We start from the raw sequence: 57,671 nt of genomic DNA, 5'->3' as shown, positions 1-57,671 counted from the left end.
AATTGTCGATCACGATCTGACCCGGGGTTTCTTCTATCAAGAAGCTCTGGCGACCGTCAGGGATGCGGTCGACCTACTGCGGGCGGCTCCGGAGACCGATGAGGACACGGTCGGCATGTGGTTCTTCTCTGGCGGCGGTCCACTGTCGTATCCGTTCCTCATCGATCCGGCACCCTGGCTACGCGCCGTCGAACTGACGTATCCCGTTCTGCCGGGCGCCGACACGCCGGCCTGGCCGCCACCGGAAGATGCCATCGCCGGGATCAGCGCCGTACCGACGCTGTTGACGCTGGTCGAGAACGAGATCCCGGACTACATCGCCGGCCAGCGATCATTCGTCGCCCAAGCGTCGAATGCCGGAGTGCCGTTGGATGTTCGGACGGTGGCCGGCGTCGGTCATGGGTTCGATGCGACGACGGACGTGCCTCACGCTCGCGCAGCAGTAACCGAGGGATTGGATTGGATGGCAGCCGCGCTGAAGAGCCCACGCTCATTCGGACGTATGTAATCCGATCAGGGGATACCCGCAGACGCGGACCGATGCAAGCATTGCATCGACCGACGACACCTCGCCTGTGTGGAGCAAAAAATGTTGAGTACTAACCTGATCCGAAACTCCCTCGCCGTCACGGCAGCGATTGCGACCATCACACTTCTCGCACCCGGTGCGGCCATGGCACAGCCGACCACGGGTAGCGCGGACGGCATCATCAGCGGTGGCAGCGGCGTCCTCGACAGTGGCAGCAGCTTGCTCGACGGCGACATCGCCGACGGCGCCGCCGGCATCGTCGACAGCGGAAGCTCGATCCTCAACAGCCTGCCCGGCACAGGGTCCTTCGCGCCTCGCCAGCTCTGCAACCAGGACACGGTCGCCGGCGGGCCAGGAGTGACGCAGACCAATCACGACCTGGGACGGCCCGGCCCGAACTCGTTCGTCCTACGCTACGAGACCTACAACATCCCGGACATCATCGACGTGTTCTACCAGGGCGGTCTGATCTACAGCACCGGTTACATCGGGGACAACATCAACGAGGGCACGGGATCCGTCGTCGTCAATGTCCCTCCCGGCACCGACACCTCCGTACTCGTCAAGGTCACCGGCCCCGGAGGGACCGATTGGGACTACACCGTGGGTTGCCCCATCGCCTGACCCTGTCGGTGCAGTGTGCCAGGATTCGCACATGGGACGGGATGAGTTTCTGGCCGCACTCGACACCAACCCGGTGGTCGGCGCCATTCTCGAGCGGGCACATCAGCTGGAGGTGCCCAATTGGTACCTCACAGCCGGCGGGTTGTTCCAGACTGTCTGGAACAACCTTGCCGGTTACGACCCACAGAACGGCATCCGCGACTACGACTACTTCTATTTCGACGATTCGGACATCTCCTACGAGGCCGAGGATCGCATCATCGGACGTGCTGCAGCACTGTTCGCCGATCTAGGTGTCGACGTAGAGGTGCGAAATCAAGCTCGGGTCCACCTCTGGTACGAGGACCATTTCGGTGCACCGCTGAACCCGTATCGCAGTACGGAGGACGCCATCGACCATTTCGTTTCCACGACCTGCTGCTTCGGCGTTCGGTCAGAGGCCGACAGCAGCCGGACCGTATATGCGCCACACGGCTACGACGACCTGTTCGCAGGTGTTATTCGACCGAATCCGTTGCTGCCCATGCGCGCTGTCTACGAATCGAAAGCGGCTCGGTGGACGTCGATATGGCCCGAGCTGACGGTCGAGCCGTGGCGCGACTACCCGTAGAAATTCGCGGGGTCGATGTGCTCGATGAGTATCCGGGTTGGGTCTCGGTCGGGTCGGCCACGCACTCCACGCAGTTCGAATGCCAACAACGGTTGCTCGTCGACGCGTCGGGCAATCTCGAAGAACACCGCCAGAATGTGGACGCAGGGTGTGGCGCGCTGGGTGCAGTCGCAGATCGAGGTCATCTCTTCGAGCATGACAAGGCCTCCTCGAACGCACTCGGCGTGAACGGAATCCGGTAGATCTCCGGCCGGTACAGCGGCCAAGACATCCTCGGCACGCTTGATGTCCGGTTCAGCCCAGGTCGCGCACGACAGCGTCACCACGTGCGTGCGCTTGCCCGACACCGCCGCAGTAATCGACCCTGCGGCGATCACGACCTCTACGACCTGATCGTTGCGCGCAAGGGTGCGAGCACGGGGAAGTGCCGGATTGGGCCGCGTGATCGAGATCGGTTGCGCGAGGCGGATCCAGTCTCTGCCCCACGCGGTCACCCCGAAACCGTCGCTCATCGATTACCTCCGATGTCGAGGAGCTCACGGAGTTGACTGTCCGACAACTTCGCCAGATCGCCGCCGATGCCGAGAGTCTTGGTACTCGTAGCAATATCGGCGAGATTGCTTTTGTGTGAGTGCATGTCGTCGATAGATTGCTCGAGCGTGTGTTCAGTGAGCAGTGTATGTACGGTGACGGTGCGAGACTGCCCGATTCGGTGGGCACGATCGCTCGCCTGATTCTCCACGGCAGGGTTCCACCATCGATCGTAGTGAACGACGTGCGAAGCCCGGGTGAGGTTGAGTCCGAATCCCGCTGCGCGAAGACTGAGAATCAGAATCGGCGGGCCGACTCCCGACTGGAATGCGTCGACCATGGAGTCTCGTGCATCGGTCGACAACCCTCCGTGCAGGAATGGCACTGTGCAGCCCGTGATCTCGTCGGCGAGATGTTCTGCCAGCATGGCGCCGGTCTGCCGATACTGCGTGAAGACCAGTGCTGCCTGCTGATCATCGGTGATCTCTGCCAGCATTTCGGTGAGACGATCGAGCTTGCCGGATCGGCCGCCGAGCGCTTCCCCGCTCTTTTCTACCAATTCGGGGTGATTGCAAATCTGTTTGAGCCGGGTGAGCAACGTCAATACGCGTCCACGGCGTCCTATTCCGGTTCCGAATCCATCCCGCAGCGAACTGTCCAGTTGCACGCGGTAGAGGCGCTCCTGCTCACGAGTGAGCGAGCAGATCACCGAGTTCTCCACCTTCGGAGGCAGTTCCGGGGCGACGTCCGCCTTTCGACGCCGAAGAATATGTGGCCCGACGAGTTCGCGCAGTCGCCCCGCCGCAGCCTCGGATCGTTTCTGCTCGATGGCCGTGACGAACCTTGCCCGGAACCGGCTGCGGGTACCGAGGACGCTCGGGACGGCAAAGGCCATCAACGACCACAACTCGTCGAGCCTGTTCTCCACCGGGGTCCCGGTCATCGCTATTCGCAACTGTGCGGTCAACCGTCTGGCGACCCGCGATTGCCCCGTCTCGGAATTCTTGATCTGCTGGGCCTCGTCGAGAACAACTGTGTCCCAGTCTGTTCGGGTGAGGATTTCAGCATCGTTTCGCAGCGTCGGGTAGCTGGTAACGACGACTGCCCCGGGAGCCGTACCCGCCAGATCCGGAGCACGTCCAGTTCCGTGATGAACGATCACCTCCAGGTCGGGTGCAAACTTTTCCATTTCTCGTATCCAGTTGCTCACCAACGACGTCGGGCACACCACCAGGTGTGGTGCACCAGCACGAAGAGTAAAGAGGGCAATCGCTTGCACCGTCTTTCCGAGCCCCATCTCGTCGGCGAGAATTCCGCCCCCGCGCACCGATGCGGCGTCCATCCATGCAACACCCGCGCGTTGGTAGGGCCGAAGTTCGGCGCGCAGTGCGGCACGGGACTCGGATCGTCGACGTAGCGCGGCGTCGACGGTCGAGGCTGCTGACCAGATGGACGTCTCGTCGAGTCCGACAGCGGCATGTCCTGCCGTCGGCAGTTCCGCGCTGAGTGTCGCCGCGTCCTCGCCACGCTCGGCCGCTGCCGAGATTCGAGACCAGACCCGAATCGACTCGCCGACACATTCGTCCGATTCCCACCGCGCAAGCGAGGACAGCGCCTCGTCGGGATCGACGAGCGCCACCGGTACCGACGTCGTATTCATCGATCTGCGGGTGTCATCGGGAAGCGCCATCAGCAGTGATGCGCTCTCACCGACAGGCAGACCGAGTGTCAGCGCGTCACGGGCGGGGCTCTCGGTACCCCACCAGGCAAACTTCCCCAATTCGATCGAGAAGCACGCGTGAAGAACTCCGGGAAGGCTTGGCGTCATTGTGCCTCAATGGATCTGAGTCTGGTCAGCTCGGCTGACGTGCTGGCAGTGGAACGGCGTAGGAATTTCCGGATCGTGTCGAGTTCGGTCGTTGTGAAGTCCGACAAGTCTCGTCGGGTGGCACTGGTGAGTTCGACGTAGTACTCGCCCACTCTCTGTAGGCCTTGCGATGTGGCGGCGATCAAGACCCGTCGACGGTCCTGTTCATCGCGAACTCTCTCCACAAGCCCGGCCTGTTCCATACGGTCGATCATGCGGGTGGACGACCCCGACGTCAGACCGACCCGCTCGCCCAGTACCTTCGCGGTTGCTGGGCCGTGTCGATCGAGCGTATGCAGTGCGTCCAGGTCTCGAACCGAGACTCCCACACGATCGGCGACGAGTGCGTTCAACTGTGCGACGAAGTGCCCCCATTCCGGTAGCAACTCGACGACGCCGTCCGCGGCTCGGACTCTGGCCATCAACGCACTCCTCTCGTCGTTCGGAGTTGCCGAGGGTAGACCATATCGTTGTGCTATGCAATTACTGCGCGACGCAGCTAAATCGAGGGTGCTTTTTCACGCATGTCACAGCGTCTTCTGCACCGATTTACTTACCTGCCGACGCGCCATATAACTCTTCCTATGGAGAACCCCTACACACCCCGACACGGGAGCGCCGCCGCGGCAGCTGGGCGGGCGCGAGGGCTTCCGAACGGCTTTCACCTCGCTTCTCGCGGGTCTCGAGCGCGGGCTCGCACAGCAATCTCACATCGTGACAGGTCTGCGCGGAACCGGGAAAACCGCGCTGCTGCGCGACCACGGGTTCAGACGCCAGCTGTCGTTCGAGTATCGAAGCGCGCTGCTCGCCGTATCCCCGCGAGGGCGGTGGAAGCCAGAGGCGACGTCGGCGTCGGGGGTGCTCGGATCGTTCGCCTCGGTCCTGGGAACCGACAATCCACTCACCGCGGAAAGGCAGGAATCTACGAAGGGGAGCGCCGATACCGGTCACCTTTCCGCAGACGTGACTGCGATACTTCTCGCAATCGGTGACGCAGCGAGGGCACACTGCACCGGAATCGTCTTCGTCGTCGACGAACTCCAACGCTTCTCGGACGGTCGATTCGGCGCTCTCGTCGACGGATTGCACCGAACCTACCTCCGCGAACTGCCCATCACCCTCGTCGGGGCAGGGCTGCCGAGGTCGGACGCACTGTCTGTGGAGTCCCAGGTCCGGGCACACCGTCTGTTCGAGTTTCATACCCTCGACGCCCTGTCTGACGCCGACACGGGACAACTGTTGCGCTGCAAAGGAAAATGGCACGACGATGCTGCGGAAACCGCATTTCGGATCACCGGCGGCTACCCTGTCCTCGCCCAGGCGCTCGGGTTCGTATTGTGGTCCGATGATCCGTCGGCGACGGTAACCTCCGCTGCGGTCGAGTCGGTTTGCGAGGGGTACGCGAAGTTCGTCGACAGCACGTTCTTTCGCGAACACCTCTCGCGCGCCGGTGCAATGGAGCTCGCATACCTACGCGCGATCGTCGATTCACCGATCGAGGCCGAGACAGCCCGGCTCCTCGAACGCACCACAGCCCAATGCGCCTCCACGCGTGCGGGTTTGGTCGAACGGGGGTTGATCTATCTTCCCGGTGATGGCACGACAGCTTTCACCACTCCGCACTTCGAGGACTTCCTCCGGCGTGCGATGCCGATCCTGACCGCGCCTGCCCACAAGCACAGGCGTCGAAGATACGAACCGTGAATCGCGTCGGAATCAAATGAAATGTTCGTCCGGATAATCAGGTTGGCAAAAACGCAGAATGTTCGACGCCGGATCGATCACAGTCACCGTCGGGCCAGCGGGTGCATCGCGATCGACACCAGGCCGGACGGCGTGGTGACCGGTGTTCTTCAACTCCCGTTGGAACGCTCGCGCATCCCGAACCGGGATCCACACGACTGATCCGGGAGTTCCGTCTCCGTGATGCTCCGAGAGGTCGAGCACAGAACCGGATCGGCGCAGTCGCATGTACAACGGCATGCCGGGTTCGAAACGATGTTCCCATTCGACGTCGTACCCCAGGTAATCGACATAGAACGCACGCGTTGCCGATTCATCGAACGACCGAAGAACCGGAACGTTCCCGCCGAGTTCGGTCCCGTTGCCGCCAGCGGTCTTGCCCAACGTCGCCGCCAGAGTGTTCCAGTCGCGGAAACCCAGCTGTGCTGCAACAACCTCGAGTGATCGGCCGAGCCCGATCTCGATGCCCATCTTGTACAACGACTCTCGCAGACGCCGGGCTGCCCCTTGAACATCGACCTTGTCGAACTGCATGTGCGCTCACCTCGAATACTCGCGACGCTCTACCGGTGTCCGCATTGCGAAGCGCCCGTTTCGAAGGAGGACCGTACGCAGGTTCTGCAATGTGTTCACCCTGCCTCTCGGCGCGGACGGCAGGCCACATCATGCCTCGCCGATCAGAGTACGCAGTTTTCTCGACCTCTGGCTAGTCGAGACCGCGTTCGACACGGCTACGACGACCTTCACGGCACGCAAGAGCCCGTCAGGGCAGCGAACTCGTGGGGTGTCGGTTCGATCTGGCGAGTACGAAGATCAATCCCGGGTAGGTCCGCAAGAGTCCATGGAACGAACGGTAATGCCACCGCACGGGGTGCGATTCGCGACCACGCCCAGGCCAGGAGGACGACGCACAGGTCACGACCTGCCTACCGTCGCCACGATTACGGCGGCCAATTCCTCCCGCGCTTGATCCGGGGTGAGGGTACCCGCCGCAGCCGCGTGTGAAAGCGCCTCTGCAGCACCGAATACCGCGGTGATCGACGGCACCGAAACACCGGCCGACGACGCGAAGGGTGCAAGGATGTCGCGACATCGCTGGCTGTATGCCTGATCGGCCGCGCGCTTGACCTGCTCCAACTCGCGCGAGCCCTCCAATGCGGCGAGCACACCCGTCAATTCGCGCCCCTGCGCCAATGCGCATCCCACGTACGAATTCGCGATGGCCGCCGCCCGTCCATCCAATGACTCTTCTGCAGCGGCCAGGTACTCCGCGAGCATGGCGCTCTGACGGTCGTCGAATTCACGGAACAGCGCAGCCAGGAGTGCATTGCGCGACGCGAAGTGACTGTACACCACAGGTTTTGCGACGCCTGCACGTTCAGCCAACCGGCCGAGGGTCAGTGCATCCGCGCCCTCTGCCCGTACGAGAGCCCACGAAACCTCGACCAATTGGTCGTACCTGTCGGAACGCGACAGTCTTGTTCGAGCCATCGAACACCTCCTTGCGCTATATACCGATAGTAACCTACTGTTCGTACATACCGGTTCCGCTATCCGAAGGGTCACCATGAACAGTCTCGTCGTAGTCTCCCATTCCGATCACAACTCCCTGTCCCACCATGCCGCGAGGGCGATCGCTGACGCGATCAAGGCCGCGGATGGAAGCGTCGAATTCGCCGATCTCGCCGCCGAACATTTCGACCCGAGCTTCTCCCAGGCAGATCTGAGCCTGTTCCGAGGCAACGGATCCGTGCCTGAGGACGTAACTGCAGAGCAGCAGCGGATCGATCGCGCGGACCACCTGATCCTCGTGTTTCCGATGTATTGGTGGTCGGTACCAGCACTGCTCAAGGGGTGGATCGATCGCGTCTTCGTCAACGGGTGGGCATACGAATTCACTCCAGGAAGCGAGTTCGTGAAGAAGCTGAACCGGCTGACCGTTCACCTCGTGGTCGTCGCAGGCGACGACGCCGACAGCTTCGCGCGTCACCGCATCAACGAGGCCTTTTCTACCCAGATCGAGAAGGGCATCATCGAATACTGCGGAGCCACCGTTGGTTCGACCACATTCGTCCACGAGTCGGACACGAAGGAGCGCGACGTGCTCGCGGAAGAGGTGCGCGTCCTCGCAGAGGGTATTGCGGCGCAGGTGTCGAGCCGCACAACCGTCGATGCCTAGGACGCTTTGCTGATCCGTCAGCCCCTTGCCATGTCCACGAACCTCGACAGGTGGAGCTGGTGGGCCACCGTAATCGTTGCCGTCGGGCCGTTACGGTGCTTGCCGAGGATGAGATCGGCCTCGCCGCCGCGTGGGTCGTCACGCTCGATGGCGTCGGGACGATGGAGCAGGATCACCATGTCGGCGTCCTGCTCCAACGATCCCGACTCACGGAGGTCGGAGACCATCGGCTTCTTGTCGGTTCTCTGCTCAGGGCCACGGTTGAGCTGACACACCGCAACCACCGGGCATTCGAGTTCCTTGGCCAGGAGCTTGAGCTGACGGGAGAAGTCCGACACCTCCTGCTGACGAGATTCGACCTTCTTGCCCGAAGACATCAGCTGAAGGTAGTCCACCACAATAAGTTTCAGCCCATTGCGCTGCTTCAGGCGTCGAGCCTTCGCACGGATCTCCATCATCGTCAGGTTGGGGGAGTCGTCGACGAACAGCGGAGCCTCACTGATCTCGCTCATTCGGCGAGCAAGCCTGGTCCAGTCGTCGTCGGTCATCTTTCCCGAACGCATGTCACCGAGTTTGATCTTCGCTTCTGCCGAAAGCAGACGCATCACGATCTCCGTGCGACTCATTTCCAGGGAGAAAATAACGCTGGGCATACCGTGCTTGATAGAGCACGAACGCATGAAATCCATGGACAGGGTTGAATTGTGTGTAGGGATCATCGACTCGCTGGCGAGGTAGAGATGCTCGGCGTTATCGACCTCGACGCACCGCACGGGCACCGACTCGACTTGGCGAACATCCACGATAAAACGTGAGCCCGACCGGACTGTCGAGCCAGCAGCCCTCCGTTCCTTGTGCAACATCTGCTTTCGGTGCAGTCCGAACACCACGTCATCTGTCGCAAACGTCAGTGTGTAGGCCGTCGACGATTCCTCGGTGCGTCCCTTGACACGTTTAGTCGATAGCTGTACTCGATAGCCAAGACTGGCGACAAGTTCGCGCACGTCGCCGATCAACCGTTTACTGGTGACACTGAACTGGGCCGACCCGCCACCAGTAACGGTTCCATCGGTATCGAGCAGACCCGCGAGAAGTGCACGCCGTTGGGATTCTGAACTACGCAAATAGTTGGCCGGAATATGCTTGTTGCCGAGCACTCCGATTGTGCGCAAACGGGCTTGGACTGTACCAATCGTCCTTCTGCAAGTTAGGCAACGATGCAAGCCTGTGGTCGGGGCGCCACACTCGACGCAAACCGGGGGCGCAACCGGTTCCGACATGAACCGTGCCTTGCCGCCGCACGATTGACCGCACGTACGGACGTTGAGGGGGTAGGGCACAAATTCCTTGCCGCACACGATGCACGACTTCGCATCCACGGACTCGAGCGGAAGCTGGATGACGTACCGCAGAGCACTGGTGGACGATGCCGTTACTCGAAGGCCTTCACCTTCGATGCGCGTAATGATCTCCGGATCAGCGCTCGTGATCTGTGCGCATGCCGATGATCCGTCACCGAGCCACGCCCCCAGGGTGTATGGCGGTACAAGTAGTTCCCGCTCCGGCAGTTGAATCGGTTGTGCATTGACAACCGAGTGGTTGAGGCGAGAGTCCTTTGTATTGCAGCGGACAGTGTCTGCGATCTCTTCGGTTGTGCGGACCTCCGCGAAGGTCTTCTGGTTTCTGGTGCGGTTGTATCCCACCGCGGCCGCCTGAGCCGACTTCCTCGACGCACGGGTATCGGTCAACCACTGATGTTCCGCATCGGCGACGATGACTGTCCCGTCGGAGAACTCGACCTCATAACACGGACGATCGAGCATGACATCAGTCGCAGCCACGACACGAGTCGGCTTACCGTGCGCATCGATGAGATGGTCTCCTACGGCGACCTCACCCATTGTCGTCCAACCGCTAGGGGTAGGGAGGGGAGTGTCGAGGGCCAACGCCTTTCCAACGCCAGGCCTCGCCGCAACGATAATCATCTGACCTGGGTGAAGACCGTTGGTGATCTCGTCGAGTTCGACGAATCCTGTTGGCACGCCGAGAGAAATCCCGCCACGACTGGCGATGGAGTCGATCTCGTCCATCGTCGGTTGCAGCAGTTCTTCGAGAGGAAGGAAGTCCTCCGAGGTGCGGCGCTCGGTGACCTCGTATACCTCCGCCTGCGCGCGGTCGACCACCTCGGCGACATCTTGACCGTCAGAGCCGGCGTAACCGAACTGCACGATGCGAGTGCCCGCCTGGACGAGTCTGCGCAGGATCGACTTCTCCGCCACGATCTCCGCGTAGTAACCGGCATTCGCCGCCGTCGGCACCGTCTGAGTGAGGGTGATCAAATACGGAGGACCGCCGACCCGCTTGAGATCACCGCGACGGTCGAGTTCGGCGGACACCGTGACGGGGTCCGCGGGCTCACCGCGGCTGTAGAGATCCAGAATTGCGTCGTACACGCTCTGATGTGCCGGGCGGTAGAAGTCGCCCGGCCGCAAGACCTCGAGGACGTCTGCGATGGCGTCCTTGCTCAGCAGCATGCCGCCCAGAACTGATTGCTCTGCTGCCATGTCCTGAGGAGGTTGACGACCGAAGTCTTCACCTGGTGCCTCACTGGGAGGCGGTGCGGAGGAATAGTCCGACTGTCCTCGATCGTCCACAACTGCCACGCGAACTCGACCGCCCTTTCCCGTCGTAAACCGCAGCCGCCCACCACTCGGCTACGGACTGAAACTAGTTGTACCCCTCGCCTACGACACCCCCGAGACCAAGAGTGTCACCGCCGCCGTGGACACCCGATCGGGCCGCGAAGACACGCTGGAGGGACGTTAGGTGGTCTGGTCTCCAGTCACAACACGGCCTGTGCATGAACCTGTGGAGCAATTGTGGATAGTGCAGAACAACTGTGTTGACCATCTGGGGATAACCTGGGTATAACTTTCCCGGACAGAGGCCTTTTCCCAGCGTAGAGGGTGTACATGAACTTTCTGCCTTGTGTATGAATTTTTGCGCGGCGTGTCGCGCGAGTTGACAACTCGGGCGTGTTGAGTAAATGGCAAGTGAACAATCGAGTGAACTGCGTCACAGTGTCTGGGAACACTCACAAAAGCGGGCATCGAGTTTGCTCCGGCCCGTTCTGCCGTGTTCAAACCTAGAATCGTGCCCGCAATTATCGGGGCTGGACATCCCCAGGCGCCCCGAAATGCCGTCGCGCGGCCGGCCCCCACCCGCACCGAATGTCTCATTCGGTCACCACCACGGCTCGGCGCGCACCTTCCAGCCCACGCTCAAGTTGCAACCTGCGCCCCGGCTGCAACCTGCGCGGCCAGCCCGGAACCGAACCGAATGACTCATTCGGTCACCACCACGGCTCGGCGCGCACCTTCCAGCCCACGCTCAAGTTGCAACCTGCGCCCCGGCTGCAACCTGCGCGGCCAGCCCGGAATTGCACCGAATGTCTCATTCGGTCACCACCACGGCTCGGCGCGCACCTTCCAGCCCACGCTCAAGTTGCAACCTGCGCCCCGGCTGCAACCTGCGCGGCCAGCCCCCAACTGCACCGAATGACTCATTCGGTCACTAACACGGCCGAACGCGCACCTTCCAGCCCACGCCCGCCCCGCACGCCCACGACAAACCGAGGCGAAGGGACGCTAGACCGTCTCGACCTCGGCTGTGTCGAGGACCGTGATCTCCTTGGTGCTGATCTGGAGGACGCGAGCGGATGGGATGTCGAAGAACAACCCGGTGACTCGGAGTTTGCCGTCGGCTGCTGCGCGTCCGACGACTCGGTGCCGGGTCAGCGTCTGTAGTTGAACGGCGACGTTCACCATCGCCAACTGTTCTCTTTCGGCGAATCCGAGCTCGGCGGCCGCTCGACCCACCGGATGGCCGCTACGCAGCGCGTCCAGGCTCGCCAATCCGTGCTCGAGCCACTCGGCGACCCGTTCGTCGCCCACTGTGTCCGGCCCAGCCAGAATTGTCCGCATCGCACCACAACCCGAGTGTCCGCACACCACAACGGAACTGGTGCCCAGAACGTCGACACCGTAAGCAAGCGACGCTTCGACCGACGTATCCTGACCCTGCGCCGGAACCATGTTGCCCATGTTGCGCACGGTGAAAAGGTCACCGGGGCCACTGCTGGTGATCGTGTTCGGCATGACGCGCGAATCGACGCAGCAGAGGAAGAACGTGTCCGGGTCCTGAAACTCCTTCATTCCCTGCAGATGTGGCTTGATCGCGTCAGCATGGGTCCGGTGATATTCGGCAACGCCGGACAGAACGGGTCGTAGCGCCGGCGGGTTCACATCGACAATGGAGTCGCTCTTGAGCTGCCACGCGGACCACGGCGCCAAGGATCCTCGGACACCGGTCATGCCGCACTTCGGCGGACCCTGCGCCGCCGCGGCGAGAGAGGCTGAACCGTTTTCCTCGATACGGACGTCGCCGCCACCGAGTTCGTGCTGACGCACCCATTCGTGAAGATGTTCGTGCACAGCGTGATCGAGGAAGTCGACGGCCAGCTCCATGTTCACCTTCGCACCACTCGGCACGGAGGACAGGACGTGGGTCAGCCTCGGGAGCGAAAGAAAGCTCAGCGAACCCTCCATGTGGACTCGCCACGTGCCGTCCACAGTTTCGTTCGCATGAACATGCGCCCACACCACTCGACGCAGCACCAGGAATACTGCGAGCGCCAGACCGATCAGCACGCCCTCGAGAAGGTTCAGCACAACCACACCGATGACCGTCACGGAGTAGACAGCGATATCACCGGTCTTGTTCGCAATCTTGATGTCCGCCAACTTGATCAGCTGAACGCCGATCATCACCAGCAACCCAGCGAGAGCCGCGAACGGTACCAACTCCACGATGGAAATGAACAGCACCGAGAAGACCAGGATCCACACACCGTGCAGAATGGCCGATGCCCGAGACTTGGCTCCCGCCTTCACATTACTGGAGCTTCGCACGATGACGCCGGTCACCGGAAGGCCACCAGCGGCACCGGACACCATGTTCGCGGCACCCTGCCCGAGAAGCTCACGGTCGAAGTTGGTCCTCGGACCCGTGTGCATCTTGTCGACCGCCACCGCGGACAACAAACTCTCGACGCTGGCGATCAACGCGATGGTCAACACGCCGGTGGCGATACCAGCCCACTGACCGTCCGGGAGCGCTGGAAGGCTGAGAGCCTTGATCAGATTGCCAGGCAGGTCGATTCGTTCGACGTCGAGATTCAAGACAACTGAGATGGCCGTCGCGGTCACCACAGCGACGAGCGCAGCAGGAATCTTCGACGCCATTCCAGGAAGGCGGGGCCAGAGCAGCATCAACGCGATGACGACGCCACCGACGAGGATCGACGGCCACTGACCGGCGGCGACCGAAGTCGGAATAGCGAGGAGATTTTCCACCGCTGAGCTCTCGGATTCGCCACCGAGCAGCACATGAATCTGTTGCAGCGCAATAGTCACACCGATCCCGGCGAGCATGGCATGGACCACCACCGGCGAGATCGCGAGCGCGTGCCTGGCAATCCTGCTCAGCCCCAACAGAATCTGCACTGCGCCCGCACCGACCGTGATGAGACATGTTACGGCCCAGCCGAATTGATTGACGAGCTCGGCCACCACCACGGTGAGTCCGGCCGCAGGCCCACTGACCTGCAGCGGTGAACCTCCCAGCGCTCCGGCAAGGATGCCACCGATGACAGCAGCGATGAGTCCGGCCATCACCGGCGCGCCGGAAGCGACGGCAATGCCGATCGAAAGTGGTACTGCTACAAGGAAAACGACCAGCGATGCTGGTACGTCGTACTTCAGAATCCCCCCGATCCGAGACAAGCTCTCGGAATCCCCTGATGAATCTGGTGAATCTGATGGATCTCTGTCGACTGTCGTTGTCACGGCAGGGTCCTCCGGGCGTCTCGGCGTCTGGTCGGGTGTACAAGTGTCGAGCTACGTGCGTCGCCCCCATTTCAAAGGGTACGCAAACCGAACACCGGACGCCCCCCAAGAGACATCCCTCACAAACAAAATCCGTTGTGGCACTGCCTTTTGTGAAAAGACACGAAAAAAGCCCCCCGAACCAGTGTTCGTGGGGGCTTTTCTCAGCCGTAACGGGCCGGGAGCTGAATCAGCTTCCGACGACCTCCAGCGTGAACTTGGCAGCCACATCGGGATGCAGGTTCACGACGACGCCGTGCTTGCCTGTTGCCTTGATGTGCGCCTTCGGCAGCTCGATGCTGCGCTTGTCGACGACCGGTCCGCCCGATGCCTTGAGGGCACCAGCGACGTCCGCAGCGGTGACCGAACCGAACAGCTTGCCCTTGTCGCCCGCGGTCTTGACCGACAGCGACACGGACTCGAGCCCTTCGATGGCCTGCTTGAGCTCATTGGCGTGCTCGAGGCCGCGGACGGCACGAGCTTCCTGAGCACGGCGGATGCCTTCGACCTGCTTCTGTGCACCGCGGGTGGCCGCAATGGCCAATCCGCGAGGCAGCAGGAAGTTGCGGCCGTATCCGTCCTTGACCTCAACGGTATCGCCAGGCGCACCGAGGTTGTCTACATCAGCGGTGAGGATCAGCTTCATGGTGATCGCCCCTTTCTATCGTGCCGTCGCGGCGTAAGGGAGCAGAGCTACCTCACGCGAGTTCTTCACGGCAACGGCCACGTCACGCTGATGCTGGACGCAGTTGCCGGTGACTCGACGCGCGCGGATCTTCCCGCGGTCGCTGACGTACTTACGCAGCAGCGTCGTGTCCTTGTAATCGATCTGCGTGTTCTTTTCCTTGCAGAAAGAACACGCCTTCTTCTTGAGCACCTTGTCGCGCAATGGCGGTTTGGGCATGGTGTGTCTCCGTTACATCTGGTTGTTCTCGATCGCAATGGATCTAGAACGGAGGCTCGTCGTCCCCGCCACGTGATCCGCCGAAGGAGCCGGACGCCGCGGGTGCACTGCCCCACGGGTCGTCTCCACCGGAATTGGATCCCGAGCCGGAGTTGGAGCGTCCTCCGCCTGATCCGCCTGAGGAACCAGAGCCGCCGCTGAATCCGCCGCCTCCGCCTCCACCACCGCGGTTGGCCTTGTTGACCTTGGCCGTGGCGTAGCGCAGGGAAGGACCGATCTCGTCGACCTCGAGTTCGACGACAGTCCGCTTCTCGCCTTCACGCGTTTCGTACGAACGCTGCCTGAGCCGTCCGGTAACGACGACACGCGCGCCGCGGGTCAAGCTCTCGGCCACGTTCTCCGCAGCCTCGCGCCAGATGTTGCAGCGCATGAAGAGTGCGTCTCCGTCTTTCCATTCGTTGGATTGACGGTCGAACGTGCGCGGTGTGGACGCAACGGTGAAGTTGGCCACGGCCGCGCCGGCCGGGGTGAAGCGAAGTTCTGGATCTGCCGTCAAGTTCCCGACGACGGTGATGACGGTCTCGCCTGCCATGGTTCCTCTTTCAGTAGTAAGTCTTTGTTGATGCCAGCCTAGAGGCGAGCAACGACAATTACTTGCCCTGTCGCAGGACCTTCGTGCGCAGTACGGACTCGTTGAGTCCGAGCTGGCGGTCGAGTTCGCTGACGGTGGCGGGCTCGGCGTTGATGTTCACAACGGCGTAGATGCCCTCGGCGTGCTTGGCGATCTCGTAAGCCAGACGACGCTTACCCCAGACATCGACCTTGTCGACGCTGCCGCCGTCCTTGCGAACGACGTTGAGGAACGTGTCGAGAGACGGAGCGACGGTGCGCTCGTCCAGGTTGGGGTCGAGAATGACCATCAATTCGTAATGACGCATAAGACCTCATCACCTCCTGTGGACTAGTGAAAACGGCCACGGACTATCCGTGGCAGGAGGGTCGTTGCGTCAGCAACCTTTGGAGGGTACACGAGCGGGCCCTGACCTGGGAAATCAGTCGACGGTTCCAACCCGTGCCGCGCGAGAACATAGGCTGGCTGCATGCAATCGGGTGGACAGTGGTCCCGTGGGCTGCGCCCGCGCGGACCCAGAACGTCAACGACCACCACAATCGTCGTTGTCACCCTGTGCGCGTTCACTCTGCTTCTCGGCTATCTGAACAAAGCGAGATGCGCGGTCGCTCCGTTCTTGGAGAACGGTCGAAGCACCGTTTTCGATGCCGTCAAGGACAGTTCGGTCTGCTACTCCGACATCCAGTTCCTGTGGCTGGGCCGAGACATCGACAATCACGTCTTTCCCTATCTCGACGGTGCCATCACCTCCAACGGAGTGCTGACCGGCGGGACCGTGGAGTATCCGGTGCTGAGCGGGGTACTGATGTGGATCGGCGCAATCCCGGCCCACACCGACGCCGAGTTCCTGCTGTACTCGGCACTGCTGCTCGCTCCGTTCGGGCTGCTGACCGCCTGGATGCTCGGCCGTTTGGCAGGCAAGGCCGCATTGCTCTGGTCGGTGGGTCCACCGCTGGTGCTCTACGCGTTCCATAACTGGGAGCTGCCAGTCGTGGCCACCGCCGTCGGCGCCGTCTTCGTCATGACAAGTCGAATGCCGCTGCGCGCCAAGGCAATTGTGGCCGCCGTGTTGCTAGCAATCGGGTTCTGCCTCAAGCTCTACCCCGGTGCGTTCGTCCTGCCGCTCGCGGCGTTCGTCGCATACGGCGGAGCGGCAGGCCGAGTTGCCGGAACCAAGCTCGACATCCGCGGCGGGTTGTCGGTGCTCGGCGCAGCCACCGCCACCGTCGTTGCGATCAACGCGCCATTCGCCATCCTCGGGTACGAGGGCTGGCGAGCGTCATTCGCTTTCCAAACGCTGCGCCAAGCCGACATCACAACCAACTCGATCTGGTACTGGGGACTCCGGCAGCTCTACGTCACCGATGCGACGACGCCGGAGAGTTACGAGCGCGGGGAAGCTGCGTTTCAGGACATGGTCGACATCGCGTCGCCTCTGCTCGTGTTCACCGCCTTCGCTGTGGCTCTGTGGATCGGAGCCCGCCGAGCGAAAGCAGAGCATGTCTACCCGTGGGTCGCGGTAAGTGGGTCGATGCTGTGCGGCTTCCTGCTACTGCACAAGGTCCATTCCCCTCAGTACACCCTCTGGTTGATTCCCTTCTTCGTGCTCCTGAGGGTGCCGTGGGCACTCGTCGTCGCATATCTCGTAGCCGACCTCTCGATGGGAATCGGCGTATTCAAATATTTCGCCGCACTCGCCCAGGGGTCCGACGCCGGCACCGAGTTGTTCTTCGTCGAAGTCGGAGTCTGGGGTCGGGCGTTGCTCCTCGTCGTCGCCTTCTTCGTGTTCGCGAGGGCTGGACTGCGATACGACGACCCGCCCCGCAAGTCAGTCTCCGAACGGCGCGACGCTCGTACGTCACCCGCGTCGACTGCATCGTGAACAGCGACGGCTGCTGTGCGTAACGAACCAACCCTTCCGTTCGACAGAAGATCAGGTAGCCGCAATCGCCGAGGGGGCGGAAGATGACTTTGGGTACGGGGGAATCGACCGAGGTCGAGACCGAAACAACCGAGCAGGTACACCTCCGCAGAATCGGCCTCGTCGAGGATCACGAATCCGTGGCGGTCGGACTGCAGGCAATACTTGCCGACGAAGCCGACCTCGACCTGGTGGCCGTCGCAACTACCGTCGACGAACTTCTGTCGCGGGGTCCACAGCTCGACCTCGTCGTACTCGATCTGCGTCTCGGCGACGGGTCGTCGCCACGCTCCAACGTCGAGAAGCTTCACAGCATCGGCGTGCAGGTACTCGTCTATACGGGAGCCGAAAACCCCTTCCTCGTCCGTTCGGCCGCCCGCGCCGGAGTACTGGGCGTCGTACGGAAATCCGAGCCCGCCGCCGCCATCGTCTCGGCCATTCGACGTGCCGCCGCCGGGGGTCAGGTCGTCACGACCGACTGGGCCGCGGCGATCGACGGTGATCCTCACCTTCCCGATGTCGGTCTCAGTCCACGTCAACGCGAGGTCCTTGCCCTGTACGCGTCGGGAGAGAAGGCCGGACGCGTGGCGCGGCTGGCGGGACTCTCCGAGCAGACAGTCAACGACTACTTGGTTCGAATCAGAAACAAGTACGCCGAAGCTGGACGTCCGGCTCCGACCAAGACCGACCTGTACAAGCGCGCGGTCGAGGATGGATGGCTGCCGATGCCGGAATTGCCACCACGGAGCTGACTCCTCGCCGCTGGAATCGATAGCTACTTGTAGTTTCAATGCCCCTAGTTTTCCGGGCAGACAACCTGGCAGCTTCCTGTGAAGATTGTCTGCACCGGTTTTGCCCAGGCATAACCTCCACAATTCGGGGAGACGACACATGACAGCCAATCTCGACACCTCAGCAGTAGTTTCGACGCGGGTCTCGACGGGCGGTCAGGCCACCGAGCTTCACCGGCGTCGGAGCATCTCGCTCGTTCCCCCGGTCGCTCAGGTCCCGCCGTCACAGGTTCAGGCCCGCCCGACTCGGCTGCAGCCGATGCTGACCAAGCGCGAAATCCAGGTACTCACCGAGTGGATTCGATCCGATTCCAAGGTGGAGGTCGCACAGTTGCTGTTCCTGTCTCTCGGGACGGTCAACACTCACCTGACCCGAATCCGCACCAAGTACGCCGCCGTCGGTAGACCCGCCCCGAGCAAGGCAGCTCTCGTCGCTCGGGCGCTGCAGGACGGGCTCATCGACATCGCGGAGCTCTAGGCCCCTCTCAGCACAGTTCCCGGTAGGCGTGAGCGGCTCCGCCGCAGTGGCACGGTTGAGTGCACCCTGATGCACTTAACCGTGCCACTGGGGGGCGGAGCCCCCAGTGCTACCGACTAGACGTGCACGTGGGTGTCCGCGCCCTGTGCTTCCAACTTGCGGTTGCGCATCACCGAGCTGACGAATGCAGCACCGATGAAGAACACTCCGACGAGTCCGGTGATGATCTCGTTGACGTGCACACCGATCGACACCATCAGAATGAGCGCCAGCGCGCCGATGGCCCAGTGCGCGCCGTGTTCGAGGTAGACGTAGTCCGACAACGTTCCCTTGCGGACGAGGAAGACGGTGATCGAACGGACGAACATCGCACCGATGAAGCCGAGACCCAGGGCGATGATGATCGGATCCGCGGTGATCGCGAATGCGCCGATGACGCCGTCGAACGAGAACGACGCGTCGAGTACTTCGAGGTACAGGAACAGGAAGAAGCCTGCCTTGCCTGTCGCCTTGGCCAGCTGCGTCGGGCCGCCCGAAGAAGCGCTCTCGGCACCCTCCTCGCCCTCTTCTTCGATGTGGAACAGCTCACCCAACCCGTTGACGGCGATGTAGGTGATCATTCCGAGCACACCGGCGACCATGACGGTGGAGATCTTCTCGTCCTCCGCCAGGAACTCCGCAGTGAGAACGAGGATGATGCTGGCGACGACCACGGCAAGCTGGTCGAGCCGGCCGATCCTGGCGAGCGGCTTCTCGAGCCAGCTCAGCCAGGTGATCTCGCGGTCCTCGAAAATGAACCCGAGGAACAGCATCAGCAGGAACATGCCGCCGAACGCCGCGATCTGCGGGTGAGCATCGGTGAGGAGCGTCTCGTAGCTCGGACTTCCGTCTGCGAAGTACGCGGCGTCGTCCGGCGGTGGATTCAGCGCCAACCGCACGGCCGCAACCGGGCCGAGCCCGGACGCAGCCCAGACGATGACGAGCGGGAACAGCAGCCTCATACCGAACACGGCGATGACGATGCCGATAGTAAGGAAGATCTTCTGCCAGAACTCGCTCATCCGACGCAGAACCGTCGCGTTGATGACGGCGTTGTCGAAGGAGAGCGACACCTCGAGGATGCCGAGGATGAGGACCAGGAACAGCGCCTGCCATCCCCCGTAAATGAACGCCACGATCACCGAGACGATCGTGACTCCGATGGACCAACCGAAGATGCGTAGAACCACGGGCTAGTGGCCTTTCTGTAACCGGCGCAAGGAAAGCACAAAATAGGAAAATCCCCGCCTCATCATGAACGACGAAGCGGGGTAGTCCCAATCTTGACCTACGCTTTACTAGACGTTTACCCCAAAATCGCGGGCGATTCCGGCGAGGCCCGAGGCGTAGCCCTGGCCGACGGCGCGGAACTTCCACTCGGCGCCATTGCGGTACAGCTCACCGAACACCATGGCGGTTTCGGTCGAGGCGTCCTCACTGAGGTCGTAGCGAGCCAGCTCGGAGTTGTCCGCCTGGTTGATGACGCGAATGAACGCGTTGCGCACCTGACCGAACGATTGCGAGCGTGCATCGGCGTCGTAGATCGAGACGGGGAAGGTGATCGTGTCGACGTTCGGCGGAACCGCCGCCAGGTCTACCTTGATCTGCTCGTCGTCGCCCTCGCCCTCACCCGTGGTGTTGTCGCCGGTGTGCTCGATCGATCCGTCGGGGGACTTGAGGTTGTTGAAGAAAACGAAGTGCTGGTCGCTGAGGGCCTTCTTGTCGGCTCCGAGCGCGATTGCGCTGGCGTCGAGGTCGAAGTCCGTGCCGGTGGTGGAACGAATGTCCCATCCGAGACCGACCGTCACAGCGGTCAGGTTCGGAGCCGCCTTGGTGAGTGAGACATTGCCGCCCTTGCTGAGGCTGACGCCCATTGAGAGTCCTTTCGCAGTGAGTTCCCCTACGCAGTTCACCGTAGTGGTCTCGTGTCCGATTCGTGCCAGTACGTCGGTTGTCCTAACGCCAACGCACACCCCACGCTGCGAAGTTCCCGTCAGTACTATCGGGCAAGTGACAAGTCGCCGACCTGGACTCTTCCGTCGCTCCGGCGCGCCGGATCCCAGTGCGCGCGCGGCACAGGACAGCGCAGTGGCCGCGTTCCTCGACATGGACAAGCGTCAATCGATCGCATCCTCCGGAGTGGACGCTGTCCGTAGCGTCACTCCTGAACGCGATCTGTCGGCGCAGTGGGCCTCCACGGAGAAGGCCTGCTTCGACGCCGGCGCCGCCTACCTGGCAGCTGTCGAGCAGTTCGACGGCATCGTCACGACGCAGGCTCAGGCCGCGTTCCAGAATGCAGCTCACGGCCTCGGTGAAGCGGCCAAGGCCGTGGACCGGTTCTACAGCGCGCACCGAGACACGCTCGAACATGCTCGGTCCGCACTCGCAGCGACACCTCGACTTGCACAGGACGCGAAGGCCGCCGCGGAGAAAGCCCAATTGGCCGTGGCCTCCGCCGATCCCGCGTTCACCGATTACCCGTCCATCCGCTCGGCATGGCGGGCCGTCGATGCTGCGGTCGCGTCCCTCGACACCATGATGAGTGCACGGGACGCTCTCGGCGCGCGTACCGCCGCAGCGAACGTGCGCGAGGCAGCGTCCGCTCTCGAGGAGGCCGTCGCTGCTGCACCTCACCGCGCCAAGGAGGCCAGGTCAGCGCTGGCCTCCGTCCGGACCAGGGTCGAAGCGGTGAGTACTCGGTTCGACCGCCTCGCGCCCGCGTTCTCCGCGCTACTGCGGGAGTTCAATGCCGCGAGCTCGGCCGACCTGTCCGGCAACGAGCGTCTCAGCGCACGCCACATCGAACAGGCGCAGGAAGACCTGTCGGCGGCACGCGCTTCGGCCGAGTGCGGCGATCCGGAACAGTCGTTGGACTACATCGCGCAGGCCCGCGTGCATCTGAGCGACGCGGAGAAGCTCGTCGACGCCGTGACCGAACGCCTCGAGATGCTCCGCCAGGCGAAGTCGGACCCAACAAGCAAAGAACAGGCGGTGCGTTTCAGGTTGCGAGACGCACAACAACTTGCGGTCAATCGCGGTCTGGTTGCCGAATGGGGGTCGGTGTTGGATGCTCAGCTGGCTCGAATCGACCGCGCCAACGCAGCACTGACCGGTACGCACCCCGACTACTGGTCCTATCTCCAAGATCTCGACAGCATTTCCAGCTTCATCACCGGAGTGATCGACCGAATGCGCGGCTCGGCTCGCTGATCACTCGCCACGGACATTAAGGACATCGGTGCAACACTTCAGACATCTCGACGCAGCAGTGCTGGACCGGCTGTTCCTGCGCGCGCCGAAACAGATCGACACTGCGGGAGACTTGTCAGTCATCGCAACGGCTCTCGGTGCGACCCTGTACATGCCCGCGACTCGACCGGACCTCGCCGAGACGCTCGTCAAACGGTCCGCCGAGGGTGTGTGCTCCCTCGTGATCGACCTGGAAGACGCGGTCGCCGATCACAACCTCGAAGAAGCGATCACCAACACGGTCGATTCGCTCCAGAAGCTCGACTCGGCCGACGTGTTCGGGTCCCTCCTGTTCGTGCGTGCTCGTAATCCCGAGCAGATTCGCCGCATCTGCAAGTCGATCGGTCCGGGTACGTCTTCGCTGTCGGGCTTCGTGCTTCCGAAATTCACCGCAGCCGGAGGTGGCGAGTTCCTCGACGCAATCGCCGACGCATCGGTCGCGCACGGGCGGAGACTGCTGGCCATGCCGGTTCTCGAATCCCCCGAGATCGTCTTTCGCGAAACCAGAGATTCCGAGCTCGCCGCCATTCGTGCACTGCTGCACCGACACCGCGATCGGGTCCTCGCCGTCCGCATCGGTGCCACCGACATGTGCGGGATGTTCGGAATCCGGCGCGACCGCGATCTGACTATCTACGACGTGCGAGTCGTAGCCGATGCGATCAGCGCTATCGTCAACCACCTTGCGCGAACCGATGACTCGGGATTCGTCATCACCGGTCCGGTCTGGGAGTACTTCGCCGACCACGAGCGAATGTTTCGCCCCATGCTCCGCCAGACTCCGTTCGCCGAGCAGGAGGCAGTCCGCTTCCGTCAGCAACTGGTCAGCCATGATCTCGATGCGCTGCTGCGCGAGGTCGCCCTCGACCGCGCCAATGGAATTCAAGGCAAGACCGTCATCCACCCATCGCACGTCGCCGCAGTGCACGCACTGTCCGCCGTGACCCACGAGGAGTACCACGATGCCGTCGACATTCTCGAGTCCGACGCTGGGGGCGTGCGCGCATCCGGCTACCGGAACAAGATGAACGAGCTCGGCCCCCACCGAAACTGGGCGCGCCAAACCATTTTGCGGGCAAAGGCATTCGGAGTCACCAACGAGGGAATTTCGTTCGTCGACCTCCTGACGGAACTGGCGGGCCGATGATCGAATCGACCTCGGGAATTCGCCTCGCCTCGACCGGAAGGTCCTCGCGGTGGTCGGTCGAGACGCTGGTTCGCCCCGGCCTGCGTCGCAACCCCCGACGCGCACACCTCCTGGTCTCAGAAGTTCTCGGCAAGCACATCCCGGTCGACCCGGCAGTCGTCACCGACGCGGCCGATCGACTCGCCGATCTGGTACTCGCCACCGTCGGTGGATCGGACGTCGATGTGCTCGGATTCGCCGAAACGGCAACCGGATTGGGCCACGGCGTTGCAGCCCGACTGGGTGCACACTGCTACCTGCACTCGACGCGTCGCACCGTCCCCGAAATCGACGTGTACGCGGAGTTCCAGGAAGGCCACTCGCACGCAACCGATCACCGCCTGCTTCCCACATCGGCGGGAGTCCTGGCACCGCAACTACCACTGGTGTTGGTCGACGACGAGATCTCGACTGGGACGACGGCGCTCGAAGCGGTACGTTCCATGCACGCCGTCACCCCGCGCACCCACTACATCATCGCCTCGCTCGTCGACATGCGGGCACCCGAGCACCGAATCGAATCCGATTCCGTTGCAACAGAACTCGGCGTCGTCATCGACAGCGTCAGCCTCGCACAGGGGAGCGTAGCGCTCGACGAGAATCTGGTCGACTCGGTCGCGGGACTTCCCGACCCCGAATACAACCCTGTAGGCGGGGTCGCGGGGACCGTCACCCGTGTCGATGCCTCATGGCCGGCAACCGTTCCAGACGGCGGACGTCATGGCTTTCTCGCCTCCGACGCCGCGCCCTTCGAAGCCGCCGTCGCCGAGGTCGCTGCCGTCGCTGCCGCCGCGATGACCCCCGGTCGGGCCGTCGTCGTTCTCGGCCACGAGGAACTGATGTACCTGCCGCTGCGGGTCGCGTCCGCGTTGGCGGACCGCGGGCACCCTGCTCTGTTCCAGACGACGACTCGCTCCCCGGCCTACGTACTCGACGAGCCCGGTTATCCACTTCGTCGCGGGTTCCGTTTCCTCGCACCTGAACTCGGGGAAGCCGAAGCCCGCTACGTCTACAATGCGTCGGGACCGGAGGACGCGCTGATCGTGTTGGTCGTCGACGAGCCAGCCGACACCGAGTTGCTGTTCGACGCCGCTGGTGCGGCCAAGACGATCGCAGCGTCGGGCGCCGACGTGCTGGTGGTCGTCGTTCGCGGGGCGGATCCAGCGTCCCTGACGGTGTCGCGGCGAGCTGTACCGTTGACAGGCCCCGAGTTCGGTTCGTACGCCCCACACGAGGTCACCTGGCTGCTGAAGGATCTGTCGGCTGTGGCGCTGGAAGCCGACATCGCCGAGCGCGAGAAGAAGATTCAGGCCGGTACCGCGCACTACGCCGAATCCCTGCCCGTCGAGTACCAGCCGGACTCGGCATATCGGGAGTTGTTCGAAACAGTGTTGCACGACAGCGCATCCCGACTTGCCCTCGCCGTGGGCACCGTCACCGAGCTCGTTCTCGCCGAACGCGGTCACGACATCGTGCTCGCCTCGCTGGCACGAGCAGGAACCCCGGTCGGTATCCTGATGCGGCGTTGGGCATTCGAGATGCACGGGCTGGAACTGCCGCACTATGCGGTCTCGATCGTGCGAGACCGAGGCATCGACGCCGTGGCCCTGCGCTATATGGCCGATCATCACGATTCGCGGTCGATCGTGTTCGTCGACGGGTGGACCGGAAAAGGTGCGATCGCCCGCGAACTCTCGGCGGCATTGGCGGAGTTCGACGGTGCCGAGTTCGACGACGATCTGGCCGTCCTCGCCGATCCCGGGCACTGCGCACGCACCTACGGCACGAGGGACGACTTCCTCATCGCATCCGCATGCCTCAATTCGACTGTATCCGGACTTGTTTCGCGCACAGTTCTCAACGATGCCCTCATCCGGGACGGCGACTTCCACGGCGCGAAGTACTATGCCGAACTCGCCGCAGAGGACGTGTCGAACCACCTGCTCGACACGGTGTCCAGTCACTTCGCCTCAGTGCGCACGGCTGCCGAAACGGCGGCGGCAGAAGTCGCAGGATCGGACCGAAACCCCAGCTGGAGTGGCTGGGCGTCGGTGGAAAAGGTGCGCCAGCAGTTCGGAATCTCGCACGTCAATTTCGTCAAACCCGGTGTCGGCGAGACCACGAGGGTGTTACTGCGCCGCGTACCATGGCGAGTTCTCGTACGTGAGGAGACTGCACCGGAACACAAGCACATCCGCATGCTCGCCGAAGCCAGAGGCGTCCCCGTCGTCGAAGTGCCCGACCTGGCGTATTCGTGCATGGGACTGATCAAGGACGTCACGTGAAGAACACTCTCGCCTCCGTCGATCTGGATCGGACGATGATCTACTCGCGTGCTGCGCTGGGCTTCCCCGTCGACGACTCGGTCACCTGCGTCGAGATGTACGACGGCGGGCCACTGTCCTACATGACCATCGACGCCGCGAGCCGACTCGACAAGCTCTGCTCGGTTGCCGTCGTCGTGCCGACGACGACGCGCACCATCGAACAGTTCCAACGAATCGCCCTGCCGGGTGCACCGTGGCGGTACGCCATCACCAGCAACGGCGGGAACATCCTCGTCGACGGTGAACCCGATCCGCAGTGGCGAGCGAATTTCCACGAGGTGGGTCTCGACCGGATCCGGGCCGAACTGGATGCGCGCGCTGTCGGCGAGTGGGTACTGAAGCGACGAACCGCGGATGACTTGTTCTGTTATCTCGTCGTCGAACCGGCACAGGTCCCCGACGGTTTCCTCACCGAATGGTCCCAGTGGTGTGTTGCACGCGGATGGAATGTCTCGCAGCAGGGCCGCAAGATCTACACGATGCCCGACATGGTCAGTAAGAGCAAGGCTGTGGCCGAGGTAGTGAAGCGGTGCGTCGACGAGGGTGCTCTGAGTGCTCGGCCCCTCACGCTCGCTGCGGGCGACGGCGCTCTCGATGCCGACATGCTGATAGCCGCCGACCGCGCGATTCGTCCCGCGCACGGCGAATTGGAGGCACTGAACTTCCAATACCGTGGACTCACGGTGACCGCGACGTCTGGGGGGAGGGCAGGGGAGGAAATCCTCGCCTGGCTCGGTGAACAAGTCGAGGGTCGGGTGGAACCATAACGGCCGCTCTTGCGTCCAAGTAGACAAGTGGTGTTTGTACGCACTGTTCTGTCTCGAACACAGGGGGTAGTCGAAAATGCGCAGTGGTTCTCGTGTGCGACGCAGCAGGGCCGGTGAGGTGTCGTGAGCCCCGAACCGATCAGCATCGGTGATCTGAGCCGCGAGCTCGAGAGGCTCGCGCACATCGCGACAACCGCCAGCACGGACGACACCGACTTCATGCAGCAGTTCGCTGATGCACTCAAGCGCGACTTCGCCACCAGGGCTGGGTACTCCGCCCAGTTCGATTCGAATCCGGTTGCCGACGATCCGTTCGACGCGATGTCCCACGAAGACATCTGGGCGAAGGCCGGCAGCCTGGATCCCGCGACTATCGACCAAACCTCGAACAACTGGCGCGCGCTCGGATTCGAGGCAGCGCGGAGTGCCGCCGCGTTCTCCAAGCAGATCGCGGATCAGATCGGCACCAACTGGCAGGGTGCCGCGGCAGATGCTGCAGGCCAGGGCGTGCAGAAGTACGCCAACTCGTCCGTCGAACTTATGTTGTCTGCGGACACATTGGCGACCAAGGTCATGGAAAGCTACGGCGGCGTCACGAGCACGAAAGCGATGCTGCCGCCGCCCGTCCCCTACGCCGGCGGGGAGAAGATCCTCGATGCGCTGACCTGGGGTACGAGGACGTTCCTGCCCGGAGACATGAAGAGCATCCAACACGTGCACGAGGAAGCCGAGGAAGCGGCGCGGTCGGTGATGAAAACGCACTACGCACCGGTCATTCGTCAAGCGGCCGTAGAGGTTCCGGTACTACCGCCGGCAGTGAACCCACTGAACGGAACCGACACACCCATCACGTCGCCTGGTCTGAGGATCGACCCACGAACGGATTCCAGCCCCATTCCTTACTCCGGATTCGGGTCGGACGGATCCGGATCGGGAGGTTCGGGGCAGGACACACCGGGACAAGGCACACCGGGAACCGCTCCTGGCGCCTCCGATTCGCAGGCCCAACCGCAGACAGGGGCGACGCCCCAGGACACCGCCACGCAGGCGTCGAACTGGGCGCCATCCGAATCACCGAACGCGGGACAACAGTCCGGAGCCGGCACTTCGGGACCCGCGGGTCAGGGCACCGGGAGTCAGGGCGCCGGGAGCAACTCGACGTCTGGCTCCCCGTACGGCGGGTCTATGGCGACGGGGCAGGGCGTCCCGGGAGGGCGGTCGGCGTCAGGTGGGACCGGGGGCAGGTTCGGTGGATCCGGATCGCTCGGCGGGGCAGGAGGTGGCTCGGCACTGGGAAGCGCTCAGGGCGGTGGCCTCGGCTCGAGTGCCGGCGGTGTCGCATCGGGAGGGGCTGCCGCGGCCGGACGCGTCGGAGCTCCGGGAATGGGCGGAATGGGAGGCATGGCACCGGCCGGCGGACGCGGCGGTCCGGGTGGCGACGACGACGTGCACGCGACCCCGGGATATCTGATCGACGCGGTGAACGGGGACGACTTGATCGGCTCACTACCGCTTGTTGCACCGCCGGTGCTCGGCGAGTGAACGATCGTCGTTGGACCTTCGAGGGCCTTCCATTTCGGATGCTCATGGAACAGGCCGGGCGCGATCGGCTTCCGTTTCCACTGCAGTTCAGACCGGATGCCGACTCCGCCGCCGATTACCACCGGCAACGTCAGGAGGCTTCGAACACCGTCGCACCGTTCATGGACGCGGACTTGCGCGCCGCGGTGCACACCGTGGTCGAGCCGCGGGTACGCGTCGAACTTGTCGGCCACGTCCGAGTGGGGCAATCGGCGCACCAGAAGCTTCGGGCCCACGCGGCCATCGGCTTCGACGCCGCCGCCGTGCTGACCCAACGGCCGGGCATCGACGACCGCTCCGGCGAGGACGTCACCGTGCAGCTGATGGAGCCGTTCCGGAGCGTGGGCGCGGTTCTGGCAGTTCTACCCGAAGTCGGCAGCGGGACCAGTCCGAGGATCGACGTCGACCGACCTGCGCGGCCCACCGACAACGACTCGAGTTCACCGCTGCTGTCCAGCACACCCCGAACGACCGATGACGTGCGCTACGAGCGGCTGTTCTCGCGAGCACCGTCGAGCGCCGGTGAAATTCTGGTGTGCGCAGGTCCCGCACCGGACAGCAGGCTCACCGAAGGTACAACCGGTGTGCAGTGGGTGGATTTCGACGACGACGGTCGGTACATGATTCGACATTCGTCGCACATCAGTGTCATACCCGTGTCCACCGCCGAACTAGCTTCGGAGATAAGGAACCTCGTCGAGATGGCAACGCTGCCTTCCTGACACATCGACCAGCCGGTTTTCGGGGTTCGGGATTCGGACAATTCCACCCAGTACATTGGTGTGCAGCATCTTCACACCGAGACGAAGGACTTCCTGTATGTCTGCTCCAGCCGGCCAGCCCTTGGCAAAGGGCCAGAACGGCCCGATCACTGCAGGCGACGTCGTCGTCTCGGTGCGACTCACCGCGCCCGCCGACCTGTCCGCACTGATGGTCGGTGCCAACGGGAAAGTACGGTCCGACGCGGACTTCGTGTTCTTCAATCAGCCGACCGGCCCTGGCGTCCGTCTGGTGCCCGGCCCTGCGGGACAGCCTGCACAACTGGCGATCTCGCTGGCCCAGGTTCCTGCCGACATCGAACAGATCCGCGCGGTCATCACCCTCGAGGACTCGTCGAGCAGCTTCGGTCGTTCCGCCCCACCCACCGCCACCGTCTCGGATGGCCAGGGCACTGCGCTCTTCCACTACACGATCGACGGTCTGAGCAGTGAGTCCATCGTCATCGCGGTCGAGATCTACCGACGCTCGGGCGCGTGGAAGGTCCGCGCGGTCGGCCAGGGCTACGCGGGTGGCTTCGCCGCCCTCGTGACCGATCACGGTGTGTCAGTCGACGACGCTCCCGCCTCCCAACCAGCGGCCCAACCAGCGGCCACACCGGCGCCACCGCGCACCCCACCGCCCGCTGCAGCTCCCACCCCACCGCCTGCGCCCTCCGGACCGCCTGAGGTCAGCCTAACGAAGTCAAGGCCCGTCAGCCTCACCAAGGGTCAGAAGGTCACCCTGAAGAAGGACGGCGGCGTTGCGCTGACGACCATCCGAATGGGGCTGGGCTGGGACCCGGTTCAGGCACCGAAGAAGACCAGCTTTTTCGGCGGCGGCGGGAAGGGCGGCAACATCGACCTCGATGCCTCCGCGATCATGTTCGCAGGTCGGAACGTCGCCGATGTCGTCTACTACGGGCAGTTGAAGTCCAAGGACAGTTCGATTCTGCATCAAGGCGACAACCTCACCGGAGAAGGTGAAGGCGATGACGAGGTGATCAACGTCGACCTGACCCGGGTGCCCCCGCAGGTGACTGCGATCGTATTCACGGTCACGTCGTACCGCGGACAGACGTTCGAGCAGATCGACAATGCCTTCTGCCGACTCGTCGACGACACCAACAACACCGAGCTCGCACGGTTCACCCTTCAAGGCGGCATGCCGTTCACCGGTCTCGTCATGGCCAAGGTCTACCGCGACGGCGGCAACTGGAAGCTCCAGGCACTCGGCGAAGGCATCAACGCAAAGCATGCGGGCGAAGCAGTGCCGCAGCTCGGACCGTACATCCAGGCCTAGGGACTCGTCGCGGAAACCGCTTGATCGGGAGCGGTTTTCGCGCGTACCCGCGCATCCGGCGCACGGTCGAGTACGCCACCGTTCGGATCATCCACGCCGAACTGCCGAACCAGATCCTCTCGCGGGCGGTAGATCTGGCGCACCACCAACGCGCACAGACCGATCACCGCTAGATCGCGCACGACGATCGTCCCCGTGAACCACTGCTCCGGCACACCCTTGTTGCCGATCCCGAGGTAGTAGTACATCCGCGGAAACCACACAAGTGCATCGATCGCCATCCACGCGAGCAGAATTCGCCGATGTGGCAAAGCCAGAACGGCAAGCGGAACCAACCACAACGAGTACTGCGGGCTCCACACCTTGTTTGTCAGCAGAAATCCTGCAACGACGAGGAAGCCGAGTTGCGCCAGTCGTGGTCTCGTCGGCGCATTGATGGCGATGTACGTCACCGCTCCGCACACGAGAATGAAAAGCCCCAACGTCACGGCATTGAGGATCATCGGTTCATCCCCTGGATAGAGGACACCGTCGAACCCGCCCCACCCGGTGAACGACGTCACGACGTTGTAGATCGAGTCAGGATCGGCACCACGCGCCGAGTTGAGCCGGAAGAACTCGTACCAGCCGCTCGGATACAGAAGCGCGATTGGGAGATTGACCGCGAGCCATGCTGCGAGTGCGGCGCACGCCGCCTGACCCCAGTCGCGTAGCTTGCCAGCGCGCCAACACAGTACGAGCAACGGACCGAGAAGCAACAGCGGATAGAGCTTGGCCGCACCGCCGAGCCCCAACAGGACTCCAGCAAGAACGGGCCGTTTCCTTCCCCACGCCAACACTCCGGTGGCCGCGAATGCCGTTGCCAGAGCGTCGAAATTGGTGAAGCCGTGGACGATGACCAACGGAGACGCCGCGACGAGAGCCGCGTCCCAGATGCGCCGGCCCGCAGACATCGCCGTCGCCCATACGGTGACCAGCCATGCCAATGCCAGGCCGATAGCGACGACGTTGAAATAGATGGCCACCTGCAGCGCCTGCGGAAGCCACGGGGCCGAGCTCCACGCCTCCGCGACGAGCATCGACCCGTACTGGTACAGACCCGACAACACCGGGTACTCCATGTACCGAATCTGCGTCGAACCATCCGCAGCCACTTCTTCCCAGGACTTCTTGTACGGGAATGCACCTTCGTCGAGACGCTCGGCACCGAACAACGGAACTGTGTCGGAGTAGCACATCGCCACGTACTGACGGCTGCCACTCCAATCCAACCCGAGCGAACCGTCGGGACCGTTGGGCGCCTGCTGAATACAGCCGGCTTTCGCAAACCAGCCGAAGCTCAGGAACACCACGGCGAGCAGCAGCAGAACACGCAGCGGGGTCATGAAACGTTGCCGCCCGATCAGCGCGTGCCTGCCTACCGGGCCGCCGATGACCGCCGCGAGCTGAGCCGTCGTCGGATCGTTCGTCGCAGGCAGATCACGACGACCGTCCGACGACAGATCCGGCGCAGGTTCGGCCGGGCTGGCGATTCTGCGCCTTCTCTCGCTCACCTGGGGAAGGCTACCGGGCCGGTACGGGTTCCTGGGCGGGCGCTTGAGGTGTCGCAGGTTCTGCCGGTTCCGCGGGCGCGAGCCCGGGAAGTGGAATAGTGACACCCGGAAGAATCTCGACCTGACGTGGAGTGATCACAACAGGGGGAGAGATCTCGGTCGGGATCGGCAGCGTCACCGGTGGCGGCGCCGACGTCGTAGCCTGACTCGTCGGCGCTGCAGGCGCTGAATACTGTGGCACACCTGCCTGTCCCGCAATCGGTTCCGGCGTCGGGAACGTCTCGTTTGTCGTTCCTTCCAAGGTTCCGTCCATGGTGTCTTTCCAGACGTCCGACGGAAGTCCCGAACCGTAGATGGAGCCGCCGTAGCTGTTCTCCAGCGGCAAGCCTTGCTCGGTGCCTACCCATACAGCGGTGGACAGCGACGGGGTGTAGCCGACCATCCACGCGTCCTTGTTCTCGCCGGTGTCACCGAGCTGTGCGGTACCGGTCTTTGCGGCGGACTGCCGTCCGCCTGCGAGATTGTGACCGTTGGAGTAGCCAGCGATGGGACGCATCGCCGAGGTGACGTTGTCTGCCACTGCGGCGGAGACAACTTGCTCGCCCGGTTCCGTGCCGCGATCGAGAAGCACTGTGCCGTCGGCGGTCACGACCCGCTGCACGAAGTACGGCTGGTGGTAGACACCCGATGCTGCCAACGTGGCGTATGCCGAGGCCATGTCGATGACTCGCGACTGGTACTGGCCGAGGACGATGCCGTTGTTCGGGCCGACTCCGTCGCCTTCCGTGAGCGTGGGCCCGACGCCGGGAAGCTCTTCCGCAACACCGAGCTTGTGCGCCATGTCCGCGATCGCCTGCGGGCCGTTGTCCATGGCCAGCTGCATCCGATAGAAACTCGTGTTGAGCGAGCGCTTGAGTGCCTCCGCGATGGTGCAGGTTCCACAGGATTCCCCTTCGACGTTGCCGATGGAGATACCGTTGACCGTCAGCGGCGAGCTGTCGTACATCTGCGACAGCGGGATACCTTGATCGAGTGCAGCAGCCAGACCGAACACCTTGAACGACGAGCCGGTCTGCAAACCTGACTGCGCGAAATCGTATCCGCTGCCGTCGGCGCCGCCGTAGTACGACTTGACTGCACCTGTCCGTGGGTCGATCGACACCGATGCCGTGCGAAGCTCCGCTGGTTCGCCTTCCATGTTGGACTCGACCGCGTCGACCGCGGCGGCCTGCGCCACCGGATCGATCGTGGTGGTGATCTGCAGACCCTCGGTATTGAGATCCTGCTCGCTCACCCCGGACGCGGACAGCTCACGCAGAACCTGCGTCTTGATCAACCCGTTCGGCCCGCTGTCGCTGTCCCCGACGTTCGCCTGCGCGCTCGGAATCCATGCCGGGTACACCATCGCGCTGCGCTGAGCCTGATCGATGTTGCCCTGGCTCACCATGCCGTCGAGGACGTAGTTCCAGCGAGATTGCGCACCCTCGGGATTGAACTCAGGATCCAAGCCGGACGGCTGTTGAATCGTCGCAGCAAGGACTGCGCCCTCCTCGACGGTCAGCTGTTCGACGGGCTTACCGAAGTAGGCCGTCGAGGCGGCAGCGATGCCGTATGCGCCGCGGCCGAAGTAAATGGTGTTCAGATACGCGGCGAGAATGTCGTCCTTGGACCACTGACGTGCCATCTTCGACGAGATCACGAGCTCACGCATCTTGCGCGTCAGGGTCCGATCCGACCCGACGAGCGCGTTCTTCACGTACTGCTGCGTGATGGTGGAGCCACCTCCCGCACTGTCGCGGCCGAGGACGTTGTCGCGGAGCGCACGTCCGAAACCGGTGATGGAGAACCCAGGATTGGAGTAGAAGTCGCGGTCCTCGGCAGACAGCACCGCGTTGCGTACGTGCAGCGGGATCTGATCAATCGACACGTCCGTCCGGTTTCCCTCTTCCGGAACGACCCTGCCGATCTCGCTTGTGCCGTCGGAGGCAAGGATCCTCGCCACCTGGTTGGTCTTGATGTCACCGGGACGCGGAACATCCTCGACGGTGTAGGCCACCATGAATGCCAGTATCGGCACGATCAGACCGAGAGCTATCAGTGCGTACAGCGTTCGGCGGACGGTGCGCCACTTGGACTTCTTCTTCGTTTTCGCGGCGGAACCTCTCTCGGGCGGTTCGGGCGGTTCACTGCCCGAATAGCGTGGTGAATCGTCGTCCGGCGGACCGGTCGGCGGAAGGATCGGGGGCGGAGCGCCGGTTGTACGGGCACCAGGGCGGTCAGCACCAGGACGCCGCGCGTGCGGCGGCTGTGAATTCACGGGACGCGAATTCGGCGACGCAGGTCGGCCCGGCGGCGGACCGAGGGGTCGGCCTTGGGCGTCCCGCGGCGGAATCGGCGGCCGTCCCTGGCCGGGAGGCAATCCCTGACCCTGGGCGGGAGGCAATGGCCGACCCTGGGCGTCACGTCTCGGGGGCGGAGGCCCTACGGGCGGGCCTATCGGCCGGCCCTGGGCGTCACGTCGCGGCCCCTGTGGACCCATGGGGCCCGCAGGTCCCGCTGGACGACGACCGGGCGGTGGGACAGGAGGACGAGGGCCCGTCGGTCGACCGGGTGTGCCCGGTGGCACATTCGGCGGCCGTCGGGACGGGTCGCGATCTCCGGAACTACCACCCGGGGTGTTGTCGTAGGGGGAACTCACGTACAGGTCTCCAGTGGTTGGGCGGGCACTCCTGCGTGCCGACCGGATCGGTCAGCGAGGCGATTGTGTCACTCGCTGGCGGTTCGACGGTTCGGTTGACGGGAACTCGATCGTGACCGTCGCGGTTGCTTGGGGGCGGGCACCGCACCCAGTACATAGGACTGGACGAGATGATTCCAACTGCAGGACCTGCACACCTCGACCACATGCACAGAGAACTCCTCCTGCGTAGCGGCCAGCCGAACCAACTCTTCCGCGGTCCGCGCGGAACCGGACAGCGGTCCGAGCTTCTCGCCGAACACCCACGACACGTGGGTGAGTTGTTCCTTCCTGCAGATAGGGCACACCACGTCGCTGCCACGGCCGTGGAACTTGGCGGCCCGGAGAAGGTAGGGATCCGCGTCGCATACGGCGCTCACTCCCGTCCTGCCCGAGTACACCTCGGCAAGCAGCGACCGTCGCTGAAGGGCGTAGTCCACCACCTGTCGCTGAAGTCGCACGAGAACCAGAGTACGTGCGGGCCGGAACATACGGGCCGCCTGCCGTCGGTCCAGTGCAATCGGGCGCCTGCGAAACTATGCTCCACCTGTGCCGACGCGACTTCCACCCGCCACCCGTGCGAGAGACACCGACCGCACCGCCGCGTGCGCGACGCTCGACGAGGCCCATGCCGACGGGCAGTTGTCGAAGGAAGAGCACGCCGCACGACTCGACCTGGCGATGGAGGCCGAGACGCTCGGAGATCTGCACTCCCTGATCGAGGATCTGCAGAACGAGTCCGAGCTCACGCCGATGGCGGATCCGATCCAGTTGGCACACCCGGTGCGAACGGCTCGATCGTCGCGGATCGGCTTCTTCTCCGTCGCGGTGCCCGTCGTCGTAGGTCTCGTCGCACTCACCTTCGGCGTCCGTGCTTGCGCGACGTCACCCGATACCGTCCAGCCTTACGGTGACATGGGTTACCAAAACCCAGCTATCGTGGCCGAAGTCGCAGCGGCATTGCAGGCCAAGACCGGAACCACCGTCGTCGACAGTCTTGGTTTGTATCCCGAGTACGCGATCGTCCGAATGCCAGGTCCAGGCACTCCACAGAAGCAGGTCACCTACGACTTCCGCGACGGGGTGCTCGAGGACTTCGACGACGATTGGTCGAGTCCCCGCACTGCGGATCAGGCGCAGGTCGATCTGACCTCGATCGATCTGCAGAAGATCGCGGGCATCATCGCAGGCGCTGCCGAGAGCTTGAATCTCTCGCGTGTGGACTCCATCAACATTCAGATTCGAGGCGAGACCGACGGGCCGGAAGTGTCGATCAGCGCCGACAACACCGATCAGGAACGAGGCTCCATGTCTGTCGATCCGTCGGGCAATTTCTTGTACGTCACCCCGTTCCGGTTCGGCGAGTAGGACACCATGGCATCGACATCGAAGTACCGCTCCACTGCCCTGCGTGCCCGCGACATCGATCGCGCACTCACGGCCACTGCGCTCGACACTGCATACGCCGACGGGCAGCTCACTTTCGGTGAGCATCGACTCAGAACCGAGCGAGCACGGACGGCAGTGACTCTCGACGAGCTCCGACGGCTCGTGACCGACCTCCAACTCGATGTCGACCTTCCCGAGCCGGTGACAGGCCGGTCGGCTCCGACACCGCGGGTACTGCTCGCGCTGGGTTCGGTGGTGATCGTGGCCGCCGGGTTGGCACTGTTCTTCGCGACGAGGGACGACGGGGTCGAGGTGGCAGCGGTGGCAGCCCCCGTGCCGTCTCCGGTGGAGTCGGTGTCGATGCCATTGCCGGACAACGTCACGCCGATCGTCGCAAGACCCTTCGTGTTCGACACCGCAGCCGGTCTCGACGACTTCCGTGCCCGTTTCATCGAGAGGTTCGGAAGCTCCGAAGTGCTATCGCTGAGCCTGCAGGTCGACGAGGACTCGCGCGCCGACGTGTACCGCCTCAACGACGACGGCCGGGTCGAGCGGATCATGGTCAGCGGTGGGTTCGAACCGCAAAAGGACACATCCCTACCCGAGGAAGGCCAGCTCGGCTTCGACTGGAATCTCCTTGATTCGGCCGTCGTGGCAGCCGTCATTGCCGGCGCGCCCGAGACCGTCGGGGCACCACAGGGCGTAGCTGACTGGGTCAACATCGACAACGACGAAGGCGAACAACGTATCTCGGTATCGGTGAGCGTCCCCGACCTCTCCGGCGGGCGGGTCGAAACCGATTTCGCAGGCAATCCGACGCGTGTGTCGCCTGCCCAACGCTGAGCGTGGTGACGAACGAAGGCCGCGCACAGGCACTCATGCTCGTTGCGCAGTACGTGCATGCTCGCCGACTCGACCACCCGGTTCGGGTTGCCGTCGACGGTGTAACAGCCTCCGGTAAAACAACTTTGGCCGACGAGCTGAGCAACGAGCTGACGAAGCTCGGTCGGTCTGTCCACCGGCTCAGCATGGACGGTTTCCACCACCCTAGGGCGCGGCGGTACAAGCAAGGCCGGCACTCAGCGCTGGGTTACTACGAAGATGCCTACGATTTCTCTTCGCTCGCACAACACGTCTTGATCCCACTCGGACCCGGTGGCGACTTCCACTACAGGAGAGCCATAATCGACTTGGCCACCGACACTCCCGTCGACGAGCCTGCCCTCCAACTGCAGCAATCCGCAGTTCTCGTCGTCGACGGCACGTTCCTTCAGAAGTCCGAGATCGTCGACCTTTGGGACACAACCATTTTTGTTCACACGTCGTTCGACGTCGCCAGACGACGCGGGGTAGCTCGCGATGCGGCGGCGCTCGGCGGAATCACGCAGGCCGACCACGCATTCAAGGTTCGCTACCACGCGGCGTCGCAGCTGTATCTCGACGAAGCAAGCCCGGCCGAGCGGGCGAGCCTGGTGTTCGACAACGACGACCTCGATCAACCGTCCGTCCGTATGGTCCATCCTGAATCACCTTGATCCGCAGGACGCCTGGTCGAATCGGTGAACACTCACTCTGCTTCCCGACGAAAGCGCGAGACGTCCACGGTGATCCGGGCAACCACGTCCGCGTTGGCGGGGTCGACGAATACACCTGGCGTCGTCCAACGAACAGTACCCGCTTCAGTCGGGCCTGAGAGATCGATCGTCGACGTCGCGCCGTCGCGGCACAATGCGTCGGGCGGCGACTTTGTCCTTACAACCTCACGTGCCGCTATGTATGTACATATATCGAGTCGATATAATTTGCGTATATGCTCGCAGAGCGCATCGCAGAACGCGGTCCAGTGATCGGAGAAGGGGGTAGTCGTGCTCGAACTAGCAATTCTCGGCCTGCTACTCGAAGCTCCGATGCACGGTTACGAGCTTCGGAAGCGCCTGACCGGCCTGCTCGGAGCATTCAGAGCGTTTTCCTACGGCTCGCTGTATCCAGCTCTACGTCGCCTACAGGCGGATGGGCTGATTGCCGAGGACGCCGGTCCGGACACACTCGTGAAGCGTCGAGCACGGCGCGTCTACGAGCTCACTCCGGAAGGCAAGAAGCGATTTGCCGAACTCGTAGCCGACACCGGACCGCAGAACTACACAGACGACGGATTCGGCGTCCACCTCGCCTTCTTCAGTCGCACCCCGGCAGAAGCCAGGATGCGCATTCTCGAAGGCCGGCGACGTCAGGTCGAGGAGCGCCGCGAAGGGCTCCGCGAAGCCGTGGATCGAGCAAGCGGGACGCTCGACCGCTACACCCGTCAGCTTCACGAGCTCGGACTCGAGTCGAGTGACAGAGAGGTGCGCTGGCTCAACGAAGTCATCGCAGCCGAGCAGGCGGGCCCGACCGCCACCCCCAAGTCGACACATAGAACGAAACCAGAAGGAGAACCCGACCATGGGTGAGAACAGCAACGCCATCCGCGTGGCCATTGTGGGTGTAGGCAACTGCGCCTCGTCCCTGGTACAGGGCGTGGAGTACTACAAGGACGCGGACGAGAACACCACCGTCCCCGGCCTCATGCACGTCAAGTTCGGCAAGTACCACGTCCGCGACGTCGAGTTCGTCGCCGCATTCGACGTCGACGCCAAGAAGGTCGGATTCGACCTGTCCGACGCGATCTTCTCGAGCGAGAACAACACCATCAAGATCGCCGACGTCGCTCCGAAAGACGTCCAGGTTCTGCGTGGACCGACCCTCGACGGACTGGGAAAGTACTACCGCGAGACCATCACCGAGGCCGACGGCGAAGCGGTCGATGTCGCTCAGGCACTGCGTGACGCCAAGGTCGACGTGCTCGTGTCGTACCTGCCCGTCGGATCCGAAGAGGCCGACAAGTTCTACGCGCAGGCATCGATCGACGCAGGCGTCGCCTTCGTCAACGCCCTTCCCGTCTTCATCGCCAGCGACCCTGTCTGGGCCAAGAAGTTCACCGACGCAGGCGTTCCCATCGTCGGCGACGACATCAAGAGCCAGGTCGGTGCCACCATCACGCACCGCGTCATGGCGAAGCTGTTCGAGGATCGCGGTGTTCAGCTCGACCGCACCATGCAGCTCAACGTCGGTGGCAACATGGACTTCCTCAACATGCTCGAGCGCACGCGCCTCGAGTCGAAGAAGATCTCCAAGACCCAGGCCGTGACGTCGAACCTCCAGAAGGAGTTCAACGCCAAGGACGTTCACATCGGACCGTCCGACCACGTCGGCTGGCTCGACGACCGCAAGTGGGCCTACGTGCGCCTCGAAGGCCGTGCCTTCGGTGACGTGCCACTGAGCCTCGAGTACAAGCTCGAGGTCTGGGACTCGCCCAACTCCGCAGGCGTCATCATCGACGCAGTGCGTGCGGCCAAGATCGCTCTCGACCGCGGCATCGGCGGACCGGTCATCCCGGCTTCCGCATACCTGATGAAGAGCCCGCCGAAGCAGCTCGCCGACGACGTCGCGCGCACGCAGCTCGAGGCGTTCATCATCGACGCGTAGTCCTGAGGTTTCAGGCGGCTCCGCCGCCAGACGGTATGAGGGTGCCCCGGAGATTTCATCAGCTTCGGGGGATGCGGGCCGGGGCCCCTCTCACCCATGTTCGTGGGTTACCGAGTAGGAATTGGCCCTGCTCGGTCTATCCAACAGTGGTGGGAGGCCCCGGTGATTACTGAGCGTACGAGTGTTGGTCTCGATGTGCACGCACGTTCGGTCGCGGCAGCAGCGATCGACGGCGTGAGCGGCGAAATTTTCAGATCCACGTTGACCCCGGATTACGAACACATCCGATCCTGGATAGCCTCGTTACCCGGCCCGACTGCGGTCGCGTACGAAGCAGGCCCGACCGGGTTCGGGCTCTACAGGGCGCTGACGGAAGCGGGCATCCGCTGCGAAGTCGCAGCGCCGTCGAAATTGCAGCGACCTGCAGGTGACCGCATCAAAACCGACGCCCGCGACGCACTGCACCTGGCGAAACTTCTGCGTCTGGACGAGATCACCTCGATCTCGATCCCGACCGTCGAACAGGAAGCGGCGCGTGATCTCGTGCGTGCCCGCGAGGACTGCCGAGGTGACCTGATGCGCTCGCGGCACCGGTTGTCCAAACTACTTCTGCGTCATGGCATCGTCTACTGCGCTGGCAACGCCTGGACCCAGGGCCACGACCGATGGCTGCGGGGGGACGCGCGCCGAGCATTGACTATGCCCGCGACGCGATTGGCATTCGACGCCGACTACGACCACGTACTGACCATGACCGCGCGCCGTGACAGGTTGGATGCAGCAATCGAGGCGATGGCCGCCGACAGCGAATTCACACCCATCGTGCATCGACTCGGATGCTTACGCGGGGTGGCGACGCTGACCGGATTCTCCTTGGCAGTGGAAATCGGAGACTGGAACCGCTTCACTGGCAACACAATTGGATCGTTCGTCGGACTGGTACCGAGTGAACACTCCTCTGGCGGATCGCGGGCGCAGGGGTCGATCACCAAGACCGGCAACACACACATACGCAGGTTGCTCATCGAGTCCGCCTGGCAACACCGCCCGCACTACACGCTCGGCGCCACCATGACCAAACGGTGGGACCTGGCCCCGGCCGCAGCACGAGCTCGCGGCAATGCCGGCAACCATCGCCTGCACAATCGGTGGGTCCGATTCACCGAACGCCGCAAACGGCCCGTAGTAGCCAACGTCGCCATCGCACGAGAGATGGCCGGCTGGTGCTGGTCACTGGCAGTGATGGACTGCTGAGACCCTCCTGAACCCGCTTCGCCGGCCAGAGACACCGGTGGTGACAGCGCGTGGATCGACCCGCGACGCCCCTGTGAGCAGACCTGCACGGTCGACGCTCGATGCCAGATACGCGGATACGATCCTGCCGAACACCCGTCCTGCGGTACCCAACCCGCGTATATCAGTCTGACCGCGCGTCGAGATACGACACGCTCACCACCACAGACTCACCGACGAAGCGCAGAGACGCCGTCGGGGTCGCTCCCCGGCGGCGTCTCACCCTGCCCTCTTGACAAAGTTGTTCCCATATCAGTGGCGCGGTTGAGTGCACGGGAATGCACTTAACCGCGCCACTGGTGCGGAGCGCCTCACAGGTCTAGAACGACCCGCTCACCAGCCGTGCGTTCGGTGCAGATGAGCATGCCCGCGGGGCGTCCGACGGCCGGGACACGACACGTCCCACAGAATCCCTGCCTGCAGGAGTACGCAATATCCGGGCGGAAGGGTTTGACTGCGTCCAGCACAGACTTGTCCGCGGGGACCGTGACTAGAGCGTGTCTCCCAAATTTGAGAGGTGCTGTCAGCGATGATATTTCGATGACGCGCGTGGGAGTGATCAGTGACGAGTTCTGGGAGATCGTCGAGCCAGTGATACCCACCGACGTGGGAAAACGTGGGCGGCGGTTCGCCGAGCACCGGCGAATTCTGGAGGGCATCGCATACCGATTCCGTACCGGGTGTCCGTGGCGAGATCTGCCGGAGGACTTCGGTCCGTGGCAGACGGTGTGGAAACGCCACCACCGATGGTCCTTCGATGGCACCTACGACGAGATGCTTGCCGCGGTGGCCGAGGTGTTCGGTCTCGACCCGGAAGAACTCGACGGCGATATCGGGGCGGTGCTCTCGATCGACTCGACCAGCGTCCGGGCGCATCAGCATGCGGCCGGTGCGCGAGCCGACACTCTCACAGGGGGCCTTGTCGAATTACAAGAAATCCGTCGACGAACCCGCTGACCACGCGTTGGGTCGATCTCGCGGAGGATTCACCACGAAGATCCATGCACTGACCGACCTGACGTGCTCGCCGGTGACGATGCTGCTGACCGGTGGGCAAGCCGGGGACAATCCACAGTTGGTGCCGTTGCTCGATGCCCACCGAGCTGCCGGTGGGGACCAGGACTACCGATTGCTCGCCGACAAGGCGTACACCCATCCCAGTACCCGCACCGAACTGCGTCGCCGCAAGATCAAACACACCATTCCCGAGCGCAGCGACCAGAAGCAGCGACGGGCCGACAAGGGGTCCGCCGGTGGTCGTCCACCGGGTTTCGATCCGACGATGTACAAGCACCGCAACACCGTCGAGCGTGGCTTCGGGCGGCTCAAACAGTGGCGTGGTGTGGCCACTCGATATGACAAGTACGCCATGACATTCCTCGGGGGCGTTGTCCTGTGCGCGGCAGTTCTGCACTCCCGCAACCACAACCACCGCCCGGCGATGAAAACGAAAACGGACCCAATTTAAGAGACACGCTCTAGCTGCCCGGTCCGCGCAAGTTCCACCTCGAACTCCGCGCCATTCACGATCGGCGGCGCCGAGAACCGTTCGAAATGGAACTCCGAACCCGGGTGCACACCCCGGTTCAGAACAGCGATCATCGGCATCGGCCCGCACGCGTAAACAGCGGATGTGGTGCGTGATCCCGTCAAAAGCATGTCTGCCGACGGCATTCCGTCGACATCGTCCGTCCGGATCGTCACCCTGTCGCCGTAGTCAGTGATCTCGCCTAGGAACGGCAACGAGGCCCGACTCCGCCCGGTGTACACCATCGACCAGTCCAGCCCGAGGCGGTACGCAAGTCGCATCATCGGAAGAATCGGCGTGATTCCAATCCCTCCCGCGACGAAATGCAGGTGGTCGGCGGTAGACCCGTGACCTGGAACAGCGAACGCGAACGCGTTGCGTGGACCGCGAATGATCAAGCTGCTCCCGACACCGACGTCGTCGTGCATCTCGATGGAGCCGCCATCGCCACTCGGTATGCGACGCACCGCAATTCGATAGTGCTTGCCGTCGGCCGGGTCGCCGCACAACGAGTACTGACGAAGTCTGCCCGACGGCATCTCCACGTCGATGTGGGCGCCCGCCCGCCATGCAGGCAGTTCACCGCCGTCGGGCGATGCGAGCGTGAAGCTGACAACATTGTCGTCGTGTGCCTCGACAGCTCGGTGCACCACCACCACCGGCAGGCATCTATCGCGTCGTTCACCGACAACCTCGCCGCGATGTAGGAATCGGAGAGAATGCATGTGCGCGTTCATCAGTCGCTCGAGCACGCGCAGAAGCGGATCCCGTTCGCGACGGCCGTACAGGTCCGGCGGCATCGCGTCTGGAATCGGCAACGCGACGTTCACTTCAGAGCCGCCCTGGCTGCCGGTGACGTAGCGAGGTAGGCCACGGCTTGAGCTGTGCTGCCTTCGTTCTCGGGGGAGTACGACGGTTTCAAGTACCGTGCGACGCCTTTCGTCATCCGAGCCAGAGAAGGAAGCGAACCGCGGCGCATCGCAGACATCCAAGCCCACCACAGAGCGATGTATCCGCGGTCCTTCAACGCTGGGTCCTGCCGAACGATGAACCGAGTACCCCGAAGCATCAACACGATGAAGGCGAGGAACGCGAAGAGCATCGAAATGTTGCGACGAAAGTAGCCGACGCCGAAGTACATCGCCACGTCGTGCGCGACGTTTCGGTGCTCGACCTCTTCGGCCCCGTGCCAGCGAAAGAGATCGATCATGGTGGCGTCGCCGCCGAACTCGTCCCACCGGGAGTTGAGCGCGTAGTCTCCGAGGAAGGCAGTCATATGTTCGATGGCCCCGATCAACGCGATTCGTTCGACCAACTGCTGCTTCTGGGCCCTGGCGGACAAGGCCGGTCGCGGACCGAGCACTTTCCGCATCAGATATTCCGCATGCGCTGCAAACGGCCGTGGGTCGACATCGTGCACGTCGAGGTAGTCGTACAGAACGACGTTGTGTGTCTCGGCGTGCATCGATTCCTGACCGATGAATCCGATCACGTCCTCACGGAGTTTCGCGTCGGCGATCAGTGGCAGAGCCTCGGTGTAGGTGGCACAGAACCACCGCTCTCCCTCGGGCAGAAGCAGATTCAGCGCGCTGACGGTGTGCGAGGCGATCGGCTCCGTGGGCATCCAGTGCAGCGGTGTCTGCGACCAGTCGAAAGTGACGTTGCGGGCTTGCAGGGACACTTCACCGGGGTCATGCTCGTTCATGTTCGATCCTCTCCACGAATGCACAGGTCTCGCGAGCGACCAATGCAGGGTTTTTCAACGGAAGCCAATGCCCGGAGCGCACATCGGTTCGGCTCACCCGAGTCACCCAGCGCTCGATACCCTCGAACGAGGCGGGCCGAATCGCCGGGTCGCGTCTGGTGACGAGCAGGTGGACCGGAACCTGGGTGTAGCGCTCCTGTGGTCTCAGAACCTTCTGTAGAACGTTCGCGCGGTAGATCCGCAGCCCATTGACCATGTCGCGACGGAACGTGGGCGAGAGGTGCACATTCCGTTTGTCGACACGTTCGACGATGCGCAACGACGTCGACCAGATCCACCTACGCCCGAATACCCTGAAGAACACTCGCGGCAGCGGGCCGGCCATGAAGAACAATGTGTACGCGCCGGAGACAAGCTGAGTCAGTAGCTGCCACAGCCCTTTCGGTGTGAGTTTCGGATTCTGCAGCCAGGTTCCCATGTGGTCGAGACTCGGACCGGAAATCGAGGTGAACGACGCGATCCTGGATTCGGATCCCGGTTCGCAGATCGCCTCCCAGACCTGGACCGAGCCCCAGTCGTGAGCCAGGACGTGGACAGGCGTCGAACCGGCCACGGCGTCGACGACGGCTATGAAGTCATCGGCAAGCTGCGCGAGCTTCATCTCGGTTACGGATCCGTCGCCTGTCGAGGCGCCGTGACCGCGGGTGTCGTAGGTGACGACACGGAACTTCTCAACGAGGTGCGGCACCACCCCGTCCCATAGACGATGCGTGTCCGGCCAGCCGTGTACGAGCACGAGCACCGGCCCGTCAGGGTTTCCGTGCTCGTACACCGACAGCTCAGCCCGATCGGCTTTCACCGTCCGAGCTTCGGCTCGCTCTCTGAAAGTCGTCATCGCCACTCCTGCATGTTGTACCGCTAGTACGATTAACGTTACCGCCGGTACGGCTAGAGTGAACTCTCCCCAACTTGCGCCAAGCTGTCAAGAGTCGTGCACCGCCACCTGGGGCAACGCCTAGGATGAGCGGATGCCGACGTCACGTGACCCGGAAGCGCGCAGAAGCAGAGCCCGGGACGAATTCGTCGACGCGGCTTACCGAGTGATCGACAGTGCCGGGCCGAACCCGAGCATGAACGACATCGCACGAGAGGCCGGAGCAACCAAACCCCGGCTGTACCGGCAGTTCGCAGACAAGGCCGATCTCTACAGCGCGGTCGCTCAGCGGATGGCCGACGAGGTGTACACACTCGCGGTGTCGGACTTCAATTTCCTCCTCGACGCACCGGTGTCGGCGCTGCGCCACGCCATCACCGGGTATGCCGACGTCGTCGGACGCCACCCGAACGTCTTCCGATTCCTCGCGCAATCGCGGACCACACCCGAGGACTCAGCAGCGGCGCCCCCACTCGACATCGGGCGGGACATCGCGACCCGGTTCTCGACGGTCGCGGAGACGATCCTGAAATCGGTAGACGCGGACACTGCCGGGATCGACTACGCGTGCCGAGCTGCCGTGGGAGCAGTGTTGGCCGCGACAGACCTATGGCTCGACGATCAGCAACTGGAGGCTGCCGAATTCGTCGACCAGCTCTCCGCCCTCGTCTGGGGCCTGCTCGACGCCTTCCTGCGGCGCAAGGAGATCGACCTCGACGGTGACGAACCGATCTTTATGACACTGGCGCGGCTCAAGGGTTGAGTTTCGGCTCGCTTTGCCCGCCCCTGAGTGGTGACCGAATGTCTCATTCGGTCACCACTGCGGCTCGGCGCGCACCTTCCAGCCCACGCGCAGGTTGCAACCCGTGTACTCGCTGCAACCTGCGCAGCCAGCCCGGAACCGCACCGAATGTCTCATTCGGTCACCACTGCGGCTGAACGCGCACCTTCCAGCCCAGCACACGAGAGACCCACGCACTTAGGCGCGAATTCTGCGCACCACGAAGGCCAAGGCACCCAGCAACGCGAGCAAGACGACCGATGGCCAGACCTGAGGGTCCCCGCCGATGATCCCGGCGACCGCGGCGATGAAAGCCATGAGTGCGAAGAAGCCGAGGATCCCCGCGAGCAACTGCAGGTGGTCCTGAGCGGTCACGACTTCACACCACCCGCGGTGAGACCGGAGATGATTCGTCGCTGGAAGATCAGCACCATGATCACCAGCGGGATCGCAACGATCGTTCCCGCCGCCATGATGGCCGCATAGGGAACCACGTGTGGGTCGTTGCCGGAGAACCGAGCGATGGCCACCGTCACGGGTTCGGTCTTGTCGCTCGACAACTGGCTCGCCAACAAGTACTCGTTGACCGCCGCGATGAACGCGAGAATTGCGGTGGTGAACAGCGCAGGAGCAGCGAGCGGCAACATCACCAGCCGGAACGCCTGGAAGCGTCCGGCTCCGTCGATGCGGGCGGCTTCTTCGAGTTCCCACGGCAGTTCCGCGAAGAATGCAGCGAGTGTGTAAATGGTCAGGGGTAGCACAAACGAGATGTTCGGAATGATCATCGCCTGGTAGCTGCCGATCCAGCCGATGTTGGTGAAGAACTGGAACAGTGGTGTCACGAGTGCCACGACCGGGAACATCGATGCTCCGAGCACGACTCCGACCACCATGTACTTGAAGCGAAAGTCGATCCGTGACAGGGCGTACGCGCAAAAGATTCCGACGACGAGGGCGATCGATGTCGTAGCGCCACCGATGATCAGACTGTTGATCACCGCGCGAATGAAGTTGTTGCCGTTGCTCGTCGACAACGCATTGGAGAAGTTCTCGAGGGTCACATGCGTCGGCCAGGGAGTGGTGTCGAACGTGTACCGCGGATCGCGGAATGCAGTCACGGCCATCCAGTAGAACGGAGCAAGGCCCCAGACCAGGATGATCACAACACCGACGTAGATCCTTGCCGCTTTCACGAGGCCGTTCCCTTGCGTTGATTCTCCTGCGTCGCAACCGCATTGGCTCCGAGAAATTTCACCAGGATGAACGCGACGATGAAGATCATGATGAACGAGATGGTCGACAGCGATGCAGCGCTGTTGAAGCCCTGGCGTATCTGTTCGACGACGAGAATCGAGATCGTCCTGGTTGCCGGATTGCCTTCGGTCAGGATCGCGGGAAGGTCGTACATGCGCAGTGCATCCATCGTGCGAAACAGAATCGCGACCATGAGCGCCGGCTTGACCAGCGGAAGGGTGATCTTGGTGAAGCGCTGCCACGCGGACGCACCGTCGACGCGCGCTGCCTCGTAGACGTCGGACGGAATCATCTGCAGCCCAGCGAGAATGAGCAACGCCATGAACGGCGTCGTCTTCCACACGTCGGCGATGATGACTGCGAAGCGCGCGGGCCAGGCATCCCCTGTCCAGAGAATGTTCGTTCCGAGAAGCTTGTTGGCGATTCCGTCGTACGCGAAGATGAAGTACCAGAGCTTCGCGGTGACGGCCGTAGGGATGGCCCAGGGGATCAGGATCGCGGCACGCAGTAGCGCACGCCCGGCGAACGTCTTACCCATGATGACTGCCATCGCGAAACCGATCACGACCTCGATCGACACCGTGACGACGGTGAAGAACGCGGTGTTTCCGACAGCTCCCCAGAACTGAGAGCCGAGTGTTCCCGGCGGACAGGGAACGAGTGTCCCCGACGCCGATGTGCACTGCTGAAGAATCCAATGCGTGTAGTTGGAGAATCCCGCGCTGCCGCCCTTGACGAACATCCCCGTCGCCGGGTCGAGTCCCGCGTCCTTCTGAAAGGACATGACCAGGGCCCGGATCACGGGATAGACGATGACGATCGCCAGAATGACGAGCGTCGGTGCGATGAGCAACCACGCGCGCCCGGAACTCAGTCCGAAGCGCTTCTTCTTCTCGGTGCGTGCATGCCGACCGCGGCCGGGGAAGCCCCCCCCCCCCCCCCCCCCCCCCCCGCGGTCGTGTCTACAGCCCCACTGGTGTCACCAGTAGGTAGAGCCATGAAGTTCTCCTGCTCGAGTCGAGGCAATGCCTCGTTAGTTGGAGCCTGCCGATTCGATGCCGGCCTGCATGTCCGTGATCGCCTGATCCACGGACTTCTCACCCTTGATCGCAGCGAAGGTGTTGTCCTGTACAGCCTTCGATACGGCCGGGTAGAACGGAGTGACCGGACGCGGAACCGCGTTCTCGATCGACGCCTTCAACGCGGGCAGGTACGGCATTTCGGCGATGAGCGCCGGGTCGTCGTACAACGAGGTCAGAACGGGAGGCAGTGCGCCCTCGGCGATGATGCGCTGTGCCTGCTCACCCTGCAGGAAGCGGAGGAAGTCCGCTGCCGTTGCCTTGTTCTCGGAGAATGCGCTGATGGCTGCGTTGTAGCCACCGAGGGTCGACGTACCGACGCCGGTGACGCCGGGAAGCGGTGCGACGGAATATTTTCCGGCGACAGCCGAACCTTCCTTGGACGCCGTGCCGTAGACGTAGGGCCAGTTGCGCAGGTACAGAGCCTGACCGTCTTCGAATGCCTGCTGGCTCTCGGGCTCCTTGAAGGTGGTGTCCTGGGCCGGGATGACGCCTGTCTCGAATGCCGTCACGAGTGCCTGCAGGCCAGCGCGCGCTTCGGGGCTGTCGACCGTCGGCGTCTTGCCATCCTCTGCGACGAACGATCCTCCGTGTGCGTTGATGATCTCGGAAGTGTTGACCGTCAGACCCTCGTACGACGCGAACTGTCCGGCGTAGCAGTCGATGTTGTTCTCGACCGCGATCGTGCAGCTGGCGGTCAGCTCGTCCCAAGTGGCAGGAGCCGTCGGGACCAGGTCACTGCGGTAGAACAGCAGGCCGCCGTTGGTGTTCTTCGGGGCTGCGTACTGGGTGCCGTTGTATGTGGCGCTTTCGACGGTGGCCGGCAGGATGCCCGCGTTGTCCAGGGCGAACTCGCCCTCGAGCGGGGTCAGCCAGCCCTTTGCTGCGAATTCCGCGGTCCAGATGACGTCGAGAGCCATGACGTCGTAGTCACTCTGTTCGGCCTGAAGATGCTGGACCAGGTCGTCGTGTGCCTGATCGGCGTCGTTGGACTGTTCCTTGAACGTGACCTGCTCATCAGGGTTCGCGGCGTTCCACTCGTCGATTATCTGGCGCACCACACCCGTTTCGGTGGTGTCCTTGCCTTCGACGTAGGTGATAGGGCCGCGGCCGTCGGCGTTCTCCGACGCGGCATCACTGGATCCGCTGTCGCTGGAGCATGCGGTGAGCGTCAGCAGTGTTGCCGCTGTCGCAAGCACCGCTGCTTTCGACAGCACTGCCTTCGAGATCAAAGACGCCATTGTTTTTCTCTCCACTTACTTCGTGCACGGTGGTGTGCGTGGGGAGGGTCACAGCCAACAGAGAATGTGCTCCCCCCGACGCACATGTCGATACGCACTTTGACACACGACGCCTCCGAACGGGCGCATTTACGCGAAGCTGAATCGGTACACCTGCGAGCGCGGAGGCTACGTGTGCTGTCGGTGCCGCGCTGTAGCGTTTGTCCCGTGAGTTCGGACAAGATGCTGACCCGTATCGGCGGGCTACTACGCCAGGCCGAGTCGACCGACAATCCCCATGAAGCCGAGGCGTTCATGGAAGCGGCGCAGCGCCTGGCGTCGGCCACATCGATCGATCTTGCGATGGCGCGCTCACACAGTGCGTCACGCGAGAAGCGCGCTTCTCCTGCGCAGCGCGTCATCAGCATCGGCGAGCCTGGAAAACGAGGGCTCAAGACGTTCGTGCACCTGTTCGTCTCGATCGCCTTCGCCAACGACGTCAAGTGCGACATCGCGCATTCGTCGTCCCAGGTGTTCGCATACGGATTCGACTCCGACATCGACACGTGCGAGGCGCTGTATTCGAGCCTGCTCATCCAGATGGTGCGGGCGTCGGACGCGTACATCAAATCAGGCGCCTACCGCGGGGAAACAGCCGTCCGCACGGTCACCAAGGGCTACGGGCCCAGACGCCGGACGACGAAGGAAGTAGTACCCGTCGCGGCTGTCACCGCTCGCTTGAACTTCCAGACGGCCTTCGCCGAGCGGATCGGCAAACGCCTCCAGGCGGTCAAGAAGGAGACCGAGGTGAAGGCCATCGCCGAAGAGAAGCCCGATGCCGGCACAGCACTCGTGCTGCGCAACAAGGAGGTCGAGCTACGCGACTACTATTCGGCCACCTCGAAAGCCCGTGGAACGTGGCGACGGCAGAGTGCCAATGCCAGTTATTCACAAGGAGCCAGATCCGCCGGTGACCGCGCTGGACGAGCCGCCCGGCTCGGCGGTGAACCCGAAATCGGTGCTGCACGCGGGCAACTCGAACGCTGAACCTGCAGGTAGCGTGTGCGGGGTGCGACACCGAAGCGACGCTGCGGCTCGGGGCAGGAGCGACGCACCTGTCGACGAGATCACCCCCGGCAATCGCATTCGAGTCGTGATCGCACGATTCGTGGGTGCCGGGTTCATAGCGTTCCTGCTGGTTTCCGTGTCCGAGATTGCCGACGGCACTCGCATCCTGGCCTGGTGGTGGACGCCGATTGCCGTGGTGTCGGTGTTCGTACCGGGTATCGCCCTGTTCGTCGTGACCATCGTCGAGCCGTCGTGGATTAATGCCGTGGCGACGTGTGCGGCGGCGGGTATTCCACTCGCCGCCGCCTTGTGGCTTGTCGCCTGGAACGGTCAGGCGCTCGTCGGCGCCGTGCGAGGCTCGTGGTTGTCGGCTTTCGCCGGGCTAGCAGGTCTCTGCGCCGCACTGATATGGCGACCGCTGGTGACGCTGGCGATTCAGTTCGTGGCAACGACTTCGGTCGCAGTCATCGATCAACTGGGAATGTTCGGGCGCGAGGCGTCGCTGTCGGCCATCGGGTACGCGGCAATCTGGGCATTCGGAATCACCGCCCTGTTGGCAGGAGCCGTCATCATGGCCCTACGCACCGGCGAAGCATTGGATGCCACAACTGAGCTCGTCGAACGTGCGGCCGTCGATACCGCGGCGGCGCGGGCGAGGGAACAGGAGCGGGCGTGGTTCGACGCACTGATCCACGATCGAGTGCTCACGACGCTGCTTGCCACGTCCCGGCCCGGTACCGAAGGGGGTCTGTCCGCTGACGCGCGAAGGGCGCTCGATGAACTGGATCTCGCCGCACGTGATACCGCCCAGGATGTCCGAGTAGCGGCTGCACAGCTGGTCGACACTCTCTCGACGATCGTCGACGAGACCCGTGGCGAGCACACGATAGGCATCTCGTCGAGCATCGACGAGATGTCGGTGTACCCGATGACGGTGGAGTCCGCACTCGGGGGAGCGATGGCCGAAGCGCTCCGCAACAGCGTTCAGCACGCCGGAGCCCACGCCGAGCGAGTCGTCGTCGTAGATCTTCGGCAAAATTCAGCGCGTGTCACGGTGACGGACACCGGGTGTGGGTTCGACACGACATCGGTCGGGACCCGACGGCTCGGCATCGAGATCAGCATCGTTCGCCGGATGGCGGCCCTCGAGGGCGGCACATCGGAGATCGACAGTCGTATCGGCGAAGGAACAGCCATCACGCTCGAGTGGTCGAGGACTTCGTGACCGAACGTCCTCGACGCGACGCATCGACCATTGTCGGAATGCAGACGAAGGGCGCATACGTCGTTGCAGGCCTCTTCGTTGCGGCTGCCGGCGTGGCAATGCTGGGCCCAGAAGGTGGCCGTGTCGCCGAGCTCGTCATCGTCGCTCTCCTCGCCTTCGGCACGGTGCTGCTGCTCGCCGTGCCGGGGGACCCGATGCCGAGAACGTGGGCATTCGTGGTCGCTGCGTTGCCGTCCGCCCAGGTAGCGGTGCTCTTGACCGTCACCGACACGAGCGCGACCCAGTCCCAGGAGGTGACGACGACCGTCGGCAGCGGGGCAGCACTGTGCGCATTCCTCTGCGTACGGGGTCGTGTCCTCCCGGGCTGGGCCGGTGAGATCGCCGCGTTCGTCGTGTACTGGAACGCGTCACCGCATTTCGCCGGGGCAGCGTCGACATTCGTCACTTGTGCGGGGTTGATGCTGACGGCAACGTTCTTCGCGCGGGTCGTGCGCCCCGCCGCGGCATCCATCTACGCGCTGCACGAAGAACGCACTCGTCAGGTGACCGAGAAGGCCGCTGCCGATGCAGCGCGGGACGAACGCGGCAGCCAGCTCCGTCGGCTCGACTCTCTCGTGCGTCCGGTGCTCGTACAGATCGCCGAATCTGCCCAGCTCGACGACGCCGGAGCACGTGAAGCACTGCTGGTCGAAGCCACTCTGCGGGACAGCATTCGCGCGCGAGCTCTGAACGTACCCGAGATTGTCGCCGCTGCCCGGTCTGCGCGTGAACGCGGTGTCACCGTGCAGCTTCTCGACGACGGTGGCCTCGGTCCAGACAGCGGGCGCGCCGCCGATTTCCACCGCGCGGTTGTCGAGCAGCTGGATGCAGCGCCGTCAGGTTCGATCACCGTCCGAGTCCACCCCCCAGGGCGGGAGATCCTCGCGACCATCGTCGCCGCGCGCGGCGACTACACGGAACGGTTCGAGTTCAGCGCTCACCGAACAGGCTTGTCGTAACCTCGTATTAGGCTCGCGCCGGTGAAGAACAGGGATTCACAGCGGTCCAAGGTCTACGAAGCGGAAAGCATGGTTCGCACCATGTTCGACCGCGCGGACGAGCGGGACCTGCGTACCGTCCAGATTCTCGGCTCGACCCTGACGTTGCCCATCGAGCGGAAGTTCGCCTCCGTCGACTCGGTGCAGAGCTACGTCGATTCCGTCCTGGCATTGAACTGGGTCAGCGAGACCTGGCCACAAGCGAGCACCGTCGTCCATGTTCGTGAGCGGTCGGGGTCGGCGGCGTCTCACTACGAGCGGGACACCCGCACAATCGCCATTCCGCTGCACCGACGAAACGAGGCATGGGCCCTTCGCGAGCTCGTCGTACTGCACGAGCTCGCACATCACCTCGAACCAGACAATTCCGACTTCCCCTCCCACGGTGGACAATTCGTCGATCGGTTCGTGACACTCGTCAGTGAGGTCATCGGCCAGGAAGCCGGATTCGTCCTGCGCGCGACGATGCACCAAACCGGCGTCGAATTCGCATGAGGCGCATCATGGAGACATGAACATAAAAATCGGTGTACAGCTCCAGCCGCAGCACGCCCCCGACTACCAGCTCATTCGCGACGCGGTATTGCGCTCGGAGGATGCGGGGGTCGACATCGTCTTCAACTGGGATCACTTCTATCCGCTGTACGGCGACCTCGACGGTGCACACTTCGAATGCTGGACGATGCTCGGGGCCTGGGCAGAGCAGACGTCGAACGTCGAGATCGGGGCACTCGTCACCGGCGGTGGCTACCGCAATCCCGACCTGCTCGCGGACATGGCCCGCACCGTCGACCACATCAGCGGTGGTCGCCTGATCCTCGGCATCGGTGGCGGCTGGAACGAAAAAGACTACGACAACTTCGGTTACGAGTTCGGCACGGCAGGGTCGCGCCTGAAGTTGCTGAACGAGAACCTCGCACGCATCAAGCACCGACTCGAGGTCGGCAATCCTGCCGCGACACGCGAGATTCCGATCCTCATCGGCGGCGGCGGCGAGAAGAAGACACTCAGGATGGTCGCCGAGTACGCACACATTTGGCACAGCTTCGCAGATCTCGACGAGCTGAAGCGAAAGTCGGGCATCCTCGCAGAGCACGGCGAGAGCGTCGGGCGCGACGTCTCGGGTATCACACGTTCGGTGTCGTGGCCCGGAGCCGACAAGGCCCAGGGATTCGTCGACGCCGGAGTCGCACTGTTCACCGTCGGAACCGGCGGTCCGGAGTACGACCTCACCGAGCTGAAGGACGCCATCGCGTGGCGCGAAGCCAACAAGTAATTTCCAGTTTCGGCAAATAATCTTGCCGATTCTCGGATCGCAGTGGATTCTCGACCTATGGACACAACGGAGACAGCCCCATTCGCACCTGCTTCGGAAGCCGAGGTCTGCAACATCGTCCTCGGTAATCGACGACACGGCATCGAAGAATTGATCGAAATCCCCGACGACGGGGAATGCGGGGCGGCGAGAGCGGGTTGACACAACCGCAATCCGATTCCCTGAGTCCGGTATCCCCGCGATAGCCTCAGGGGTCTTTTGATCCGTTTACCGAGGAGATCCGCAGTGAACAGTCGCCCTGTACGAGGCCGTGCCCTTGCAGCTATTGCTGCAACGCTCGCACTTACGCTCGGGGCCGTCGCCTGTTCGAGTGACAACTCCTCCGGTGGTACCGGCGAGAACGCACTCGCCGGGTCCGACCAGGTTTCGCTCGACAAGTACACGACGGACAACGTCACCCCGCTCGATCAAATCGACACTGCAGAGCTCGGTCTGATCAAGCCCGGCACGCTGTACGTCGGAACCTTGTCCGACGCCCCGCCGAACATCTTCATCGACGAGGCAGGCAACTTCACCGGGTTCGACAACGAGCTGCTGCGGGCTGTCGCAGCGAAACTGGACCTCACCGTCGAGTTCTCGGCGACCGAGTTCTCCAGCCTGCTCGCCGCCGTGAACAACAAGGTCTACGACGCCGGTTCGTCGTCGATCTCGACGACCGATGCTCGCCGCAACACCGTCGGATTCACCAATGGCTACGACTTCGGCGAGATGGCGCTCGTGGCGAAGAACGACTACTCGATCAAGACGATCGCCGAACTCGACGACCAGCAGCGCATCGGCGTCGTGCAGGGAACCGTTCAGGACGACTACGTCACCAACACACTCGGAATCGAGCCGGTCAGGTTCCCGGACTACAACACTGCGTACGCGAATGTGAAGTCCGGCCAGATCGACGCGTGGGTGGCTCCGTCACAGCAAGCATCGGGGCAGGTCAAGGCCGAGGACGGCGTCGCGATCCTCGAGAAGACGATCAACACCACCAACTTCACCGCGTTCGCGGTGGCCAAGGACAATCAGCCGCTGATCGATGCACTGAACTCCGGTCTCGACGCGGTGGTTGCCGACGGCACGTGGAACACCCTGGAAAAGGAGTGGTACCCAGACCGTGAAGTTCCCGCGGACTGGAAGCCCGGCAGCAAGGCGTCCACCCCTCCCGCGTCCTGATCGATGGATACTCTGTCGAACCTGTACGACACGTTCTTCGATTGGCAACTCATCTGGGAGACCGTTCCCAAGCTGATCACCGTCGGATTGCCGAACACTCTGATTCTGGCCATATCCTCCGGAGTGATCGGCACGATCATAGGTCTCGGCCTGGCGGTCGCGGGAATTTCCCGCGCCCGCTGGCTGAGATGGCCTGCGCGCGTGTACACCGACATTTTTCGTGGACTGCCCGCGGCCGTGGTCATTCTTCTCATCGGACTCGGTTTCGGTCCGACGCTCACTCAGCTGACCGGCAGCCGGAGTCCGTTCCCGCTCGGGATCGCAGCTCTGTCGCTGATGGCCGCAGCGTATTTCGGTGAGATCTTTCGGTCCGGAATTCAGAGCGTCGACTCCGGTCAACTCGAAGCCTCCCGCGCGCTCGGATTCAGCTATCGCAAGTCGATGACTCTCATCGTCGTCCCGCAGGGGATCCGGCGTGTGTTGCCTGCGATCGTCAATCAGTTCATCTCGCTGATCAAGGACAGTTCGCTGATCTATTTCCTCGGTCTGCTTGCGTCGCAACGTGAGTTGTTCCGAATAGGGCAGGACACCGCCGCGCAAACCGGCAATCTGTCACCGCTGCTCGCGGCAGGCGTGTTCTATTTGATCTTGACCGTCCCGTTGACACACCTGGTCAACTTCATCGACAAGCGGTTGCGCTCCGGAAAAGCCGACACGTCGGGCACGCTCGATCCGGTCGAGGCGTCCATCGTGGTGGAGAGGTAGAACATGAGCTCAGTCTCGTTGACCGGCACCGATATTCACCTCGCATTCGGCAGCAACAAGGTCCTGCGCGGGGTGAACATTCACGTCGACGCGGGCCGGACGACGACGGTGATCGGACCGTCCGGTTCCGGCAAGTCGACGTTGCTTCGCGCTCTCAATCGGCTCCACGAACCCGATCAGGGTGACATCCTGCTCGGCGGAAAGTCCGTCCTGAAGGACAATCCGGACCACCTGCGGCAACGCATCGGCATGGTCTTCCAGCACTTCAATCTGTTCCCACACAAAACCGTCGCCGACAACGTCGCCCTTGCTCCGCAGAAGCTCAAGGGCATGTCCAGGGAGGAATCGCGGGCTGCGGCGATGGAGCAACTGGAGTTGGTCGGTCTGTCCAACAAGGCAGACTCGCGTCCCGGCAACCTGTCCGGTGGCCAGCAGCAGCGCGTCGCGATCGCCCGTGCGCTTGCCATGAAGCCCGAGGTCATGTTCTTCGACGAGGCAACGTCGGCTTTGGATCCAGAGCTGGTCAAGGGCGTGCTGGCGTTGATGGCGGATCTCGCGTCGGGCGGTATGACGATGGTGGTCGTCACCCATGAAATGGGCTTCGCCCGATCGGTGTCGAACAAGGTGCTGTTCATGGATCACGGAAGCGCCGTCGAAACCGGTACCCCTGAACAGCTTTTCGACGATCCGCACACCGATCGCCTGAAACAATTTCTGTCGCAGGTGCTCTAGGGCGCTCCGCGCCTAGTGGCATGGTTAAGTGTGCGGGAACGCACCTAACCATGCCACTGCGGCGGAGCCGCCTTAGGACTCAGCGGCGGAGCCGCCTTAGGGCAGGCTCGTTCTCCGCGTCTTCACCTTCACGTTTCTTTACTTTCGCTTTTTACTGACACTGTGCCAATCCATGAAGCTTCTTCCGATCCTGACAACCCACGACGGCAGCTCCGCCAGGTCCAACCTGACGTGCACGTACAAGTGCGGCAACGCGTGCTTCCACGAGGTTCCCAATACGTCGAAGGGTCAGTACTTCGGCGATGTCGTCAAGACTGCAATGACCAGGCGTGGGGTTCTCCGTGGCGGCGCAATGGCCGTGGTCGCGGTCGGCGCGGGCGGCATCTTGGCCGCCTGTAGCACCGATGAGCCGGCCGCAACGGGATCCGCCGGGTCGACGAGCACGCCGCCCGTGGACGGCGTCGACTTCACTGCAGTGGAGCCCAATACCGAGGATGCAGTGGTGATCCCGGAGGGCTACGAGCAGGCCGTCATCATCCGTTGGGGTGATCCCGTCCTCGAAGGCGCACCGGCTTTCGACTTCGACAACCAGACCGCGGCCGCACAGGCGATGCAGTTCGGTTTCAACAACGACTTCGCCGGATTGCTGCCGATCGAAGGAACACCCAACGCGTATCTGCTCGTGGTCAACCACGAGTACACCACCGAGCCGTTCCTGTTCAAGGGATACGACGAGGAGAACCCGACACGCGAACAGTTCGACATTGCGCTTGCAGCACACGGACTTTCGGTATTGCAGGTCGACGGCGAGTCGGGCTCGGGCAAGTTGACACCCGCATTCAGCCAGTACAACCGCCGCATCACCGGAACGACGGAGTTCGTCCTCACCGGCCCGGCTGCCGGTAGCGATCTGCTCAAGACGAGCGTCGATCCGACGGGGACGAAAGCCTTCGGCACGTTCAACAACTGCTCCGGTGGACTGACCCCATGGGGCACCGTGCTTTCGGGCGAGGAGAACTTCAACCAGTACTTCGGCAACGCAGAGTCGGTCACCGAACCCGTCCAGGCAGCGCGTCTGGCACGGTACGGAATCGAAGGCGCGGCCAGTGATCGAAAGTGGGAGCGCTTCGACAAGCGTTTCGACATTGCGCAGGAACCCAATGAGGTCAACCGATTCGGCTACGTCGTCGAGGTCGATCCGTGGGACCCGAGTTCGACGCCGATCAAGCACACCTCACTCGGACGGTTCAAGCACGAAGCCGCCACCATCTACGTCACCGACGACGGCACAGTCGTCGCCTACAGCGGTGACGACGAGCGTTTCGATTACATGTACAAGTTCGTCTCCAGCCGAAAGATCATGTCCGGCAACGGCCAGGCAGCCATGCG

The 57,671-nt window shown here is 63.1% G+C and carries 54 protein-coding genes and 2 pseudogenes (2 of these 56 only partly in view); 32 read left to right on the top strand and 24 right to left on the bottom strand.

Annotated elements, in window-relative coordinates; genetic code table 11:
* The 3 genes from WDS16_RS22750 to WDS16_RS22740 form a co-directional block, all read left to right on the top strand.
* Positions 1-508 carry the 3' portion of a hypothetical protein gene (locus WDS16_RS22750; RefSeq protein ID WP_338887930.1) on the top strand. Its footprint begins 221 nt before the window's first position, so only the last 508 of its 729 coding nucleotides appear in the window; its start codon lies off the left edge, out of view; it ends in the stop codon at positions 506-508.
* A gap of 81 nt (positions 509-589) precedes the next feature.
* Entirely contained in the window at positions 590-1,153 is a 564-nt protein-coding gene (locus WDS16_RS22745) for a hypothetical protein (RefSeq protein WP_338887928.1), read from the top strand.
* Positions 1,154-1,184: 31 nt separating this feature from the next.
* Positions 1,185-1,763 (top strand): nucleotidyltransferase family protein, encoded by a 579-nt coding sequence (locus WDS16_RS22740; protein ID WP_338887927.1) that lies wholly within the window; start codon positions 1,185-1,187, stop codon positions 1,761-1,763.
* On the opposite strand, the gene WDS16_RS22735 is transcribed toward WDS16_RS22740, so the two are convergent.
* From WDS16_RS22735 to WDS16_RS22725, 3 genes are read right to left on the bottom strand one after another with little or no spacing between them, the layout of a single operon-like run.
* Positions 1,754-2,275, bottom strand: coding sequence for a hypothetical protein (locus tag WDS16_RS22735; protein WP_338887925.1), 522 nt, complete (start codon positions 2,273-2,275; stop codon positions 1,754-1,756). The genes WDS16_RS22740 and WDS16_RS22735 overlap by 10 nt on opposite strands.
* Complete coding sequence (locus WDS16_RS22730) at positions 2,272-4,122, bottom strand: DEAD/DEAH box helicase (RefSeq protein WP_338887923.1); 1,851 nt, start codon at positions 4,120-4,122, stop codon at positions 2,272-2,274. Before WDS16_RS22730 ends, WDS16_RS22735 begins: the two co-directional genes overlap by 4 nt.
* Positions 4,119-4,583: a MarR family winged helix-turn-helix transcriptional regulator gene (locus WDS16_RS22725; protein ID WP_338887921.1), complete on the bottom strand. Its 465-nt coding sequence runs from the start codon at positions 4,581-4,583 to the stop codon at positions 4,119-4,121. Before WDS16_RS22725 ends, WDS16_RS22730 begins: the two co-directional genes overlap by 4 nt.
* Before the next feature lie 292 nt (positions 4,584-4,875).
* On the opposite strand from WDS16_RS22725, the gene WDS16_RS22720 reads away from it, so the two are divergent.
* Positions 4,876-5,865: an ATP-binding protein gene (locus WDS16_RS22720; protein ID WP_338887919.1), complete on the top strand. Its 990-nt coding sequence runs from the start codon at positions 4,876-4,878 to the stop codon at positions 5,863-5,865.
* 12 nt (positions 5,866-5,877) lie between these two features.
* On the opposite strand, the gene WDS16_RS22715 is transcribed toward WDS16_RS22720, so the two are convergent.
* The gene (locus WDS16_RS22715; RefSeq protein ID WP_338887917.1) at positions 5,878-6,438 is read right to left on the bottom strand and encodes a glyoxalase superfamily protein; all 561 of its coding nucleotides are present in this window, start codon (positions 6,436-6,438) and stop codon (positions 5,878-5,880) included.
* 381 nt (positions 6,439-6,819) lie between these two features.
* The gene (locus WDS16_RS22710; RefSeq protein ID WP_338887915.1) at positions 6,820-7,395 is read right to left on the bottom strand and encodes a TetR/AcrR family transcriptional regulator; all 576 of its coding nucleotides are present in this window, start codon (positions 7,393-7,395) and stop codon (positions 6,820-6,822) included.
* 76 nt (positions 7,396-7,471) lie between these two features.
* Between WDS16_RS22710 and WDS16_RS22705 the strand changes: the two genes are divergently transcribed.
* Positions 7,472-8,083, top strand: a complete 612-nt coding sequence (locus WDS16_RS22705; RefSeq protein ID WP_338887913.1) for an NAD(P)H-dependent oxidoreductase — start codon at positions 7,472-7,474, stop codon at positions 8,081-8,083.
* Between the two features lie 17 nt (positions 8,084-8,100).
* Here WDS16_RS22705 and dnaB read toward each other — a convergent pair whose 3' ends face one another.
* The 6 genes from dnaB to rpsF all read right to left on the bottom strand — a co-directional run bounded on the left by dnaB (position 8,101) and on the right by rpsF (position 15,870).
* Positions 8,101-10,647 (bottom strand): replicative DNA helicase, encoded by a 2,547-nt coding sequence (gene dnaB, locus WDS16_RS22700; RefSeq protein WP_422395703.1) that lies wholly within the window; start codon positions 10,645-10,647, stop codon positions 8,101-8,103.
* A gap of 1,083 nt (positions 10,648-11,730) precedes the next feature.
* Positions 11,731-13,989 carry a bifunctional SulP family inorganic anion transporter/carbonic anhydrase gene (locus WDS16_RS22695; RefSeq protein WP_338887911.1) on the bottom strand — a complete coding sequence of 753 codons (2,259 nt, stop codon included), beginning with the start codon at positions 13,987-13,989 and terminating at the stop codon, positions 11,731-11,733.
* 229 nt (positions 13,990-14,218) lie between these two features.
* On the bottom strand, positions 14,219-14,674 hold the full coding sequence (rplI, locus tag WDS16_RS22690; RefSeq protein ID WP_338887910.1) for a 50S ribosomal protein L9: 456 nt from the start codon (positions 14,672-14,674) through the stop codon (positions 14,219-14,221).
* Between the two features lie 15 nt (positions 14,675-14,689).
* A complete protein-coding gene (gene rpsR / locus WDS16_RS22685) occupies positions 14,690-14,932 on the bottom strand; it encodes a 30S ribosomal protein S18 (RefSeq protein ID WP_019665161.1) in 243 nt (80 codons plus the stop codon).
* A gap of 43 nt (positions 14,933-14,975) precedes the next feature.
* Positions 14,976-15,524 (bottom strand): single-stranded DNA-binding protein, encoded by a 549-nt coding sequence (locus WDS16_RS22680; protein WP_068372751.1) that lies wholly within the window; start codon positions 15,522-15,524, stop codon positions 14,976-14,978.
* 58 nt (positions 15,525-15,582) lie between these two features.
* A complete protein-coding gene (rpsF, locus tag WDS16_RS22675) occupies positions 15,583-15,870 on the bottom strand; it encodes a 30S ribosomal protein S6 (protein ID WP_075839311.1) in 288 nt (95 codons plus the stop codon).
* A gap of 162 nt (positions 15,871-16,032) precedes the next feature.
* Between rpsF and WDS16_RS22670 the strand changes: the two genes are divergently transcribed.
* The 3 genes from WDS16_RS22670 (at position 16,033) to WDS16_RS22660 (ending at position 18,753) form a co-directional block, all read left to right on the top strand.
* Entirely contained in the window at positions 16,033-17,445 is a 1,413-nt protein-coding gene (locus WDS16_RS22670; protein ID WP_338887903.1) for a hypothetical protein, read from the top strand.
* A gap of 83 nt (positions 17,446-17,528) precedes the next feature.
* Positions 17,529-18,236 carry a response regulator transcription factor gene (locus tag WDS16_RS22665; RefSeq protein ID WP_338887901.1) on the top strand — a complete coding sequence of 236 codons (708 nt, stop codon included), beginning with the start codon at positions 17,529-17,531 and terminating at the stop codon, positions 18,234-18,236.
* Between the two features lie 139 nt (positions 18,237-18,375).
* Positions 18,376-18,753, top strand: a complete 378-nt coding sequence (locus WDS16_RS22660; protein WP_338887899.1) for a helix-turn-helix transcriptional regulator — start codon at positions 18,376-18,378, stop codon at positions 18,751-18,753.
* 116 nt (positions 18,754-18,869) lie between these two features.
* Here WDS16_RS22660 and WDS16_RS22655 read toward each other — a convergent pair whose 3' ends face one another.
* Both WDS16_RS22655 and WDS16_RS22650 read right to left on the bottom strand, forming a co-directional pair.
* Complete coding sequence (locus tag WDS16_RS22655) at positions 18,870-19,982, bottom strand: DUF475 domain-containing protein (RefSeq protein WP_338887897.1); 1,113 nt, start codon at positions 19,980-19,982, stop codon at positions 18,870-18,872.
* 108 nt (positions 19,983-20,090) lie between these two features.
* On the bottom strand, positions 20,091-20,666 hold the full coding sequence (locus WDS16_RS22650; protein WP_338887895.1) for a TerD family protein: 576 nt from the start codon (positions 20,664-20,666) through the stop codon (positions 20,091-20,093).
* A gap of 232 nt (positions 20,667-20,898) precedes the next feature.
* On the opposite strand from WDS16_RS22650, the gene WDS16_RS22645 reads away from it, so the two are divergent.
* The 7 genes from WDS16_RS22645 (at position 20,899) to WDS16_RS22615 (ending at position 29,960) form a co-directional block, all read left to right on the top strand.
* The gene (locus WDS16_RS22645) at positions 20,899-22,002 is read left to right on the top strand and encodes a hypothetical protein (RefSeq protein ID WP_338893575.1); all 1,104 of its coding nucleotides are present in this window, start codon (positions 20,899-20,901) and stop codon (positions 22,000-22,002) included.
* Positions 22,003-22,030: 28 nt separating this feature from the next.
* Positions 22,031-23,188, top strand: a complete 1,158-nt coding sequence (locus WDS16_RS22640; RefSeq protein WP_338887893.1) for an HpcH/HpaI aldolase/citrate lyase family protein — start codon at positions 22,031-22,033, stop codon at positions 23,186-23,188.
* A complete protein-coding gene (locus WDS16_RS22635; RefSeq protein ID WP_338887891.1) occupies positions 23,185-25,512 on the top strand; it encodes a phosphoribosyltransferase in 2,328 nt (775 codons plus the stop codon). Before WDS16_RS22640 ends, WDS16_RS22635 begins: the two co-directional genes overlap by 4 nt.
* Positions 25,509-26,321 carry an HAD family hydrolase gene (locus WDS16_RS22630; RefSeq protein ID WP_338887889.1) on the top strand — a complete coding sequence of 271 codons (813 nt, stop codon included), beginning with the start codon at positions 25,509-25,511 and terminating at the stop codon, positions 26,319-26,321. Before WDS16_RS22635 ends, WDS16_RS22630 begins: the two co-directional genes overlap by 4 nt.
* A gap of 123 nt (positions 26,322-26,444) precedes the next feature.
* On the top strand, positions 26,445-27,863 hold the full coding sequence (locus tag WDS16_RS22625; protein ID WP_338887887.1) for a hypothetical protein: 1,419 nt from the start codon (positions 26,445-26,447) through the stop codon (positions 27,861-27,863).
* Positions 27,860-28,624 (top strand): ESX secretion-associated protein EspG, encoded by a 765-nt coding sequence (locus tag WDS16_RS22620; protein ID WP_338887885.1) that lies wholly within the window; start codon positions 27,860-27,862, stop codon positions 28,622-28,624. The genes WDS16_RS22625 and WDS16_RS22620 overlap by 4 nt, the downstream gene beginning before the upstream one ends.
* Before the next feature lie 97 nt (positions 28,625-28,721).
* Positions 28,722-29,960, top strand: coding sequence for a TerD family protein (locus WDS16_RS22615; protein ID WP_338887884.1), 1,239 nt, complete (start codon positions 28,722-28,724; stop codon positions 29,958-29,960).
* On the opposite strand, the gene WDS16_RS22610 is transcribed toward WDS16_RS22615, so the two are convergent.
* From WDS16_RS22610 to WDS16_RS22600, 3 genes are all read right to left on the bottom strand, one after another.
* Positions 29,957-31,513 (bottom strand): glycosyltransferase family 87 protein, encoded by a 1,557-nt coding sequence (locus WDS16_RS22610; protein ID WP_422395702.1) that lies wholly within the window; start codon positions 31,511-31,513, stop codon positions 29,957-29,959. The two genes, WDS16_RS22615 and WDS16_RS22610, sit on opposite strands and share 4 nt — an antisense overlap.
* Before the next feature lie 10 nt (positions 31,514-31,523).
* Positions 31,524-34,052 (bottom strand): transglycosylase domain-containing protein, encoded by a 2,529-nt coding sequence (locus WDS16_RS22605; protein ID WP_422395701.1) that lies wholly within the window; start codon positions 34,050-34,052, stop codon positions 31,524-31,526.
* Positions 34,053-34,279: 227 nt separating this feature from the next.
* Positions 34,280-34,741 carry a DUF5318 domain-containing protein gene (locus WDS16_RS22600; RefSeq protein WP_338887881.1) on the bottom strand — a complete coding sequence of 154 codons (462 nt, stop codon included), beginning with the start codon at positions 34,739-34,741 and terminating at the stop codon, positions 34,280-34,282.
* Positions 34,742-34,799: 58 nt separating this feature from the next.
* On the opposite strand from WDS16_RS22600, the gene WDS16_RS22595 reads away from it, so the two are divergent.
* From WDS16_RS22595 to WDS16_RS22570, 6 genes are all read left to right on the top strand, one after another.
* Positions 34,800-35,618, top strand: a complete 819-nt coding sequence (locus tag WDS16_RS22595) for a DUF1707 domain-containing protein (protein WP_338887879.1) — start codon at positions 34,800-34,802, stop codon at positions 35,616-35,618.
* A 6-nt stretch (positions 35,619-35,624) separates the two neighbouring features.
* Positions 35,625-36,482 carry a DUF1707 domain-containing protein gene (locus WDS16_RS22590; RefSeq protein ID WP_338887878.1) on the top strand — a complete coding sequence of 286 codons (858 nt, stop codon included), beginning with the start codon at positions 35,625-35,627 and terminating at the stop codon, positions 36,480-36,482.
* Between the two features lie 5 nt (positions 36,483-36,487).
* A complete protein-coding gene (locus tag WDS16_RS22585; protein ID WP_338887876.1) occupies positions 36,488-37,174 on the top strand; it encodes a hypothetical protein in 687 nt (228 codons plus the stop codon).
* Positions 37,175-37,504: 330 nt separating this feature from the next.
* Positions 37,505-38,086 (top strand): PadR family transcriptional regulator, encoded by a 582-nt coding sequence (locus WDS16_RS22580; RefSeq protein WP_068371813.1) that lies wholly within the window; start codon positions 37,505-37,507, stop codon positions 38,084-38,086.
* Positions 38,079-39,161, top strand: coding sequence for an inositol-3-phosphate synthase (locus WDS16_RS22575; protein ID WP_068371810.1), 1,083 nt, complete (start codon positions 38,079-38,081; stop codon positions 39,159-39,161). Before WDS16_RS22580 ends, WDS16_RS22575 begins: the two co-directional genes overlap by 8 nt.
* A 162-nt stretch (positions 39,162-39,323) precedes the next feature.
* Positions 39,324-40,415: an IS110 family transposase gene (locus WDS16_RS22570; protein ID WP_338887872.1), complete on the top strand. Its 1,092-nt coding sequence runs from the start codon at positions 39,324-39,326 to the stop codon at positions 40,413-40,415.
* A 350-nt stretch (positions 40,416-40,765) separates the two neighbouring features.
* Here the strand turns inward: WDS16_RS22570 and WDS16_RS22565 are convergent, their stop codons facing one another.
* Positions 40,766-41,113, bottom strand: a complete 348-nt coding sequence (locus tag WDS16_RS22565) for a 2Fe-2S iron-sulfur cluster-binding protein (RefSeq protein ID WP_338887870.1) — start codon at positions 41,111-41,113, stop codon at positions 40,766-40,768.
* Between WDS16_RS22565 and WDS16_RS22560 the strand changes: the two are divergent.
* Positions 40,995-41,922: pseudogene (locus WDS16_RS22560) on the top strand (IS5 family transposase). The gene WDS16_RS22565 and the pseudogene WDS16_RS22560 sit on opposite strands and share 119 nt — an antisense overlap.
* Here the strand turns inward: WDS16_RS22560 and WDS16_RS22555 are convergent.
* The 3 genes from WDS16_RS22555 to WDS16_RS22545 are packed head-to-tail and all read right to left on the bottom strand — an operon-like array spanning position 41,919 to position 44,582.
* Entirely contained in the window at positions 41,919-42,812 is an 894-nt protein-coding gene (locus tag WDS16_RS22555) for a ferredoxin reductase (RefSeq protein ID WP_338887868.1), read from the bottom strand. The pseudogene WDS16_RS22560 and the gene WDS16_RS22555 sit on opposite strands and share 4 nt — an antisense overlap.
* Entirely contained in the window at positions 42,809-43,687 is an 879-nt protein-coding gene (locus tag WDS16_RS22550) for a metal-dependent hydrolase (protein ID WP_338887867.1), read from the bottom strand. Before WDS16_RS22550 ends, WDS16_RS22555 begins: the two co-directional genes overlap by 4 nt.
* Positions 43,674-44,582 (bottom strand): alpha/beta fold hydrolase, encoded by a 909-nt coding sequence (locus tag WDS16_RS22545; protein WP_338887866.1) that lies wholly within the window; start codon positions 44,580-44,582, stop codon positions 43,674-43,676. Before WDS16_RS22545 ends, WDS16_RS22550 begins: the two co-directional genes overlap by 14 nt.
* Positions 44,583-44,715: 133 nt before the next feature.
* Here WDS16_RS22545 and WDS16_RS22540 point away from each other — a divergent pair, with 133 nt between their 5' ends.
* Positions 44,716-45,384 (top strand): TetR/AcrR family transcriptional regulator, encoded by a 669-nt coding sequence (locus tag WDS16_RS22540; RefSeq protein WP_338887865.1) that lies wholly within the window; start codon positions 44,716-44,718, stop codon positions 45,382-45,384.
* Positions 45,385-45,600: 216 nt separating this feature from the next.
* On the opposite strand, the gene WDS16_RS22535 is transcribed toward WDS16_RS22540, so the two are convergent.
* From WDS16_RS22535 to WDS16_RS22520, 4 genes are all read right to left on the bottom strand, one after another.
* Positions 45,601-45,777 carry a hypothetical protein gene (locus tag WDS16_RS22535; RefSeq protein ID WP_338887864.1) on the bottom strand — a complete coding sequence of 59 codons (177 nt, stop codon included), beginning with the start codon at positions 45,775-45,777 and terminating at the stop codon, positions 45,601-45,603.
* Positions 45,774-46,595 (bottom strand): carbohydrate ABC transporter permease, encoded by an 822-nt coding sequence (locus WDS16_RS22530; protein WP_338887862.1) that lies wholly within the window; start codon positions 46,593-46,595, stop codon positions 45,774-45,776. The genes WDS16_RS22535 and WDS16_RS22530 overlap by 4 nt, the downstream gene beginning before the upstream one ends.
* The gene (locus tag WDS16_RS22525; protein ID WP_338893573.1) at positions 46,592-47,530 is read right to left on the bottom strand and encodes a sugar ABC transporter permease; all 939 of its coding nucleotides are present in this window, start codon (positions 47,528-47,530) and stop codon (positions 46,592-46,594) included. Before WDS16_RS22525 ends, WDS16_RS22530 begins: the two co-directional genes overlap by 4 nt.
* 159 nt (positions 47,531-47,689) lie before the next feature.
* Complete coding sequence (locus tag WDS16_RS22520) at positions 47,690-48,976, bottom strand: ABC transporter substrate-binding protein (RefSeq protein ID WP_338887860.1); 1,287 nt, start codon at positions 48,974-48,976, stop codon at positions 47,690-47,692.
* 207 nt (positions 48,977-49,183) lie between these two features.
* Here WDS16_RS22520 and WDS16_RS22515 point away from each other — a divergent pair, with 207 nt between their 5' ends.
* From WDS16_RS22515 to WDS16_RS22475, 9 genes and pseudogenes are all read left to right on the top strand, one after another.
* Positions 49,184-50,002 (top strand): DUF2786 domain-containing protein, encoded by an 819-nt coding sequence (locus tag WDS16_RS22515; RefSeq protein ID WP_338887858.1) that lies wholly within the window; start codon positions 49,184-49,186, stop codon positions 50,000-50,002.
* Positions 49,926-51,248 (top strand): sensor histidine kinase, encoded by a 1,323-nt coding sequence (locus WDS16_RS22510; RefSeq protein ID WP_338887856.1) that lies wholly within the window; start codon positions 49,926-49,928, stop codon positions 51,246-51,248. The genes WDS16_RS22515 and WDS16_RS22510 overlap by 77 nt, the downstream gene beginning before the upstream one ends.
* Positions 51,245-52,246, top strand: a complete 1,002-nt coding sequence (locus tag WDS16_RS22505) for a hypothetical protein (RefSeq protein ID WP_338887854.1) — start codon at positions 51,245-51,247, stop codon at positions 52,244-52,246. The genes WDS16_RS22510 and WDS16_RS22505 overlap by 4 nt, the downstream gene beginning before the upstream one ends.
* 21 nt (positions 52,247-52,267) lie before the next feature.
* A complete protein-coding gene (locus WDS16_RS22500; protein ID WP_338887852.1) occupies positions 52,268-52,780 on the top strand; it encodes a TIGR04338 family metallohydrolase in 513 nt (170 codons plus the stop codon).
* Positions 52,781-52,796: 16 nt separating this feature from the next.
* Positions 52,797-53,561: an LLM class F420-dependent oxidoreductase gene (locus WDS16_RS22495; protein WP_338887851.1), complete on the top strand. Its 765-nt coding sequence runs from the start codon at positions 52,797-52,799 to the stop codon at positions 53,559-53,561.
* A 57-nt stretch (positions 53,562-53,618) separates the two neighbouring features.
* On the top strand, positions 53,619-53,762 hold the full coding sequence (locus WDS16_RS22490; protein ID WP_338887850.1) for a hypothetical protein: 144 nt from the start codon (positions 53,619-53,621) through the stop codon (positions 53,760-53,762).
* Positions 53,763-53,846: 84 nt separating this feature from the next.
* A pseudogene (locus tag WDS16_RS22485) lies at positions 53,847-55,550 on the top strand (ABC transporter substrate-binding protein/permease).
* Positions 55,551-55,553: 3 nt separating this feature from the next.
* Positions 55,554-56,282, top strand: a complete 729-nt coding sequence (locus WDS16_RS22480; RefSeq protein ID WP_338887848.1) for an amino acid ABC transporter ATP-binding protein — start codon at positions 55,554-55,556, stop codon at positions 56,280-56,282.
* A gap of 172 nt (positions 56,283-56,454) precedes the next feature.
* Positions 56,455-57,671 carry the 5' portion of a PhoX family phosphatase gene (locus WDS16_RS22475; RefSeq protein ID WP_338887846.1) on the top strand. It continues 826 nt past the right edge of the window, so only the first 1,217 of its 2,043 coding nucleotides appear in the window; the start codon lies at positions 56,455-56,457; its stop codon lies beyond the right edge, outside the window.

Origin of the sequence: Rhodococcus sovatensis, from assembly GCF_037327425.1 — a bacterium.
GTDB lineage: Bacteria > Actinomycetota > Actinomycetes > Mycobacteriales > Mycobacteriaceae > Rhodococcoides > Rhodococcoides sovatense.
The sequence above is the reverse complement of the archived record's forward strand: the minus strand, read 5'-3'. Positions and strand labels throughout refer to the sequence as shown.

Bases quoted from the DNA above. Each gene is read 5' to 3' on its own strand.
- WDS16_RS22715 (WP_338887917.1), bottom strand. From the start codon at position 6,438: ATGCAGTTCGACAAGGTCGATGTTCAAGGGGCAGCCCGGCGTCTGCGA.
- WDS16_RS22635 (WP_338887891.1), top strand. From the start codon at position 23,185: ATGATCGAATCGACCTCGGGAATTCGCCTCGCCTCGACCGGAAGGTCC.
- WDS16_RS22745 (WP_338887928.1), top strand. From the start codon at position 590: ATGTTGAGTACTAACCTGATCCGAAACTCCCTCGCCGTCACGGCAGCG.
- WDS16_RS22740 (WP_338887927.1), top strand. From the start codon at position 1,185: ATGGGACGGGATGAGTTTCTGGCCGCACTCGACACCAACCCGGTGGTC.
- WDS16_RS22575 (WP_068371810.1), top strand. From the start codon at position 38,079: ATGGGTGAGAACAGCAACGCCATCCGCGTGGCCATTGTGGGTGTAGGC.
- WDS16_RS22590 (WP_338887878.1), top strand. From the start codon at position 35,625: ATGGCATCGACATCGAAGTACCGCTCCACTGCCCTGCGTGCCCGCGAC.
- WDS16_RS22615 (WP_338887884.1), top strand. From the start codon at position 28,722: ATGTCTGCTCCAGCCGGCCAGCCCTTGGCAAAGGGCCAGAACGGCCCG.
- WDS16_RS22600 (WP_338887881.1), bottom strand. From the start codon at position 34,741: ATGTTCCGGCCCGCACGTACTCTGGTTCTCGTGCGACTTCAGCGACAG.
- WDS16_RS22550 (WP_338887867.1), bottom strand. From the start codon at position 43,687: ATGAACGAGCATGACCCCGGTGAAGTGTCCCTGCAAGCCCGCAACGTC.
- rplI (WP_338887910.1), bottom strand. From the start codon at position 14,674: ATGAAGCTGATCCTCACCGCTGATGTAGACAACCTCGGTGCGCCTGGC.
- WDS16_RS22480 (WP_338887848.1), top strand. From the start codon at position 55,554: ATGAGCTCAGTCTCGTTGACCGGCACCGATATTCACCTCGCATTCGGC.
- WDS16_RS22490 (WP_338887850.1), top strand. From the start codon at position 53,619: ATGGACACAACGGAGACAGCCCCATTCGCACCTGCTTCGGAAGCCGAG.
- WDS16_RS22670 (WP_338887903.1), top strand. From the start codon at position 16,033: ATGCAATCGGGTGGACAGTGGTCCCGTGGGCTGCGCCCGCGCGGACCC.
- rpsF (WP_075839311.1), bottom strand. From the start codon at position 15,870: ATGCGTCATTACGAATTGATGGTCATTCTCGACCCCAACCTGGACGAG.
- WDS16_RS22735 (WP_338887925.1), bottom strand. From the start codon at position 2,275: ATGAGCGACGGTTTCGGGGTGACCGCGTGGGGCAGAGACTGGATCCGC.
- WDS16_RS22520 (WP_338887860.1), bottom strand. From the start codon at position 48,976: ATGGCGTCTTTGATCTCGAAGGCAGTGCTGTCGAAAGCAGCGGTGCTT.
- WDS16_RS22680 (WP_068372751.1), bottom strand. From the start codon at position 15,524: ATGGCAGGCGAGACCGTCATCACCGTCGTCGGGAACTTGACGGCAGAT.
- WDS16_RS22730 (WP_338887923.1), bottom strand. From the start codon at position 4,122: ATGACGCCAAGCCTTCCCGGAGTTCTTCACGCGTGCTTCTCGATCGAA.
- WDS16_RS22605 (WP_422395701.1), bottom strand. From the start codon at position 34,052: ATGGGTCCACAGGGGCCGCGACGTGACGCCCAGGGCCGGCCGATAGGC.
- WDS16_RS22540 (WP_338887865.1), top strand. From the start codon at position 44,716: ATGCCGACGTCACGTGACCCGGAAGCGCGCAGAAGCAGAGCCCGGGAC.
- WDS16_RS22725 (WP_338887921.1), bottom strand. From the start codon at position 4,583: ATGGCCAGAGTCCGAGCCGCGGACGGCGTCGTCGAGTTGCTACCGGAA.
- WDS16_RS22665 (WP_338887901.1), top strand. From the start codon at position 17,529: ATGACTTTGGGTACGGGGGAATCGACCGAGGTCGAGACCGAAACAACC.
- rpsR (WP_019665161.1), bottom strand. From the start codon at position 14,932: ATGCCCAAACCGCCATTGCGCGACAAGGTGCTCAAGAAGAAGGCGTGT.
- WDS16_RS22650 (WP_338887895.1), bottom strand. From the start codon at position 20,666: ATGGGCGTCAGCCTCAGCAAGGGCGGCAATGTCTCACTCACCAAGGCG.
- WDS16_RS22710 (WP_338887915.1), bottom strand. From the start codon at position 7,395: ATGGCTCGAACAAGACTGTCGCGTTCCGACAGGTACGACCAATTGGTC.
- WDS16_RS22645 (WP_338893575.1), top strand. From the start codon at position 20,899: ATGGACAAGCGTCAATCGATCGCATCCTCCGGAGTGGACGCTGTCCGT.
- WDS16_RS22565 (WP_338887870.1), bottom strand. From the start codon at position 41,113: ATGCCCTCCAGAATTCGCCGGTGCTCGGCGAACCGCCGCCCACGTTTT.
- dnaB (WP_422395703.1), bottom strand. From the start codon at position 10,647: ATGGCAGCAGAGCAATCAGTTCTGGGCGGCATGCTGCTGAGCAAGGAC.
- WDS16_RS22545 (WP_338887866.1), bottom strand. From the start codon at position 44,582: ATGACGACTTTCAGAGAGCGAGCCGAAGCTCGGACGGTGAAAGCCGAT.
- WDS16_RS22660 (WP_338887899.1), top strand. From the start codon at position 18,376: ATGACAGCCAATCTCGACACCTCAGCAGTAGTTTCGACGCGGGTCTCG.
- WDS16_RS22705 (WP_338887913.1), top strand. From the start codon at position 7,472: ATGAACAGTCTCGTCGTAGTCTCCCATTCCGATCACAACTCCCTGTCC.
- WDS16_RS22495 (WP_338887851.1), top strand. From the start codon at position 52,797: ATGAACATAAAAATCGGTGTACAGCTCCAGCCGCAGCACGCCCCCGAC.